Source organism: Modestobacter excelsi (assembly GCF_005930495.1).
GTDB lineage: Bacteria > Actinomycetota > Actinomycetes > Mycobacteriales > Geodermatophilaceae > Modestobacter > Modestobacter excelsi.
Genome location: NZ_SJEX01000006.1, coordinates 1 through 56,432, shown reverse-complemented (window position 1 = coordinate 56,432; position 56,432 = coordinate 1). Strand labels below are relative to the sequence as shown.

54 protein-coding genes and 1 pseudogene are annotated in these 56,432 nt (G+C 73.9%); 36 read left to right on the top strand and 19 right to left on the bottom strand.

All coding sequences use genetic code 11. From position 1 onward, the window contains the following. Positions 1 to 32 precede the first annotated feature (32 nt). The 4 genes from FHL80_RS03865 (at position 33) to dop (ending at position 5,489) form a co-directional block, all read left to right on the top strand. Positions 33 to 950, top strand: a complete 918-nt coding sequence (locus FHL80_RS03865; RefSeq protein WP_216870395.1) for a tRNA (adenine-N1)-methyltransferase — start codon at positions 33 to 35, stop codon at positions 948 to 950. 140 nt (positions 951 to 1,090) lie between these two features. Continuing rightward, entirely contained in the window at positions 1,091 to 2,869 is a 1,779-nt protein-coding gene (arc, locus tag FHL80_RS03860) for a proteasome ATPase (protein WP_138732128.1), read from the top strand. A gap of 73 nt (positions 2,870 to 2,942) precedes the next feature. Beyond that, on the top strand, positions 2,943 to 3,902 hold the full coding sequence (locus tag FHL80_RS03855; RefSeq protein ID WP_138732127.1) for an NAD(P)-dependent alcohol dehydrogenase: 960 nt from the start codon (positions 2,943 to 2,945) through the stop codon (positions 3,900 to 3,902). Between the two features lie 81 nt (positions 3,903 to 3,983). After that, complete coding sequence (dop, locus tag FHL80_RS03850; RefSeq protein ID WP_138732126.1) at positions 3,984 to 5,489, top strand: depupylase/deamidase Dop; 1,506 nt, start codon at positions 3,984 to 3,986, stop codon at positions 5,487 to 5,489. Between the two features lie 72 nt (positions 5,490 to 5,561). Here the strand turns inward: dop and FHL80_RS27005 are convergent. Further along, a pseudogene (locus FHL80_RS27005) lies at positions 5,562 to 5,993 on the bottom strand (2'-5' RNA ligase family protein); the annotation flags it as partial. A gap of 160 nt (positions 5,994 to 6,153) precedes the next feature. Between FHL80_RS27005 and FHL80_RS03840 the strand changes: the two are divergent. From FHL80_RS03840 to FHL80_RS03810, 6 genes are all read left to right on the top strand, one after another. Further along, positions 6,154 to 6,363 carry a ubiquitin-like protein Pup gene (locus FHL80_RS03840; protein ID WP_138732125.1) on the top strand — a complete coding sequence of 70 codons (210 nt, stop codon included), beginning with the start codon at positions 6,154 to 6,156 and terminating at the stop codon, positions 6,361 to 6,363. Positions 6,364 to 6,384: 21 nt separating this feature from the next. Then, a complete protein-coding gene (locus FHL80_RS26890) occupies positions 6,385 to 7,080 on the top strand; it encodes an endonuclease domain-containing protein (RefSeq protein WP_138732124.1) in 696 nt (231 codons plus the stop codon). Between the two features lie 236 nt (positions 7,081 to 7,316). Continuing rightward, positions 7,317 to 8,159: a proteasome subunit beta gene (gene prcB / locus FHL80_RS03825; RefSeq protein WP_216870394.1), complete on the top strand. Its 843-nt coding sequence runs from the start codon at positions 7,317 to 7,319 to the stop codon at positions 8,157 to 8,159. Between the two features lie 3 nt (positions 8,160 to 8,162). After that, entirely contained in the window at positions 8,163 to 9,074 is a 912-nt protein-coding gene (gene prcA, locus FHL80_RS03820) for a proteasome subunit alpha (protein ID WP_138732123.1), read from the top strand. Positions 9,075 to 9,133: 59 nt separating this feature from the next. After that, a complete protein-coding gene (pafA, locus tag FHL80_RS03815) occupies positions 9,134 to 10,492 on the top strand; it encodes a Pup--protein ligase (protein WP_026845482.1) in 1,359 nt (452 codons plus the stop codon). 21 nt (positions 10,493 to 10,513) lie between these two features. Further along, the gene (locus FHL80_RS03810; protein ID WP_138732122.1) at positions 10,514 to 10,714 is read left to right on the top strand and encodes a hypothetical protein; all 201 of its coding nucleotides are present in this window, start codon (positions 10,514 to 10,516) and stop codon (positions 10,712 to 10,714) included. Positions 10,715 to 11,984: 1,270 nt separating this feature from the next. On the opposite strand, the gene FHL80_RS03805 is transcribed toward FHL80_RS03810, so the two are convergent. Continuing rightward, on the bottom strand, positions 11,985 to 13,103 hold the full coding sequence (locus FHL80_RS03805) for a DUF3866 family protein (protein ID WP_138732121.1): 1,119 nt from the start codon (positions 13,101 to 13,103) through the stop codon (positions 11,985 to 11,987). 72 nt (positions 13,104 to 13,175) lie between these two features. Between FHL80_RS03805 and FHL80_RS03800 the strand changes: the two genes are divergently transcribed. The 8 genes from FHL80_RS03800 (at position 13,176) to FHL80_RS03765 (ending at position 21,341) form a co-directional block, all read left to right on the top strand. Next, on the top strand, positions 13,176 to 14,183 hold the full coding sequence (locus FHL80_RS03800) for a helix-turn-helix transcriptional regulator (protein ID WP_138732120.1): 1,008 nt from the start codon (positions 13,176 to 13,178) through the stop codon (positions 14,181 to 14,183). Further along, a complete protein-coding gene (locus tag FHL80_RS03795; RefSeq protein WP_216870393.1) occupies positions 14,180 to 15,145 on the top strand; it encodes a helix-turn-helix transcriptional regulator in 966 nt (321 codons plus the stop codon). Before FHL80_RS03800 ends, FHL80_RS03795 begins: the two co-directional genes overlap by 4 nt. Positions 15,146 to 15,200: 55 nt before the next feature. After that, a complete protein-coding gene (locus FHL80_RS03790; RefSeq protein ID WP_138732119.1) occupies positions 15,201 to 15,398 on the top strand; it encodes a hypothetical protein in 198 nt (65 codons plus the stop codon). Between the two features lie 96 nt (positions 15,399 to 15,494). Continuing rightward, entirely contained in the window at positions 15,495 to 15,830 is a 336-nt protein-coding gene (gene tatA, locus FHL80_RS03785) for a Sec-independent protein translocase subunit TatA (RefSeq protein WP_138732118.1), read from the top strand. Positions 15,831 to 15,858: 28 nt separating this feature from the next. Next, complete coding sequence (gene tatC, locus FHL80_RS03780; protein WP_246078448.1) at positions 15,859 to 16,776, top strand: twin-arginine translocase subunit TatC; 918 nt, start codon at positions 15,859 to 15,861, stop codon at positions 16,774 to 16,776. 10 nt (positions 16,777 to 16,786) lie between these two features. After that, positions 16,787 to 17,686 (top strand): diacylglycerol kinase family protein, encoded by a 900-nt coding sequence (locus FHL80_RS03775; RefSeq protein WP_138732117.1) that lies wholly within the window; start codon positions 16,787 to 16,789, stop codon positions 17,684 to 17,686. A 72-nt stretch (positions 17,687 to 17,758) separates the two neighbouring features. Further along, positions 17,759 to 20,611 carry a DEAD/DEAH box helicase gene (locus FHL80_RS03770; RefSeq protein ID WP_138732116.1) on the top strand — a complete coding sequence of 951 codons (2,853 nt, stop codon included), beginning with the start codon at positions 17,759 to 17,761 and terminating at the stop codon, positions 20,609 to 20,611. A 100-nt stretch (positions 20,612 to 20,711) separates the two neighbouring features. Further along, positions 20,712 to 21,341, top strand: a complete 630-nt coding sequence (locus FHL80_RS03765; RefSeq protein ID WP_138732115.1) for a DUF4333 domain-containing protein — start codon at positions 20,712 to 20,714, stop codon at positions 21,339 to 21,341. Positions 21,342 to 21,347: 6 nt separating this feature from the next. Here the strand turns inward: FHL80_RS03765 and FHL80_RS03760 are convergent, their stop codons facing one another. After that, positions 21,348 to 22,256, bottom strand: a complete 909-nt coding sequence (locus FHL80_RS03760) for a 5'-3' exonuclease (RefSeq protein ID WP_138732181.1) — start codon at positions 22,254 to 22,256, stop codon at positions 21,348 to 21,350. Between the two features lie 74 nt (positions 22,257 to 22,330). On the opposite strand from FHL80_RS03760, the gene FHL80_RS03755 reads away from it, so the two are divergent. The 3 genes from FHL80_RS03755 to FHL80_RS03745 are packed head-to-tail and all read left to right on the top strand — an operon-like array spanning position 22,331 to position 25,643. Then, on the top strand, positions 22,331 to 23,476 hold the full coding sequence (locus tag FHL80_RS03755) for a M24 family metallopeptidase (RefSeq protein ID WP_246078443.1): 1,146 nt from the start codon (positions 22,331 to 22,333) through the stop codon (positions 23,474 to 23,476). After that, on the top strand, positions 23,451 to 23,942 hold the full coding sequence (locus tag FHL80_RS03750; protein ID WP_216870392.1) for an Lrp/AsnC family transcriptional regulator: 492 nt from the start codon (positions 23,451 to 23,453) through the stop codon (positions 23,940 to 23,942). Before FHL80_RS03755 ends, FHL80_RS03750 begins: the two co-directional genes overlap by 26 nt. A 51-nt stretch (positions 23,943 to 23,993) precedes the next feature. Continuing rightward, the gene (locus FHL80_RS03745; protein ID WP_138732114.1) at positions 23,994 to 25,643 is read left to right on the top strand and encodes an Rv2578c family radical SAM protein; all 1,650 of its coding nucleotides are present in this window, start codon (positions 23,994 to 23,996) and stop codon (positions 25,641 to 25,643) included. Positions 25,644 to 25,652: 9 nt separating this feature from the next. Here FHL80_RS03745 and FHL80_RS03740 read toward each other — a convergent pair whose 3' ends face one another. Both FHL80_RS03740 and FHL80_RS03735 read right to left on the bottom strand, forming a co-directional pair. After that, entirely contained in the window at positions 25,653 to 26,501 is an 849-nt protein-coding gene (locus tag FHL80_RS03740) for a hypothetical protein (RefSeq protein WP_138732113.1), read from the bottom strand. A 180-nt stretch (positions 26,502 to 26,681) separates the two neighbouring features. Then, positions 26,682 to 27,431 carry an N-acyl homoserine lactonase family protein gene (locus tag FHL80_RS03735; protein WP_246078447.1) on the bottom strand — a complete coding sequence of 250 codons (750 nt, stop codon included), beginning with the start codon at positions 27,429 to 27,431 and terminating at the stop codon, positions 26,682 to 26,684. A gap of 113 nt (positions 27,432 to 27,544) precedes the next feature. Here FHL80_RS03735 and FHL80_RS03730 point away from each other — a divergent pair, with 113 nt between their 5' ends. Further along, the gene (locus FHL80_RS03730) at positions 27,545 to 28,312 is read left to right on the top strand and encodes an HpcH/HpaI aldolase family protein (RefSeq protein WP_342777312.1); all 768 of its coding nucleotides are present in this window, start codon (positions 27,545 to 27,547) and stop codon (positions 28,310 to 28,312) included. A gap of 65 nt (positions 28,313 to 28,377) precedes the next feature. Next, positions 28,378 to 29,241: a lysophospholipid acyltransferase family protein gene (locus tag FHL80_RS03725; protein ID WP_138732110.1), complete on the top strand. Its 864-nt coding sequence runs from the start codon at positions 28,378 to 28,380 to the stop codon at positions 29,239 to 29,241. On the opposite strand, the gene FHL80_RS03720 is transcribed toward FHL80_RS03725, so the two are convergent. From FHL80_RS03720 to FHL80_RS03710, 3 genes are all read right to left on the bottom strand, one after another. Continuing rightward, a complete protein-coding gene (locus tag FHL80_RS03720) occupies positions 29,213 to 30,673 on the bottom strand; it encodes a lipase maturation factor family protein (RefSeq protein WP_138732109.1) in 1,461 nt (486 codons plus the stop codon). The genes FHL80_RS03725 and FHL80_RS03720 overlap by 29 nt on opposite strands. 18 nt (positions 30,674 to 30,691) lie before the next feature. Then, positions 30,692 to 31,204, bottom strand: a complete 513-nt coding sequence (locus FHL80_RS03715; protein WP_138732108.1) for a GNAT family N-acetyltransferase — start codon at positions 31,202 to 31,204, stop codon at positions 30,692 to 30,694. A gap of 144 nt (positions 31,205 to 31,348) precedes the next feature. Continuing rightward, positions 31,349 to 32,713, bottom strand: coding sequence for a KamA family radical SAM protein (locus FHL80_RS03710; RefSeq protein ID WP_138732107.1), 1,365 nt, complete (start codon positions 32,711 to 32,713; stop codon positions 31,349 to 31,351). A 116-nt stretch (positions 32,714 to 32,829) separates the two neighbouring features. Between FHL80_RS03710 and kdd the strand changes: the two genes are divergently transcribed. The 8 genes from kdd to FHL80_RS03670 all read left to right on the top strand — a co-directional run bounded on the left by kdd (position 32,830) and on the right by FHL80_RS03670 (position 41,703). Continuing rightward, positions 32,830 to 33,861: an L-erythro-3,5-diaminohexanoate dehydrogenase gene (kdd, locus tag FHL80_RS03705; protein ID WP_216870391.1), complete on the top strand. Its 1,032-nt coding sequence runs from the start codon at positions 32,830 to 32,832 to the stop codon at positions 33,859 to 33,861. Continuing rightward, entirely contained in the window at positions 33,858 to 35,375 is a 1,518-nt protein-coding gene (locus tag FHL80_RS03700; protein WP_138732106.1) for an amidohydrolase, read from the top strand. The genes kdd and FHL80_RS03700 overlap by 4 nt, the downstream gene beginning before the upstream one ends. Before the next feature lie 70 nt (positions 35,376 to 35,445). Next, positions 35,446 to 37,011, top strand: a complete 1,566-nt coding sequence (kamD, locus tag FHL80_RS03695) for a lysine 5,6-aminomutase subunit alpha (RefSeq protein ID WP_138732105.1) — start codon at positions 35,446 to 35,448, stop codon at positions 37,009 to 37,011. Beyond that, on the top strand, positions 36,998 to 37,750 hold the full coding sequence (gene kamE, locus FHL80_RS03690) for a lysine 5,6-aminomutase subunit beta (RefSeq protein WP_246078442.1): 753 nt from the start codon (positions 36,998 to 37,000) through the stop codon (positions 37,748 to 37,750). Before kamD ends, kamE begins: the two co-directional genes overlap by 14 nt. After that, the gene (gene kal, locus FHL80_RS03685; RefSeq protein ID WP_138732104.1) at positions 37,747 to 38,142 is read left to right on the top strand and encodes a 3-aminobutyryl-CoA ammonia lyase; all 396 of its coding nucleotides are present in this window, start codon (positions 37,747 to 37,749) and stop codon (positions 38,140 to 38,142) included. Before kamE ends, kal begins: the two co-directional genes overlap by 4 nt. A 560-nt stretch (positions 38,143 to 38,702) precedes the next feature. Then, positions 38,703 to 40,328 (top strand): apolipoprotein N-acyltransferase, encoded by a 1,626-nt coding sequence (gene lnt, locus FHL80_RS03680; RefSeq protein ID WP_138732103.1) that lies wholly within the window; start codon positions 38,703 to 38,705, stop codon positions 40,326 to 40,328. Beyond that, complete coding sequence (locus FHL80_RS03675; RefSeq protein WP_138732102.1) at positions 40,325 to 41,128, top strand: polyprenol monophosphomannose synthase; 804 nt, start codon at positions 40,325 to 40,327, stop codon at positions 41,126 to 41,128. Before lnt ends, FHL80_RS03675 begins: the two co-directional genes overlap by 4 nt. 38 nt (positions 41,129 to 41,166) lie before the next feature. Continuing rightward, positions 41,167 to 41,703 carry an FxsA family protein gene (locus tag FHL80_RS03670; RefSeq protein ID WP_138732101.1) on the top strand — a complete coding sequence of 179 codons (537 nt, stop codon included), beginning with the start codon at positions 41,167 to 41,169 and terminating at the stop codon, positions 41,701 to 41,703. 78 nt (positions 41,704 to 41,781) lie between these two features. Here the strand turns inward: FHL80_RS03670 and FHL80_RS03665 are convergent, their stop codons facing one another. The 4 genes from FHL80_RS03665 to FHL80_RS03650 all read right to left on the bottom strand — a co-directional run bounded on the left by FHL80_RS03665 (position 41,782) and on the right by FHL80_RS03650 (position 45,291). After that, a complete protein-coding gene (locus tag FHL80_RS03665) occupies positions 41,782 to 42,126 on the bottom strand; it encodes an RNA polymerase-binding protein RbpA (RefSeq protein ID WP_026845509.1) in 345 nt (114 codons plus the stop codon). 184 nt (positions 42,127 to 42,310) lie between these two features. Then, the gene (locus tag FHL80_RS03660; protein WP_138732100.1) at positions 42,311 to 43,057 is read right to left on the bottom strand and encodes a thymidine kinase; all 747 of its coding nucleotides are present in this window, start codon (positions 43,055 to 43,057) and stop codon (positions 42,311 to 42,313) included. Further along, positions 43,054 to 44,424 (bottom strand): MFS transporter, encoded by a 1,371-nt coding sequence (locus FHL80_RS03655; RefSeq protein WP_138732099.1) that lies wholly within the window; start codon positions 44,422 to 44,424, stop codon positions 43,054 to 43,056. Before FHL80_RS03655 ends, FHL80_RS03660 begins: the two co-directional genes overlap by 4 nt. A gap of 90 nt (positions 44,425 to 44,514) precedes the next feature. Next, on the bottom strand, positions 44,515 to 45,291 hold the full coding sequence (locus tag FHL80_RS03650) for a glycerophosphodiester phosphodiesterase family protein (RefSeq protein ID WP_138732098.1): 777 nt from the start codon (positions 45,289 to 45,291) through the stop codon (positions 44,515 to 44,517). Between the two features lie 105 nt (positions 45,292 to 45,396). Here FHL80_RS03650 and FHL80_RS03645 point away from each other — a divergent pair, with 105 nt between their 5' ends. Further along, positions 45,397 to 45,807, top strand: coding sequence for a hypothetical protein (locus FHL80_RS03645; RefSeq protein ID WP_246078441.1), 411 nt, complete (start codon positions 45,397 to 45,399; stop codon positions 45,805 to 45,807). Positions 45,808 to 45,881: 74 nt separating this feature from the next. Here the strand turns inward: FHL80_RS03645 and FHL80_RS03640 are convergent, their stop codons facing one another. The 3 genes from FHL80_RS03640 to FHL80_RS25200 form a co-directional block, all read right to left on the bottom strand. After that, a complete protein-coding gene (locus tag FHL80_RS03640; RefSeq protein WP_138732097.1) occupies positions 45,882 to 46,130 on the bottom strand; it encodes a hypothetical protein in 249 nt (82 codons plus the stop codon). A 449-nt stretch (positions 46,131 to 46,579) separates the two neighbouring features. Then, entirely contained in the window at positions 46,580 to 47,134 is a 555-nt protein-coding gene (locus FHL80_RS03635; protein WP_138732096.1) for an isochorismatase family protein, read from the bottom strand. After that, positions 47,131 to 47,430, bottom strand: a complete 300-nt coding sequence (locus tag FHL80_RS25200; RefSeq protein ID WP_216870390.1) for a VOC family protein — start codon at positions 47,428 to 47,430, stop codon at positions 47,131 to 47,133. Before FHL80_RS25200 ends, FHL80_RS03635 begins: the two co-directional genes overlap by 4 nt. A gap of 141 nt (positions 47,431 to 47,571) precedes the next feature. On the opposite strand from FHL80_RS25200, the gene FHL80_RS03625 reads away from it, so the two are divergent. Continuing rightward, positions 47,572 to 47,910, top strand: coding sequence for a VOC family protein (locus FHL80_RS03625; RefSeq protein WP_138732095.1), 339 nt, complete (start codon positions 47,572 to 47,574; stop codon positions 47,908 to 47,910). 41 nt (positions 47,911 to 47,951) lie between these two features. Here the strand turns inward: FHL80_RS03625 and FHL80_RS03620 are convergent, their stop codons facing one another. Together FHL80_RS03620 and FHL80_RS03615 are read right to left on the bottom strand one after the other, a co-directional pair. After that, positions 47,952 to 48,746, bottom strand: coding sequence for an ABC transporter permease (locus FHL80_RS03620; protein WP_138732094.1), 795 nt, complete (start codon positions 48,744 to 48,746; stop codon positions 47,952 to 47,954). After that, positions 48,743 to 49,651 (bottom strand): ABC transporter ATP-binding protein, encoded by a 909-nt coding sequence (locus FHL80_RS03615; RefSeq protein WP_138732093.1) that lies wholly within the window; start codon positions 49,649 to 49,651, stop codon positions 48,743 to 48,745. The genes FHL80_RS03620 and FHL80_RS03615 overlap by 4 nt, the downstream gene beginning before the upstream one ends. Before the next feature lie 160 nt (positions 49,652 to 49,811). Here FHL80_RS03615 and FHL80_RS03610 point away from each other — a divergent pair, with 160 nt between their 5' ends. From FHL80_RS03610 to FHL80_RS03600, 3 genes are all read left to right on the top strand, one after another. Further along, a complete protein-coding gene (locus FHL80_RS03610; RefSeq protein ID WP_138732092.1) occupies positions 49,812 to 51,119 on the top strand; it encodes a sensor histidine kinase in 1,308 nt (435 codons plus the stop codon). Next, positions 51,116 to 51,787, top strand: a complete 672-nt coding sequence (locus FHL80_RS03605; protein ID WP_138732091.1) for a response regulator — start codon at positions 51,116 to 51,118, stop codon at positions 51,785 to 51,787. Before FHL80_RS03610 ends, FHL80_RS03605 begins: the two co-directional genes overlap by 4 nt. A 219-nt stretch (positions 51,788 to 52,006) precedes the next feature. Beyond that, positions 52,007 to 52,708, top strand: coding sequence for a M50 family metallopeptidase (locus tag FHL80_RS03600; RefSeq protein WP_138732090.1), 702 nt, complete (start codon positions 52,007 to 52,009; stop codon positions 52,706 to 52,708). A gap of 36 nt (positions 52,709 to 52,744) precedes the next feature. Here FHL80_RS03600 and FHL80_RS03595 read toward each other — a convergent pair whose 3' ends face one another. Together FHL80_RS03595 and FHL80_RS03590 are read right to left on the bottom strand one after the other, a co-directional pair. Next, positions 52,745 to 55,117: a glycoside hydrolase family 65 protein gene (locus tag FHL80_RS03595; RefSeq protein WP_138732089.1), complete on the bottom strand. Its 2,373-nt coding sequence runs from the start codon at positions 55,115 to 55,117 to the stop codon at positions 52,745 to 52,747. Further along, the gene (locus tag FHL80_RS03590) at positions 55,114 to 55,833 is read right to left on the bottom strand and encodes an HAD family hydrolase (RefSeq protein ID WP_138732088.1); all 720 of its coding nucleotides are present in this window, start codon (positions 55,831 to 55,833) and stop codon (positions 55,114 to 55,116) included. Before FHL80_RS03590 ends, FHL80_RS03595 begins: the two co-directional genes overlap by 4 nt. Positions 55,834 to 56,432 lie beyond the last annotated feature (599 nt).

Sequence of the window (56,432 nt, the reverse complement as noted above, 5' to 3'; positions counted from 1 at the left end):
CGGCGGATCCGCCGTCCGTACCCTCGTCCCACGTGGACGTGCAGCAGCAGCAACCGGCCGACGAGATCCCGACCCCGGACGAGGTGGTCGCCGGGGACCCGGCGACCACCGAGGCGCCGGAGCCGGTCGAGGGGGCCTTCCGGGCCGGCGACCGGGTGCAGCTGACCGACCCCAAGGGCCGGCACCACACGGTCGTGCTGACCCCGGGCAAGGAGTTCCACACCCACCGCGGCGCGATCAGCCACGACGCGCTGATCGGTGCGCCCGAGGGGTCCGTCGTCCACTCGACCGCGAACACCGGGTACCTGGCGCTGCGCCCGCTGCTGGCCGACTTCGTGCTCTCCATGCCCCGCGGGGCACAGGTCATCTACCCCAAGGACGCCGCGCAGATCGTCGGCTTCGGCGACATCGGCCCCGGCATGCGGGTGCTGGAGGCCGGTGCCGGGTCCGGTGCCCTCAGCTGCTCGCTGCTGCGCGCGGTGGGGGAGCGGGGCACGCTGACCAGCTACGAGCGGCGGGAGGACTTCGCCGACGTCGCGCGGGGCAACGTCGGCGCCTTCTTCGGCGAGGTGCCGGCCAACTGGTCGCTGCGGCTGGGCGACCTCGACCAGCACCCGGCCGCCGAGGTGGTCGACCGGGTCGTGCTGGACATGCTCGAGCCCTGGGCGGTGCTGCCCACCGTGGCCGCCGCACTGCGGCCCGGCGGTGTCCTGGTCGGGTACGTGGCGACGACGACGCAGCTGTCGACCTACGTGGAGGCGCTGCGGGCGCAGGGCGTGTGGACCGAGCCGCACGCCTGGGAGACGCTGCTGCGGCCCTGGCACGCCGAGGGTCTCGCCGTCCGGCCCGAGCACCGGATGGTCGCCCACACCGCCTTCCTCGTCACCGCCCGCCGGCTGGCCGAGGGGGCCGTCGCGCCGATCCGGCAGCGCCGCAAGAAGCTGGTCTGAGCGGCCCGTTGTTTGCCGCCGGGTGACGGGGGGATGACGTCGGGGACCATCGGACGCGGGCGTTGCGCGGGGTGCGGCGTCGTCGGTGCTCGCGTGTATAGATTGGCTCCCTGGCCCCCGATGGTGTGCGGAGGTGCGCGATGACCGTGGGTCCCGACGAGTTCCGAGCGCGACGTGAGCGTGACGTCGCCTCGCTGGTCAGCCAGATCTCCTACCTCGAGGAGGAGATCGGGCTGCTGCGACGCAAGGTGTCCGACAGCCCGCGCCAGGTGCGCGCGCTGGAGGAGCGGCTCGCCGAGGCGGAGGGCCGAGCGGCCTTCCTGTCCGAGCGCAACGACAAGCTGGCCGGCACGTTGCGCGAGGCGCGCGAGCAGCTGGTCACGCTCAAGGAGGAGGTGGAGCGGCTCGGCCAGCCGCCGTCCGGCTACGGCATCTACCTGGAGCGGTTCGAGGACGGCACCGTGGACGTGTTCACCGGCGGCCGCAAGCTGCGGGTGTCGGTGTCCCCGACGGTCGAGGTGGAGGAGCTCCTGCACGGCCAGGAGGTCATGCTCAACGAGGCGATGAACGTCGTGGCCGCGCGGGGCTTCGAGCGGGCCGGCGACGTGGTCATGCTCAAGGAGCTGCTCGAGCCGTTGCCCGGCATCCCGCGCCGCGCGCTGGTCATCGGGCACACCGACGAGGAGCGGGTGGTCTACCTCGCCGACTCCCTGGAGGGCCAGCCGCTGCGCAGCGGTGACTCGCTGCTGCTGGAGTCCCGGTCGGGCTACGTGTACGAGCGGATCCCCAAGAGCGAGGTCGAGGAGCTCATCCTCGAGGAGGTCCCCGACATCGACTACTCCGACATCGGTGGCCTGTCCCGGCAGATCGAGCAGATCCGCGACGCGGTGGAGCTGCCGTTCCTGCACGCCGACCTGTTCCACGAGTACGAGCTGCGGCCGCCGAAGGGCATCCTGCTCTACGGGCCGCCCGGGTGCGGCAAGACGCTGATCGCCAAGGCCGTGGCCAACTCGCTGGCCAAGAAGGTCGCCGAGATGAACGGCGACGACGACCGGAGCCAGGGGAAGTCCTTTTTCCTCAACATCAAGGGCCCGGAGCTGCTCAACAAGTACGTCGGCGAGACCGAGCGGCACATCCGCCTGGTCTTCCAGCGGGCCCGGGAGAAGGCCAGCGAGGGCACGCCGGTCATCGTGTTCTTCGACGAGATGGACTCCATCTTCCGGACCCGTGGGTCCGGGGTGTCCTCCGACGTGGAGAGCACGATCGTCCCGCAGCTGCTCAGCGAGATCGACGGCGTCGAGGGGCTGGAGAACGTCATCGTCATCGGCGCCTCCAACCGCGAGGACATGATCGACCCGGCGATCCTGCGGCCCGGCCGGCTCGACGTGAAGATCAAGATCGAGCGGCCCGACGCCGAGGCCGCCCGGGACATCTTCAGCAAGTACCTGACGACGACGCTGCCGATCCACACCGACGACCTGGCCGAGCACGGCGGCAGCCGCGAGGCGACCATCGCCGGGATGATCCAGAGCACCGTCGAGCGGATGTACACCGAGACGGAGGAGAACCGCTTCCTGGAGGTCACCTACGCCAACGGTGACAAGGAGGTCCTGTACTTCAAGGACTTCAACTCCGGCGCGATGCTGCAGAACATCGTCGACCGGGCCAAGAAGATGGCGATCAAGGACCGGCTGGAGACCGGCGTCGGGGGCCTGCGGGTCGGGCACCTGATGGCGGCGTGCGTGGACGAGTTCAAGGAGAACGAGGACCTGCCCAACACGACCAACCCCGACGACTGGGCGCGGATCTCGGGCAAGAAGGGCGAGCGAATCGTGTACATCCGCACGCTCATCAGCGGCAAGGGCCCGGAGAGCGGCCGGGCCATCGACACCGCGACCAACACCGGCCAGTACCTGTAACGACCGGCACGGCCCCGGACGGCCCGGCTTCCCGAGGGGGAGCCGGGCCGTCGTCGTCCGAAGGGAGCGACCGGTGAGGGCCATCGTGCGCACGAGCTACGGCTCGGCCGACGTCCTGGAGGTGGCCGAGGTCGAGCGGCCGACGATCCGCGCGGACGAGGTGCTGGTACGGGTGTGCGCGGCCGGCCTCGACCGCGGCGTCTGGCACCTGATGACCGGGACGCCGTACCTGCTGCGCCTGGGCACGGGACTGCGGGCTCCGCGGCACCCGGTCCTCGGCATGGACCTCGCCGGGGTCGTCGAGACGGTCGGTGACCGGGTGACCGAGGTGCGGACGGGCGATGAGGTGTTCGGCAGCTGCAGCGGCGCGTTCGCCGAGTACGCAGCGGTCCGTGCGGACCGCTGCGCTCCGAAGCCGGCGGGCCTGGGGTTCGAGCAGGCGGCGGCGCTGCCGACGTCGGCGACCACGGCCCTGCAGGCACTCCGCGGCCAGGGTCGCATCCAGCCGGGTCAGCGGGTGCTCGTGATCGGCGCCGGCGGCGGGGTCGGCACGTACGCCGTCCAGCTGGCAAAGGTCCACGACGCGCAGGTCACCGGGGTCTGCAGCACGGCAAAGGTGCAGCTGGTCCGCTCGCTCGGCGCGGACGAGGTCATCGACTACACCCAGCAGGAGCTGACCGGTCGCTACGACCTCGTGCTGGACATCGCCGGCAACCGCACGCTGCGCCGGCTCCGGCGGCTGCTCACGCCGCGGGGGACGCTGGTCATCGTCGGCGGTGAGGGCGGCGGCCGGTGGACGGGTGGGCTGGGTCGCCAGTTCCGGGCGGTCCTCTGGTCGGTCGTCCTCCGGCAGCGGATGAAGTTCTTCATGACGATCTCGCGACGGGCGGACCTGCTGACCCTCCGGGAGCTCGTCGAGGACGGTCGGGTGACGCCGGCGCTCGACCGGACCGCTGCGCTGAGCGAGGTGCCCCAGGCGATGCGCGACCTGGAACGGGGGCGGGTCCGCGGCAAGGTCGCCGTCTCGCTGTAGGACCGGGCCGTCCGCGGCCCGGAGGCACAGCCGGACGGCGGTGCGGATCTCGGCCTCCGGCCGTCCGCCTAACCTGAGGCCATGAGCGTGCGACGGGTGATGGGCACCGAACTCGAGTACGGGATCTCCGTGCCGGGGCAGCCGGGTGCGAACCCGACGACGCTGTCGAGCCAGGTGGTGAACGCCTGGGCCGTGGCCGAGGCGCCGACGCCCCGGCGACCGCGGTGGGACTTCGAGGAGGAGTCGCCGCTGCGGGACGCCCGGGGGTTCGACCTGTCGCCGGCCAGCGCACTGGACCACAACGACCTCGACGACGACGCCGGGATGGCCAACGTCATCCTGACCAACGGTGCGCGGCTCTACGTCGACCACGCGCACCCGGAGTACTCGACGCCGGAGGTCACCAACCCGCGCGACGTGGTCGTCTGGGACAAGGCGGGGGAGAAGATCATGGCCGAGGCGGCCCGCCGCGCGGCCCGGGTCCCCGGCACCCAGCCCATCCAGCTGTACAAGAACAACACCGACGGCAAGGGCGCCTCCTACGGCTCGCACGAGAACTACCTGATGGACCGCCGGACGCCGTTCATCGACATCATCCGCGGCCTGATCCCGTTCTTCGTGACCCGCCAGGTGTTCGCCGGCGCCGGCCGGGTGGGCATCGGCACCGAGGGACGCACCCAGGGGTTCCAGCTCTCCCAGCGGGCGGACTTCTTCGAGGTCGAGGTGGGGCTCGAGACGACGCTCAAGCGGCCCATCATCAACACCCGGGACGAGCCGCACGCCGACGCCGACAAGTACCGCCGGCTGCACGTGATCATCGGGGACGCCAACCTCGCCGAGCTGTCCACCTACCTCAAGGTCGGGACGGCCTCGCTGGTCCTGGCGATGATCGAGGCCCGGGCGCTGACCCAGGACCTCACGATCGAGGAGCCGGTCGACGCGCTGCAGGCGATCAGCCACGACCCCTCGCTGACCCATCGGGTGCGGCTCCGCGACGGCCGGCGGCTGACCGCCATCGAGGTGCAGCAGGAGTACCTGGCGATGGCCCGGCAGTTCGTGGCGGACACCGGCGAGGACGACGAGCAGACCACCGACGTGCTCCGCCGCTGGGCGGAGGTGCTCGAGGACCTCGCCGTCGACCCGATGCGGCTGGCCGACCGGCTGGACTGGCCAGCCAAGCTGCGGCTGCTCGAGGGCTACCGGCAGCGTGACGGGCTGCAGTGGGGGGACGCCCGGCTGAAGCTGGTCGACCTTCAGTACTCCGACGTCCGGCCGGACAAGGGCCTCTACCACCGGCTGGTCGCCCGCGGGTCGATGCAGCGGCTGCTCACCGACGAGGAGGTCACCCGGGCGATGACCCACCCGCCGGTCGACACCCGGGCCTTCTTCCGCGGCGAGTGCCTGCGGCGCTACCCGGCCCAGGTCGCGGCGGCGTCCTGGGACTCGGTCGTCTTCGACGTCGGCCGGGAGAACCTGGTGCGCATCCCGACCATGGAACCGCTGCGCGGGACCCGCGAGCACGTCGGGGCGCTGTTCGACGCCACGTCGTCGGCGGCGGAGCTCGTGGACACGATCACCGGCGGCTGAGCCGCGCTCGAGGGGGAACGACGCCCGGACCGCCCAGCGGTCGTCCGGGGTGCCCCCCGCGAGCAGGACGACCTCGGTCGCGCGGCCGCGGACCGGCAGCCCGGTCCGCACCTCGCGTTCCGCCGCTTCCAGCAGTGGCCGCGGACGCCGGTGGCCGACCGTCAGGTGCGGGACGACGTCGGGGAAGCGCCCCTCGGACGGCGGGTTCTCCGGGAGCGCGGCGGACAGCCGGCCGGTGAGCTCGCGGAACGGCTCGGGGTCCTCGGGGGCGAGCCACAGGACGTCGTCGCCGAACCAGGCGGTGCGCCGGAACTCGTGGTCGAAGGCAGGCACCCCGGCGACGGCTGCCCGGACCCCTTCGAGGGTCGCCGCGTCCAGGGCGGTCGGCGGGAGGAACGGGAAGAGCACGGTCGCGTGCGCCGGTGCTCCCCGTGCGGCGTTCTCGTCCAGCAGCTGCCGGTGTCGGCCGACGACCGGCTCCGCCGCGGGGGCGAGGACGACCAGCCCGGAGAGCGCGGGGTCCTCGGGCGCCGGGTGAGGCTGGGCGCTAGAGCCGGCCCGCTCGACCGCTCTCCCCGTCCGCGGCGCGACGACGGCGAACTGTCACACCACGCGGGTAGCTTCAAGTCCAGTACCGACCCAGCACCGAGCTCAGGAGGACGAGATGGCCACCAGGGACACCGGCGGGCAGCAGCGGGCCACGCGGTCGCGCGAGGACACCGAGGAGGTCGAGGCGTCGGTCGACACCGACGTCTCCCAGCGCACCAAGGAGGTCACCGAGGACGTCGATTCCCTCCTCGACGAGATCGACGGGGTGCTCGAGGAGAATGCGGAGGAGTTCGTCCGTGCTTACGTACAAAAAGGGGGCCAGTGAGTAACTTCGCGCAAAATCGACATGGACACGAAGTTCTGTCGCGATTGTCGGAGTCATCGGCCGGTTTCTGAGTTCTCTAAAAATGCTCGGTCTCGCGATGGCCTCGCGTTCTATTGTCGTGAGCACCTAGCGGAGCGGGCGCTGAGGAGTCGTGAGGCAAGGCGCACCTCACCGCGCGTCCAACGGGCCGTCCCCGAGGACATCGTCGTGCCAGAAGGGCACAAGTGGTGTCCTGACTGTGGTCGGGTGCTACCGCTCACGGACTTCGTGCGAACTGTCCGCACGTCAAGCGGCTACCACGCCTACTGCAAGCCGTGCCACAACCAACGGTCACGCGCATCGCGAGAAAAAGTCGGCGGCTCCCGCACATATCACTTGAGCCGGCGGTATGGCATCACCGCCGACGAGGCCGAGCTGATGCTGAACGACCAAGGCGGTCTGTGTGCCATCTGCCGGGAAGCGCCGGCGGAGCAGGTCGACCATGATCACGACACGAATGCGGTCAGAGCGCTGCTCTGTTTCAACTGCAACGGCGGTCTCGGGCAGTTCCGGGACGACCCGGCTGTCCTGCGCGCGGCGGCGGACTACGTCGAGCACCACCGGGAGCATCCACGCGACCCCGCCGGTCAGACGCTGACGGGGTCGCCGAGGGCGAGAGCCTGCAGTCCCGGGATGGCGCGCTGGCGGGCGATGCAGCAACGGGGGCTGACGCCCTGACCCCAGGCCAGCACGATGGGTTGGGCAAGGGACGTCCATGCCGGGCGACGCGCGCGGCGGCGCCCCGCCGGTAGGGTCGCAACGACGTCCGCCGGTGACCCCGCGGACGGGTCCGAGCAGTCGAGGCCGCGCACTCCCGGCGGCGAGAGAGGTGGATACGTGAGCGAGCTCGCGAGCTCACCTAGGTATGCGGCAGCCGCGCTCACGCTGGTGCCGAGCGCCGGCGAGGCGGCTGCGTGAGCGACACGTCAGCTGCCCGGAGCGGGTTCACGCCCGCCTATCTGGACCGGGTGGGCTCTTCGTTCACCGACTTCCTGGGCACTGCCGCCCCCGACCTGCTGCCCGGCCGGCGCACGTTGCCGGCGGTGTCGGTGGCCGAGCTCGCCCCGCACGCCACCACGATCGTCTCGGTCACCTTCGACGGCGGCGTGCTCATGGGTGGCGACCGGCGGGCGACCATGGGCAACCTCATCTCCAGCCGGGACATCGAGAAGGTCTACGCGGCGGACTCCTGGTCGGTCATCGGCATCGCCGGTGCCGCGGGCATCGCGATCGAGATGGTCCGGCTCTACCAGGTCGAACTCGAGCACTACGAGAAGATCGAGGGGATGACGATGTCCCTCGACGGCAAGGCCAACCGCCTCGCCGGCATGATCCGCGGCAACCTCGGCGCGGCGATGCAGGGCCTGGCCGTCGTCCCGCTGTTCGCCGGGTACGACCTCGACGCCGCCGAGGGCGCGAGCCCCGGCCGGATCTTCAGCTACGACGTCACCGGCGGGAACTACGAGGAGCGCGGCTACGCCTCGGTCGGCTCCGGTTCACTGTTCGCCAAGAACTCGCTGAAGAAGACGTGGCGCTCCGGCCTGTCCGCCGACGCCGCCACCCGCGCGCTCGTCGAGGCCCTCTACGACGCCGCCGACGACGACTCCGCCACCGGCGGTCCCGACCCCGTCCGGCGGCTCTACCCGATCGTGTACCGGGTCGACGCCGAGGGCGCGGTCCGGCTGACCGACGACGAGGTCGCCGCGGTCGCCGAGGCGATCGTCGCCGACCGGGCCGCCGCCGAGCGGGAGGGCTGAGCCATGACCATGCCGTACTACGCCTCGCCCGAGCAGCTCATGCGGGACCGCTCGGAGTACGCCCGCAAGGGCATCTCCCGCGGCCGCAGCGTCGCCGTCCTCACCTACGCCGACGGAGTGCTGTTCATCGCGGAGAACCCCAGCTCCACGCTGCACAAGGTGAGCGAGCTCTACGACCGGATCGGCTTCGCTGCGGTCGGCCGCTACTCGGAGTTCGAGGGCCTGCGGGTCGCCGGCATCCGGCTGGCAGACGTCCGCGGGTACTCCTACAACCGCCGTGACGTCACCGGCCGGGTCATCGCCAACGCCTACGCGCAGACCCTCGGTGAGGTCTTCACCCAGCAGATGAAGCCCTTCGAGGTGGAGCTCTGCGTCGCCGAGGTGGGCGACACCCCCGAGTCCGACCAGCTCTACCGGCTGACCTTCGACGGGTCGATCGTCGACGAGCCGGACTTCGTCGTCATGGGTGGACAGGCCGACGCGGTCACCGCGAACCTGCGGCAACACTTCACCCACGGCCTCGGCCTGGCCGAGGCGCTGCGGGTGGGCGTGCAGGCGCTGTCCGCGGTCAGCTCGGCGACCGCGGCCAACGGCGGAGGGCGCGCGCAGCTCCCCGCCGAGCAGCTCGAGGTCGCCGTCCTGGACCGGCGCCGGCCGAAGCGGGCCTTCCGCCGGGTCGTCGGCGCCGCGCTCGCCGCCCTGCTCGCCGACCAGCCGGCCCCTGACGAGGCGCCACCGGCCGAGGCGGCAGCCGGCCACGCGCCCAGCGCCCCGGCGCCGGGCACCCCGCCGGGGCTGGGTGACCCGGCGGCGATCGACACCGCCGGCGGCACCGAGCAGGCGTCCGCCCAGCCGGGCACTCAGGACGGCGTCGGCGGCGGTACCGACGGCGACAGCACGACCGGCGACCAGTGAGCGGCGCGGCGCGCTCGGGACACGAGCCGAGCGCGCCGCGGACGCCTAGGCTGAGCGAGGTGGAACGACGGATCTTCGGCATCGAGACCGAGTACGGCGTCACCTGCACCTTCAAGGGTCAGCGACGCCTCTCACCTGACGAGGTGGCGCGCTACCTCTTCCGCCGCGTCGTCTCCTGGGGACGCAGCTCCAACGTGTTCCTGCGGAACGGCTCCCGGCTGTACCTCGACGTGGGCAGCCACCCCGAGTACGCCACCGCCGAGTGCGATGACGTCACCGAGCTCGTCGTCCACGACAAGGCGGGGGAGCGGATCCTCGAGGGCCTGATGATCGACGCCGAGCAGCGCCTGAACGAGGAGGGCGTCACCGGCGACATCTACCTGTTCAAGAACAACACCGACTCGGCCGGCAACAGCTACGGCTGCCACGAGAACTACCTGGTCGGCCGGCACGGCGAGTTCAGCCGGCTCGCCGACGTGCTGATCCCGTTCCTGGTCAGCCGGCAGATGGTCGTCGGTGCAGGCAAGGTGCTGCAGACCCCCCGCGGCGCCGTCTACTGCGTCAGCCAGCGCGCCGAGCACATCTGGGAGGGCGTCTCCAGCGCCACCACCCGCTCCCGGCCGATCATCAACACCCGCGACGAGCCGCACGCCGACGCCGAGCGCTACCGGCGGCTGCACGTCATCGTCGGCGACTCCAACATGAGCGAGACGACGACGCTGCTCAAGGTCACCATCACCGACCTGGTGCTGCGGATGATCGAGCAGGGCATCGTGCTGCGGGACATGACGCTGGAGAACCCGATCCGGGCGATCCGCGAGATCAGCCACGACATGACCGGGCGGCGCAAGGTGCGGCTGGCCAACGGCCGGGAGATGTCCGCGCTGGAGATCCAGCAGGAGTACCACGACCGGGCCGCCGAGTTCGTCGAGCGCGAGGGCTACGGGCCGGTCCACCGGCAGATGCTCGAGCTGTGGGGCCGTACCCTCAAGGCCATCGACGGCGGCGACCTGAGCCTGATCGACCGGGAGATCGACTGGGCGATCAAGTACCAGCTCATCGAGCGGTACCGGGGCAAGCGGGACCTCCCGCTGTCCAGCCCGCGGGTGGCCCAGATGGACCTCGCCTACCACGACATCCGCCGCGGTCGGGGTCTCTACTACCTGCTGGAGAACGCCGGCCAGGTCGACCGGGTGACGCACGACCCGGCGATCTTCGAGGCCAAGAACGTGCCGCCGCAGACGACCCGGGCCAAGCTGCGCGGTGAGTTCATCCGGCGGGCGCAGGAGAAGCGCCGCGACTTCACCGTCGACTGGGTGCACCTCAAGCTCAACGACCAGGCCCAGCGGACCGTGCTCTGCAAGGACCCGTTCAAGGCCGTCGACGAGCGGGTGGAAAAGCTCATCGCGTCGATGTAGGTCACCGGGCACACTGCGCCGGTGACCGATCGCGTCGCCGACCTGCTGTCCGGGCCGCGCGGTCGGCGGCTCTGCGCCGAGCTGCTCGGGCGGCCCGACGGCGAGGTCGGGCCGCCGTGGCACGGGCACAGGTCCGTGCCTGCCCGGTTCGAGGCGATGGGTGACGTCCGGGCCGCGCTGACGGTCACCTACCTGGCTGCGGTCATCGACGAGCGCTGCTGACCGCGCTGCTCGCCTCCGTGGACGCCACCCGCTACTGGCAGGGCCCGGACGAGGTGGACCTCGTCCTCGCGGCAGCGGCCGGCGGCGCATGGTGGTCCACGCCCGTTCTGTCCCGGGTGCCGGTCACCAGCCGGGCCCACCGTGGCTCCGTCGCCGACCGTCCGGCGCCGGTCGCCCTGCTGCTGGTCGAGGACGAGATGGGGTGGCCGACCGCTCGGAGCTGGCCGGGTGGAGGTCCGCCACTCCACCCGGGTGCACGAGGTCACCCGGCCCGGAGCGTGGGTCGCCCTGGTTGAGCGGTTCCCGTTGGAGGTCAGCGCCACCCGGAGGGGCGTCTGGTGGGAGGTTCCCGGCCGGGACGAGGGCTGGGTGATCCCCGGCTCGTCCGCCGTCGCTGAGGCGTTCGACGCCGTGCACCTCACGGTCACCTGTCCACCGCTGGCCGGGCGTTGCCGGTCGAGATCGATGGTCGGCCGGCGCGCACGCTGCTCGGCGGCGGGGGCCCGGACGCGACCTGGTGGCTGACCGACGTCCTGCCTCCGCTCGGGCAGGCCGTGCCGCAGATATGACCGTTATCCCCAACTGTCGGGTCACACGCGAGGCAACGCGGAAGACCAGCACCGAAGCGGGGACTCCCGCTCCCGTTCAGCATCTCCGCCCAGGCCGGAAGGGATGGCACAGCACCCGGACGCCACGGAGGATTTGGTCACGGCCGCATGCGGAGTGGGCGGCCGGACCGAGGGTCGGCGCAGATGGTCGAGGCGAGCACTGACCGACCGGGCCTGGAGTGGTCGCACCGGTGATCGGCGCGGACGGCGGCGTGCCGACCAGGTGCAGGACAGGCGAGCGCCCTGGGGCACATCGATGGCTGAGGTCGGTGATGAACCGGTGCCCTAGCGGCAGGCGGGGAGTCGTCTGCCTCGCGGTACCGGCGCCACAGCCGGCGGGCATGGAGGTGTATCACCTACGACCGTTATCCCCAACTACTCTTTCGTTCCACCACGAACGCTGGACAGCGCCGGCGACGCCGACCACTGCGTCGCCGATGTCGTCATCAGATGGCCCCGATCGGTCCATTCACCACCAACAACCGTTATCGCCAACAACTGCGACGTCCTGGTCGAAAAGGAAGACCAGCAACGACGACGACAGTGACCCGGCGGCCGGCGACCGGGCATCGCCCCTCGGCCCGGTCGCCGGCGGGCGCCGGCCCGGGCCAGGGGATCCGGGACGTGAGCTCCGGTGGGCGCCGGAGCAGGGGAGTGGCCGGTCAGGCCGACAGCGGGCCGAAGAGCGTCAGCTGGGCGGCGTACCGGCCCGCTGCGGCCGCGGCCAGGAAGTAGGCGCGGTCCTCCTCGAGCCCGCGGCCCATCGTGGACAGCGGGACGCCGACGTCCCGCAGCGCCGCCTCCAGCCCGTCGCTGTCGACCCACTCGATCGGGTTGCGCTGCGGCTGGCCCGCCAGGTCCTCCTCGACCTGGCTGCCCAGCTCCGAGCCCAGCCCGCGGGGGGCCACCAGGTACACCCCGCCCAGCGCGACCCGGCCGAACGCGGTCAGCGAGTGGTGGGAGACCCCGCGGTGCCGGGGCCGCGGGTCGGCCTCGGAGATCCGCAGCGCCCCCACCGTCTGCCCACCCAGCACGTGCACCGCGTTGCACACCTCGCCGGCGGCCACCCCGGAGAACCCCCACGGCGTCCCGGTGCCCAGGTTGCCCGGGCCCTGGGTGACGATCGTGACGTCGGCGTGCAGCACGTGCCGGGCTGCTAGCAGCCCGGTGTGCACGGTGACCGCCTCCAGGTCCCCGCCGAACGCCTGGCCGACGGTCACCACCCCGGCCAGCGAGTCGGCCAGCGCGTCCAGCGTGCGGGAGAACGCCGCCGGCAGCGCCCCGCCGTCGGTCATCACGTAGGCCACCCGCAGCGCCGGGTCGGTGGCCTGCACCCCGGCGAGGACTGCGGGCAGCGCCGAGTGCAGGTCCGCCACGACGACCGGCATGCCGCCCAGGTCCTCGGCCTCGGCGATCAGCCGGTGGTGCTCGGTGTCCTGCTCGTCGACGCCCTGCACGGTCACCTGCAGCGGCGTGTACCGGCCCTTGACCAGGTGTCCCGGGCCGGTCGGGTCCGCCGGCAGCCGGTCGGGGACGGCGACCACCAGCGCGTACCCGCCGGTGCCCAGCCGCTGCGCCCACGCGGTGGTGTTGAGCAGCACGTCGTCCCCGACCCGGGGCGTCCCGACCAGGGAGGGGTGGGCCAGTGCCCGCAGCGTCCCGTCGCCGTCCACCTCGACGGTCATCTCCTGAGCGTCCCGCCAGGACCGGCCGAGCTCGGTGACCCGGCCGCGGCGCCAGCGGATCCGGCTGCCGGGCACGGCGGAGGCGTCGCTGGTCACCGGGGCAGGGTAGTCAGCCGGGAGGCCGATCGCCGGGAGAGACCGGCAGTGGCGGGGCACTAGCCTGTGCACGTGGCAGCCAAGCGGGCAGAACGACTGGTCAACCTGGTCATCGCCCTGCTCGGCACCCGGCAGTACGTGTCGGCGGCCAGGATCCGCGACACGGTCCCCGGTTACGAGCCCGACGACGGCACCGATCGGGCCGACGAGGCGTTCAAGCGGATGTTCGAGCGGGACAAGGCCGAGCTCCGCGAGATCGGCGTCCCGCTGGAGACCGGCCGCACCAGCGTCTTCGACACCGAGGACGGCTACCGGATCGCCCGCGCCGACTACGAGCTGCCCGAGATCACCCTCACCGGCGAGGAGGCCGCGGCGGTCGGCCTGGCGCTGCGGCTGTGGCAGTCCGCGCAGCTCGCCGGCGCGGCGCAGAGCGCGCTGGTCAAGCTGCGGGCCGCCGGCATCGAGGTCGACCAGACCCGCGGCATCCAGATCCAGCCACGCCTGGACGCCGGCGAGCCCGCCTTCGAGCCCTGCTACGCCGCGGCCCGCGATCGCCGCGAGCTGGCCTTCGACTACCGCCGCCCGGACGCCGAGAAGGCCAGCCGGCGCCGCGTCCAGCCCTGGGGCGTGGTCGCCTGGCACGGCCGCTGGTACCTGGTCGGGCACGACCTCGACCGGCAGGCACCGCGGGTGTTCCGGCTGTCCCGGGTCACCGGGACGCCGCGCCCCAGCGGGCCCGAGGGCGCCTTCCAACCCCCGGCCGACCTGGACCTGGCCGCGGTGGTGGCCCGGCAGGAGGCCCGGGAGGAGCACCTGGTGGTCGTGCGGGCCCGCCCCGGCACCGCCATCGGCCTGCGCCGGCACGCCGAGCCGCTCGGCCCCGCCGACGACGGCGACGACCGGCTGCAGGTGCGCACCACCACGCCGTGGGCGCTGGCCGACGAGCTGGCCTCCTACGGCCCCGACGTGCTCGTCGAGGCGCCGCAGCGGATGCGCCAGGCCGTCGTCGACCGGCTGACCCGGCTCGCCGCGATGGAGGAGCGCGCGCCGGGCGAGCGGGGAAGAGGAGACCTCGCGTGACGAGCCCGAGCACCGCGGAGCGGATGACCCGGCTGCTGGCCCTGGTGCCCTACCTGCAGGCCCGCCCGGACGGCGTCCGGCTGGCCGACGCGGCCGCCGACTTCGGTGTCCCCGAGGCCCAGCTGCGCCGCGACCTGGACCTGCTGTGGGTGTGCGGGCTGCCCGGGCACGGCCCCGGCGACCTCATCGACCTCGCCTTCGAGGGCGACCGGGTCCGGGTCACCTTCACCGCCGGCATGGTCCGGCCGCTGAAGCTGTCCACCGACGAGGCGGTGGCGCTCATCGTCGCCCTGCGCACCCTGCTGGAGCTGCCCGGACTGGCCGAGGGGGAGGCGGTCAGCCGTGCCCTGGCCAAGGTGTCGGCCGCGGCCGGGCACCCCGCCGAGGTCGCCGCACCGGTGGTGGTCAGCGTCGACGCCCGCGAGCAGTCGCTGTCCGTCGTCCGCGACGGCCTGGAGCGCAAGCGTGCCCTGCACCTGCACTACTACGTGCCCAGTCGGGACGAGCGCACCGAGCGCACCGTCGACCCGATGCGGCTGCTGCTCGTCGACGGGCACTGGTACCTGGAGGCGTGGTGCCGCAACGTCGAGGGCACCCGGCTGTTCCGGCTGGACCGGATCGACGACGTCACCGTGCTCGACGAGCCGGCCGCCCCGCCCCCCGAGGCCCGCGAGCGCGACCTGGACGGCGGGCTCTACCAGCCGCCCGCGGAGGCCCCCCTGGTGCGGCTGCGGCTGGCCCGCACCGCCCGCTGGGTCGCCGACTACTACCCGGTGGAGGAGCAGGCCGAGGTCGGCGACCCGGCCGGTGGCCTGGCTGTCGGGGTGCGCACGTCGGACCTGGCCTGGGCCCGCCGGCTGGTCGCCTCCCTCGGCGGCGCGGCGACGGTGGACGAGCCCGCCGAGCTCGCCGCCCAGGTGGCGGGTGAGGCCCGGGCCGCGCTGGCCCGCTACGCGGACTGACGGTCATCGGGTACGGCGGGGCGACCCCGTACCCGCGGCGGCTAGGGTCCTGGCTGTGCTGCTGATCGTGTGGATCGTCGTCGCCGTGCTGGCGCTGGGCGTGCTCAGCGCCCTCGCCTACAGCCTGCTGGGGGCGGCCGGCCGGCTCGGCCGTGAGCTGCACGGCCTCGAGGCGGACGTGCAACCCCTCCTCGTCGAGGCCCAGGCGGCCGCCGCGAGGGCGGCCGCCCAGCGCACGGCGTCCACCGACTGAACGCGCAGCTCCCGGGCGTCCACCGCCCGCACACGGCCCGATCGCAGCACCGCTCCGGCGTAGAGTCGGCGGCACCCCCACGTCTCGGAGGACCCCATGAACCTCGGCCCCGCGGAGATCGGCCTGATCATCCTGGCCATCCTGCTGCTGTTCGGCTACAAGAAGCTGCCGGACGCCTCGCGGTCGCTCGGTCGGTCGCTGCGGATCTTCAAGGGCGAGATGAAGGGCATGAAGGACGACGACGTCCGCGCCAAGGACGAGGCGCGCACCACGCCGGTCACCGGCACGGTCGTCACCCCGAGCCCGACCGCCGCCCCGACCGCGGTGGACTACGAGGCCGAGGCCCGCGCCATGGAGGCCCGGGCCGCCGAGGCCCGGGCACGTGCCGAGCAGGCCCGCGCGTCGTCGGCCGTGACCGACACCTCGCACTGACCCGTCCGCCGAGCTCCCGCCCGTGACCATGGCAGCGCGTCCGCGGGACCGCCGGCCGCGGCGGCCCGAGCGGGACGCCGCGGCGACGATGACGCTCGTCGGTCACCTCCGCGAGCTGCGAAACCGGGTGGGCATCGCGCTGCTGTTCGTGCTCGTCGGCACCGCGGTCGCCTTCTGGTGGTACGAGCACGGCCTGGGTGACTTCATCCGGGCGCCGTACTGCAACCTGCCCGACGACCTGCGCTACAACGAGGCCGACGGCAGCTGCGGCCTGCTGGTGACCAACGTCTTCGGCGGGGCGCTGATCCGGTTGAAGATCTCCTTCATCGCCGGCATCGTGCTGTCCGCGCCGTGCTGGCTCTACCAGATCTGGGCGTTCATCACCCCGGGGCTCAAGCGCAACGAGAAGCGCTACGGCGTCTCCTTCGTCGCCGTCTCCACGGTGCTGTTCGCCCTCGGCGCCGCCTTGGCCTACATCTCCCTGTCGGCGGGTCTGCGGCTGCTGCTCGGCCTGGCCGGCGACGGCGTGGTGGTCGCGCTGACCGCCGAGGACTACATCGGTTTCGTCATCTCGCTGCTGCTGGCCTTCGGGGTCAGCTTCGAGCTGCCGCTGATCGCCGTGGTGCTGAACCTGGTGGGGGTGCTCAGCCACGCGGTGCTGTCCAAGGCCCGGCGCTGGATCTACTTCCTCACCATCGTCTTCGCCGCGTTCATCACCCCCACGCAGGACCCCTTCACCATGCTGCTGATGGCCGGGCCGATGTGCGTGCTGTTCGAGCTCGCCATCCAGGTGGCCCGGGTCGTGGACAAGCGGCGGGCCAAGCGGGAGGCGGCGCTGGGGCTGCAGGGCCTGGACGACGACGAGGCCTCACCGCTGGACGCCGCCCCCAGCCCGCTGGACACCCGGCCGAGCGCGCTGGACGAGCCGGCCCGCACCCAGCGCTGAGCCGAGCCGCGTGCCGCAGCCGGAGGTGGCCGTCCTGGTCAACGCCCGGGCCGGCCGGGGCCGCGGCGCCCGCGCCACCGCCTCCGTCGTCGCGGCGCTCACCGCCGCCGGGGTGCGCCCCCGGCTGCTGACGACCGCCGACCGGGACGACGCGGAACGGCGGACCGCCGCTGCCGTGGCCGACGGCGTCGCCGCGGTGGCCGCCCTCGGTGGGGACGGCGCCGCGCACGCCGCGCTGCAGGCGGTCGCGGGCACCGGGACGCCGCTGGGCCTGCTCCCGGCCGGCACCGGCAACGACCTGGCGCTGGCCCTCGGGGTGCCGGCCGACCCGGCGGCGGCGGCCCGGGCGCTGGCCGAGGACCTGCACGCCGGCGTGGTCCGGCGGGTCGACGCCGCGCGCACCGGCGACCGCTGGTGGGCCACCGTGCTGTGCTGCGGCTTCGACTCCGCCGTCACCGACCGGGCGAACCGGCTGCGCTGGCCACGCGGCCCGCGCCGCTACGACGTGGCCATCCTCGCCGAGCTGGCGCGGCTCCGTCCCCGGGAGGTGGCGCTCACCGTCGACGGGGTGGGGAGCCGGCGGGAGGTGACGCTGGTCGCCGTCGGCAACACCGCCTGGTACGGCGGTGGGCTGAAGATCGCCCCAGGAGCCGACCCGGCCGACGGCCTGCTGGAGGTGGTCGTCGTCGGCCCGGTCGGCCGGCGGGAGCTGGTGCGCACCCGGCCGCGGCTGGCCGCCGGCACCCACGTCGACCACCCCGCGGTGACGGTGCTGCGCGGCCGGGAGGTCGCCCTGCACGGTGCCGGGCTGACCACCTACGCCGACGGCGAGCCGGTGTCCGCGCTGCCCGCGGTGTCGGTCTGCGTGCCCGGGGCCCTGACCGTGGTCGGGACCGGCCGCCGGTGCTGAAGGACCCCCCTCCCCTCACCGCTCGCACGCTCGGGGCGGGCCCCTGACGGGGGCCGGGCATACGGTGGGGGCATGTCCAGCCCGGCTGAGCGGTACGCGGCTGCCCGTCGGCGCACCGCACACCCCACCCTGTCGGACTTCACCGCCGAGCTCGGGTTCTCCCTCGACCCGTTCCAGGTCGAGGCGTGCGAGGCCCTGGAGCAGGGGTCCGGGGTGCTGGTCTGCGCCCCGACCGGCGCGGGCAAGACCGTGGTCGGTGAGTTCGCGGTGCACAAGGCCCTGCAGGAGGGGCGCAAGGCGTTCTACACGACGCCGATCAAGGCGCTGTCCAACCAGAAGTACAGCGACCTCTGCGATCGCTACGGCGCCGCCAAGGTCGGCCTGCTCACCGGCGACAACGCGATCAACGGGAACGCCCCGGTGGTGGTGATGACCACCGAGGTGCTGCGCAACATGCTCTACGCCGACGCCCCGGCGCTGACCGACCTCGGCTACGTCGTCATGGACGAGGTGCACTACCTGGCCGACCGGTTCCGCGGCGCGGTGTGGGAGGAGGTGATCATCCACCTCCCGCAGCACGTCCGGCTGGTGTCGCTGTCGGCCACGGTGAGCAACGCCGAGGAGTTCGCCGACTGGCTGGTCACCGTCCGCGGCGACACGAAGGTCGTGGTCAGCGAGGTCCGGCCCATCCCGCTGTGGCAGCACATGCTGGTGGGGGGCAGGGTGTTCGACCTGTTCGCGCTGCGGCCCGCGGCGCACGCGGGGGAGTGGGACCCGACCCCGCGCGGGCTGTCCACCCGCGAGCGGGGGCGGGCGGTGGTCGACCCCGAGCTCGTCCGCTACGTGCACGAGCAGGAGCGGCGGTACGACTCCTGGCACGGCGGCGGTGGCGCGGGGATCCGCGGGGGCGGCAACCGGCCCCGGTACCGGCCGCCGTCCCGGCCCGAGGTCATCGAGCGGCTGGACCGGGCCGGGTTGCTGCCGGCGATCACCTTCGTGTTCAGCCGCAACGGCTGCGACACCGCCGTGCACCAGTGCCTGGCGTCGGGGCTGCGGCTCACCGACGAGGTCGAGCGGTCGGCGATCGCCGAGGTGATCGACCGGCGCACCGGGTCGCTGCCGGAGGAGGACCTGCACGTCCTGGGCTTCTGGGAGTGGCGTGAGGGCCTGCTGGCCGGGTTCGCCGCGCACCACGCCGGTCTCGTCCCGGCTTTCAAGGAGACCGTCGAGGAGTGCTTCGTCCGCGGCCTGGTCAAGGCGGTGTTCGCCACCGAGACCCTGGCGCTGGGCATCAACATGCCCGCCCGCACCGTCGTCCTCGAGCGGCTGGTCAAGTGGAACGGTGAGGCGCACGCCGACGTGACGCCGGGGGAGTACACGCAGCTCACCGGGCGGGCCGGGCGCCGCGGCATCGACATCGAGGGGCACGCGGTCGTCGTCTGGGGGCCCGGGGTCGACCCGGCCGTCGTCGCCGGGCTCGCCAGCACCCGGACCTACCCGCTGCGGTCGTCGTTCCGGCCGAGCTACAACATGGCGGTCAACCTGGTCGGCGCGTTCGGCCGGGACCGCGCACGGGAGCTGCTGGCCTCCTCCTTCGCGCAGTTCCAGGCCGACCGGTCGATCGTCGGGCTGGCCCGGTCCGCGGCCCGGCACGAGGAGGACGCCGCCCGGCTGGCGAAGGAGATGAACGACGGGCTGAGCGCCGTGGTCCTCGACGTCGCCGGCTACGCCCGGCTGCGGATGGAGATCTCCGAGCGGGAGAAGGAGCTGTCCCGGGACTCCCAGGCCCGGCGCCGGGCGGACGCCGCGGAGTCGCTGGCCGCGCTGCGGGCCGGGGACGTCATCCGGGTGCCCAGCGGCCGGCGGCAGGGGCTGGCCGTCGTCCTGGACCCGGGGGTCACCGAGATCGCCGAGCCCCGGCCGCTGGTGCTCACCGAGGACAAGTGGGCGGGCCGGCTCGCCTCGGTGGACTTCCCCTCGCCGGTGACCGCGCTGGCGCGGGTGCGGGTGCCGAAGAACTTCAACCACCGCAGCCCGCACGCCCGGCGCGACCTCGCCGCCACGCTGCGCACCGCCCGGGTGGAGAACGATCTCGGCGCGCGGCGCAGCAAGGGCCGCTCGGCCGCCGCCGACGACCCGGTGCTCGCCGACCTCCGGCACGCGCTGCGCGGCCACCCGGTGCACGCGCTGCCCGACCGGGAGGAGCGGGTGCGCGCGGCCGACCGGTGGTTGCGCGAGGTGCGCGACGCCGAACGGCTGCAACGGCAGATGGCCGACCGCACCGGGTCGCTGACCCGCCAGTTCGACCGCACCTGCGACGTCCTGCAGGAGCTGGGCTACCTGGTGCCGGCCGCGGTGCTGCCCGTCGAGGTCCCCGAGGACGGTGTGCCACCGGAGCAGTCGCCGGTGGTCACCGACGCCGGTCGCCGGCTGAGCCGGATCTGGTCGGAGACCGACCTGCTCACCGCCGAGTGCGTCCGCGCCGGGGTCTTCCGCGGGCTCAACGCCGCCGAGCTGGCCGGCTGCGTCTCCGCGCTGGTGTTCGAGGCCCGCCGGGAGGGACCGGGGACGCCGTCCGTGCCGGCCGGCAAGGTCGCCGGTGCACTCGCCGAGATGCGCCGGGTGCAGCTGCGGCTGGCCGACGTCGAGCGGGAGCACGAGGTGCCGGTGACCCGGGAGCTGGACCTGGGCTTCGTCTGGGCGGCCTACCGGTGGGCCGACGGTCAGACCCTGGACCGGGTGCTGGCCGGGGCGGAGCAGGCCGGCACCGAGCTGTCCGGTGGTGACTTCGTGCGGTGGGCGCGGCAGCTGATCGACCTGCTCGACCAGCTGGCCAAGGTCGCCGACGAGCCGTTGGCCGGGACCGCCCGCGCGGCGGTGGGCCGGGTGCGCCGCGGCGTGGTGGCGGTGGCGGTCAGCGGCTGACCGCCGGCCTCCCGGTCATGGCGCCCCGGACGCCACGGGGCCATGGGACACAATCGCCGCACCCGTGCCCGGGAACCGGGCACCGCACCGAGGAGCGACGATGAGCCAGCCGCCGCAGGGCGAGGACCCACAGCAGGACGGCGGGGCGCAGCCCGGCTGGGGGCCGCCGTCCGGGCAGCACGGCGGCGGGTACGGCCAGCAGGGCGGCTACGGCGGCCAGTACGGGCAGCCGGGTCAGCCCGGGCAGGGCGGCGGCTGGGGGCCACCGAGCCAGTACGGCGCCCCCGGCCCGTACGGCGGCCCCACCGGCCAGCCCTACGGGCCGCCGGCGCAGTACGGGCAGCCCGGCCAGTACGGCGGACCGCCCGGCTGGGGGCAGCCGTCCGGCCAGTACGGCGGCTGGGAGCAGCCGCCGCCACCGGCCCGCCGCACCCGGCGCTTCGGGCTGCTCTTCGGGCTGCTGGTCCTCGCCCTGCTCATCGGCCTGGCGTTCACCCTGCCGGCGCGGCTGGGCGGCACCCGGCTGGACCCCGACGCGGTGGCCCGGGACGTCGCCGCGCAGTACCAGGAGCGCGAGGGCGTGGCCCTGGACCTGTCCTGCGACCAGACGATGACCGTCGCGGACGGCCGGACCTACGAGTGCGACGGGACGACCGCCGACGGCGACCCGGTCACCATCACCCTCACCCTGTCCGGCACCGACGGGGACTACACCTGGTCCGACGGCTGACCCCGGTCAGCGGCCGGGCCAGCCCAGCGCCGAGCCCAGCCGGCGCACCGAGGACTCCAGCCCGTGCGCCTCGGCCAGCGCGTCCAGCGCATCCGGGTCGGCGGGGCGGCGGGGCAGGGCGCCGTCCACCGGCGGCAGGTCGATGGTGGTGACCACGGCGACGACCTCCGGGGCGGCGTCCAGGTAGGCGTCCGCCGCGTGAAGCTTCCTCAGCAGCGCCGCGGTCAGCGGCGGCCTCGGGACGACGGTGCGCGCGACCGCATCCCGGATGCCGGCCAGCGAGCCGAACTCGTTGATCAGCGTGGCCGCGGTCTTCTCCCCGACGCCGGCCACCCCGGGCAGCCCGTCGCTGGGGTCACCGCGCAGCACCGCGAAGTCGGCGTAGGCGCGGCCGGGGATGCCGTACTTGGCCGCCACCGCGGCCTCGTCGACGAACTCCAGGTCGTTGATGCCGCGGTTGGTGTAGAGCACCCGGACGCCACGGTCGTCGTCGACCAGCTGGAACAGGTCCCGGTCCCCGGTGACGACGTCGACCGGCCCGCGGGCCCGGGTGGCCAGCGTGCCGATCACGTCGTCGGCCTCGTACCCCGGCGCCCCGACCCGGGTCAGGCCGGCGGCGGCGAGCACCTCGACCAGCACCGGCACCTGCGGGCCCAGCTCGTCGGGGACCTCCTCGCCGCCGGCCTCCGCGACCCGGTGCGCCTTGTAGCTGGGCAGCGCGGCCACCCGGAAGGCCGGCCGCCAGTCGTCGTCCCAGCAGGCGACGAGCCGGTCGGGGGAGTGGGCGACGACCAGCCGCGCGGTCATGTCCAGGAAGCCGCGGACGGCGTTGATCGGCCGGCCGTCGGGGCTGGTGACGCTGGTGGGCACCCCGAAGAAGGCGCGGAAGTACAGGCTCGCGGCGTCCAGCAGCATGGTCGTCACGGCCAGACCGTAACGGGCCGGCATCGACCGGCGGTGGCCTCCGCGCCGCTGGATAGTCTGCGCAGGTGGCAGCCGCATCCCCTCCCTCCCCGCTGGTGTCCGTCGACCGGGTGTACGCCGCACGTGCGGTGGCCGACGAGCTCGGCGTCGACGTCCTCGTGGTCACCCCCGGGTCGGACCTGCGCTGGCTCTGCGGGTACGCCGCGCACGCGATGGAGCGGCTGACTGCGCTGGCCGTCCCGCGCCGCGGTGAGCCGCTGCTCGTGGTGCCCCGTCTGGAGGCGCCGATGGTCGAGGCGTCCCCCGCCGGGGCGCTCGGTCTGGAGCTGCTCGCCTGGGACGAGACCGACGACCCGTTCGCGCTGCTGGCCTCGGCGCTGCGGGCCCGGCTGGGCAGTGCGCCCACCCGGGTGGCGGTCGGCAACCGCAGCTGGGCCGAGCACGCGCTGGGCATCCAGCGGGCGCTGCCGGGCTCGGTGCTGGAGCTTGCCGCGCCGGTGGTCGACCGGCTGCGGATGGTGAAGACACCGAACGAGGTCGAGGAGCTCGCCCGCGCCGCCGCGGCGATCGACCGGGTGCACGCCCGGATGGCGGAGTGGCTGCGGGTCGGGCGCACCGAGGCCGAGGTCGGGGCCGACATCGCGGCGGCCATCCTCGCCGAGGGGCACGTGGCGGTGGACTTCACCATCGTGGGCTCGGGCCCGAACGGGGCCAGCCCGCACCACGAGCTCTCCGACCGCGTGGTCCGGGCCGGGGACATGGTGGTCGTCGACATCGGCGGGGAGACCGCCACCGGCTACCGGTCGGACTGCACCCGCACCTACCTGGTCGGCGGGGTGGCCGCCCGCGGCCTGCTCGAGTGGTACGGGGTGCTCCAGCGGGCGCAGGCCGCGGCCACGGCCGCGGTGCGGCCCGGGGTCACCTGCGCGCAGGTCGACGCCGCGGCCCGCGAGGTGATCACCGACGCCGGGTGGGGCGGGCAGTTCATCCACCGGACCGGGCACGGCATCGGCCTGGACACCCACGAGGCGCCCTACGTGGTGGCGGGCAACGACCTGCCGCTCGAGCCGGGGATGGCCTTCTCGGTCGAACCGGGCATCTACCTGGCGGGCCGCTACGGCGCCCGCATCGAGGACATCGTGGTCTGCACCGACGACGGTGTCCGGTCACTGAACAGGGGCAGCCGTGAGCTCGTCGAACTCCCCGGCTGACCCGTCCGGCGCCGGGGCGCCCGCACCGGCCCCGGACGTCGACCGCGCCCTGCTGAGCGCGCTGGCCCGGGACGGGCGGGCCAGCTTCACCGACCTGGCCGAGCGGGTGGGGCTGTCGGTCTCCGCGGTGCACCAGCGGGTGCGCCGGCTGGAGCAGCGCGGCCTGATCACCGGGTACGCCGCGCAGCTGGACGCCAAGGGCCTGGGGCTGCCGCTGACCGCCTTCGTGTCGATCACCCCGATCGACGTCGCCCAGCCCGACGACGCACCGGCCCGGCTGGCGCACCTGCCGGCGATCGAGGCGTGCCACTCGGTCGCCGGCGCGGAGAGCTACATCCTCAAGGTGCGGGTGGCCTCACCGGACGCGCTCGAGGTCCTGCTGCACGAGATCCGGGTCGCCGCCAACGTCACCACCCGGACGACGGTCGTGCTGTCCACCTTCTACGAGGACCGCCCACCGGTCTGAGCCGTGCCGGTGCGGCTGGACACCGGCTCGAACATGTGTTCGGATCGGGCCATGCGATGGGACGCGCAACGGCTCGACCTCGCCGAGCCCGAGACGCTGCCCGGCCTGCCCACCGTCCGGGGGCTGCTGCGCAGCGTCGAGGTGCCGGAGTTCCCCGGCCTGACGTTCCACGAGGTGCGGGCCAAGAGCGCGCTCAACGCGGTGCCCAAGGGCTCGGCCATGCCGTTCGGTCACACCATCAACACCTTCCGGGGCTGCTCCCATGCGTGCGTGTACTGCGTGAGCGGCGACACCGCGGTGCTGCTGGCCGACGGGAGGCAGCGGGCGATCGCCGACCTCCGGGTGGGCGACCGGATCGTCGGCACCGAGCAGCGGGGGAGCTACCGCCACTACGTCGGGACCGAGGTGCTCGCGCACTGGTCGACGGTCAAGCCGGCGCACCGCGTCCGGTTGGCCGACGGGACGACGATCGTGGCCAGCGGCGACCACCGCTTCCTGACCGGACGCGGTTGGAAGCACGTCACCGGGATCCGGGAGGGGCGTCCGTACCTGAGCGTGGGTGACGAACTCGCGGGTTCCGGTGCGTCGCTCACTGACACCTCAGGAGGCTCGCGGGGAGGGGACGCGCGAGAGCGCGGACCCGTCGCCGTCCTCGAACGGCGTCCCGTGCCCGTGGGAGCGCTCGTTCGTGGCGGACCGGAGCTCTCCGTCACGGCCGTCGACGACCTCGCCGCCGAGATGCCGATGTTCGACATCACCACGGGCACCGGCGACTTCATCGCCAACGGGGTGGTGAGCCACAACTGCTTCGCCCGGGGCACGCACGAGTGGCTGGAGCTGGACAGCGGGCAGGACTTCGACCAGCAGATCGTCGTCAAGACCAACGTGGTCGAGGTGCTGCGCCGGGAGCTGGCCCGGCCGAGCTGGAACCGCGAGCACGTCGCCCTCGGCACGAACACCGACCCCTACCAGCGGGCCGAGGGCCGGTACCGGTTGATGCCCGGCGTCATCGACGCGCTGGCCCGGTCCGGCACGCCGTTCTCCGTCCTCTCCAAGGGCACGCTGGCCCGCCGGGACCTGCCGCTGCTGGCCGCCGCGTCCCGCGACGTGCCGATCGGCATGGGCGTCTCGATGGCCATCTGGGACGACGACCTGCACGCCGCCCTGGAGCCGGGCGCGCCCACCCCGCGGGCCCGGCTGGACCTGGTCCGGGCGATCACCGACGCCGGGCTGCCGTGCGGGGTGTTCCTCGCCCCGGTCCTGCCGGGCCTGACCGACGGCCGGCAGCACCTGGCGGCCGCGATCGGGGCCATCGCCGAGGCGGGCGCGACCGGGGTCACGGTGCTCCCGCTGCACCTGCGGCCCGGTGCCCGGGAGTGGTTCACCAGCTGGCTGGCCCGCGAGCACCCCGGCCTGGTCGGCCGGTACAGGCAGCTCTACGGCCGCGGCGCCTACGTCCCCGCCGAGTACCGCAGCTGGCTGGCCGGCCGGGTGGCACCGCTGCTCGCCGCGCACGGGCTCGACCGGCACAGCGGCGGCACCACCCGGGGGCTGAGCGGCCCCACCGGTGCCCCGGCCGGCTCGGACACCGGGCTGCCCGGCGACGAGACCGCGGGCTTCCCGGTGGGCAGCCTCCCGGTGCGGCTGACCGACCCGGTCGCGCCGGCGCCGGAGCAGGCGGAACAGCTCTCCCTGTGCTGACCGGCGCGGTCAGCCCCCCGCCAACCGGGCGGCCCGGCTGACGCTGCGCTTGGCGCGCACCGCACCGCGGGGTGCCACCGGCGACGTCCCGGCGGCCAGCGCCAGCCGCCGGTAGGAGTCGTAGGAGAGGGTGAGGTAGACTGCAGCCAGGGCCTCGACCTCCTCCCGCCGGCCGGGCGGGGCCGTGACCTGCATCGCGGTGGCGGTCCGGACGGCGTGCTTGGCGAAGGTGACCTGCAGCGCCTGGGTGGACAGCTGCCCGCCCACGCGCGAGTTGACCCCCGGGCCGCGGCGCAACGCCGGCAGCACCCACGGGCTGGCCGCCAGGCTCGGGAACCGGTTCCGCACTGCCTCCCAGGCGTGCCAGGCGGTGAGGGCACCGGGCACCGACCACTCGCCGTCCTCCGTGGAGATCAGCAACCGCCGGGACGTGGCGTGCACCTGGTCGCGGCGGAGGTTGCGGAACTGCCCGACGGTCCCCGGCCAGCCCAGGGCGAGGGAGCACCAGGCCACCGTGCGCAGGTGCTCGGGGGCGTCGCTGCGGATCCGGGTGAGCTCCCGTAGGTCGAGGGTCAGCGGGTCCGGCTCCGGGGTCCGGGGCTGGGCGAGCTCGATCCCGCCGTAGCGCGCCACCTTGGTGTACAGGGCGACGGTGGCCGGCTTCCAGTCCCGCGCGGCGGCCACGGGGTCGAGCCCGGTGTCGGCCAGGGCATCGGGGCCGAGGTCCTGCTCCAGGGCGGCCTCGACCAGCCGGCGCCACTGCGCCTCGTACCGCCGGGGTGGCGTGATGCGTGCCCAGGCACGAGCCGCAGGAGGAGTCGGCATGTCCGGCAGCGCACGCTGCCACCCACTCGTCATGCGGCCATCATACAGCCGTTATCCCCAACAATCGAGAAAAATCCACGGTGGAGACGAACGTAGGAAACCGAAGCGCCCTCCGGGCGCAGGAGCAGCGACGCAGGGACCTCTCTCTCCACATCGGCAGTCGAGCGCTCGACCGTGACCGCCGCCGACCCACCTCGACGGAGGGACGGGACCTCAGCGGTACACGTGCGGGAAGCGCAGGTACTCGGCGACCTGCGCGGGCTCGTGACCGAGCAGGAGGACGGCCTGCCGGTCCGCGGCCAGTCGGCGGAGCATGTGCGCCGACACCCGCGCGGCCGCCGGGTCCATGTGCCCGTCCCAGTTGTCCAGCTTGTAGCTGGCGGCGAGGTGCACCGCGTCGCCGGACAGGATCACCGTCCCGGTCTCGGGCAGGGTGAGCACCACCGACTGGTGGCCCGGCACGTGCCCGGGAGTGGGCAGCACCTCCACGCCGGGCAGCACCTCCACCTGGCCGTCCACCAGCTCGTAGTGCAGCTCGGGCAGGTTCCAGTACTGGTTGGGGAACGACGGGTGCCCGTCGGCGAACTCGTACTGCTCGCGCTGCACGACGATCGTGGCGTCGGGGAAGAGGGAGTTGTTCCCGGCGTGGTCGAAGTGCAGGTGCGTGTTGATCACGACGTCGACGTCGGCGGGCGTGAGACCGGCCTCGGCGAGCCGGCTGACGAGGTCGTCGGCGGGCTCCATGGCCGGCGTGATGATCTCCGCGGCCGGTGACCCGCCGAAGGTGAGGTCCGGGTTGCCGATGTGGTCCCGGCTCATGCCCGTGTCGACCAGCACCCGCCGGCCGTCGTCGAGGGTCACCAGGTAGCCGGAGACCGGCACCGGGGTCATCGCCGCGTCCTCGTGCCCCGGGGTCAGCACGGCGCCGGCGCAGACGCAGTCGCCCAGCGGGAGGATGGTCATCTCCACGTGGCCCCTCCTCTCGTGGGTCGCCGTCCGGTCGGGTCTGGGAGACCGTAGGTCCTCCACGACGCGCCCGTCCGGTCGCGTCGGGACGACGTGCGCCGGAGGTCCCCATCGACGCCATCCAGGGCCTGCGCGCCCACCTGCGCGGCACCCGTCCCAGCCTCGGCGGCTGGGCGAACCTCCGGGAGCCGCGGACCGCCCACGCGATGGCGGCCGCGGGGCTGGACTGGGTCGGCATCGACCAGCAGCACGGGTGGAACGCCGGGCACGACTGCACCGACCTGGTCGCCGCCGTGCGCGCGGGCGGTGCCCACGCCCTGGTCCGGGTCGCCTGGAACCGGCCGGAGGAGATCGGCCGGGTGCTCGACGCCGGCGCCGAGGGGGTGGTCGTCCCCATGGTCGAGTCGGCGGAGGAGGCCCGGGCCGCGGTCGCCGCGGTGCGCTACGCCCCGGAGGGGCGCCGCAGCTGGGCGGCGGCCCGCACCCCGTACACGTCGGCGCCTCCGGACCCCTCCGCCGCCAACGCCTCGACCGCGTGCCTGGTGATGGTCGAGTCGCCCGCGGCGGTGGACCTGGTCGCGGAGATCGCCGCCGTGGCGGGCGTCGACGGTGTCTTCCTCGGTCCCTTCGACCTGTCCCTCGCCCTGGGCGTGCCGCTCCCGGAGCTCCTGGCCGACCGGAGCGACGGCTCCGCACTCCGCCGCGTCGTCGCGGCGTGCGCCGAGAACGGCATCGCGGCCGCCGCCTACGGCGGCACCCCCGCCCGTGCCCAGCTGCTCCGCGAGCACGGGTTCACGGTGCTGGCCGTCGGCGCCGACGACGCGCTGTTCGCCGACGCCAGCGCCGCACTGGTCGCGCAGGCCCGCGCGATGGGCTGACCCCGGCGGACAGGACCTGGGAGCACCGGGACGCCGCCCGCAGCAGGGTTGGTTAGGGTCCCGGCATGTACACCGCACGCTGGGGCGACGTCGCCCGCCGGGACCTGTTCGGGCCGCACCCTGACCCGCGCGACCGGCCGTACCACGGTGTCATCCGGCTGGCGCTGATCATCTTCCGGCTGTTCCGCTTCCGGTTCGACGTGCGCGGCCAGACGCACGTGCCGGCCTCGGGCGGGGCGATCATCTGCAGCAACCACGTCAGCTTCCTCGACTTCACCTTCCTCGGGCTGGCGGCGCTGCCGCAGCACCGGATGGTGCGGTTCATGGCCAAGGCCTCCGTGTTCTCCAACCGGTTCTCCGGGCCGTTCATGCGGGCCATGCACCACATCCCGGTCGACCGCGCGGCCGGCGCTGCCGCCTTCGACTCCGCGGTGCGCGCGCTCAAGGACGGTCAGGTCGTCGGCGTCTTCCCCGAGGCGACGATCAGCACCTCGTTCACCGTCAAGGACCTCAAGGCCGGGGCGGCCCGGATGGCCGTCCAGGCCGGCGTGCCGATCCTCCCGGCCGCGGTGTGGGGCGGGCACCGGATCGCCACCAAGGCCCATGACGTCGTGCTGCGCCGCGACGTCGCGGTGACCGTGCTCATCGGTGAGCCGATCGTCCCCGAACCGGGGGAGAAGGCGCAGGCCCTGCTGCGTCGCACCCGGGTGGCGATGGAGGCCTTGCTGGACGAGGCCCAGCGCACCTATCCCGACCAGCCGGCCGGGGACGACGACCGCTGGTGGCTGCCGGCGCACCTGGGCGGCACCGCGCCGACCCCGGAGGAGGCCTCCGCGAGGGACAACGCCTACGCCGCCGGCCACAAGATGACCAGCACCCGCACACCGCCGCTGGTGCAGGTCAGGAAGCTCCTCGCCCGCCGCCGCTGAGACCGGCCGGCCCCGCCGCGGTCCGCGGACCCACGAGCTGCCGCTCGTACGTGCGGTGCCACCAGGCGCCGGTGGCCCGGCGCTCGGCCCGGGTGGTGAACCGGTACCGGTAGAGCAGCACCCGGACGGCGGCCGGGCGGTCGGACCCGAACGGCGCCGACCGCAGCAGCCGCAGCGTGGCCCGGTCGGCGTCCAGCAGCCGGTCCAGGAACGTCGTCAGCCACGACCGGCCGTAGGCCGGGGACAGCGCGACGAACCACATCAGCCAGTCCAGCCGCAGGTGGTAGGGCGCCCACTGCGGGGGACGGCGGCGGACGTCGCCGGGCTTGCCGCGGAACTCGTACTCGCGCCAGACCGTGTCCGGGCCGGGGTGCGGGTCGTCGGTGGCCTCCACCACCAGCTCACGCCGCACCCGGGTCACCGAGCCGAAGGCGCCGTAGCTGTTGACCAGCCGCAGCGGGTCGAAGCTGGTGTTCATCCGCTGGTCGGGGGACAGCAGGTTGCGCACCGGCCCGACGCTCAGCACCGCCACCACCACGGCCAGGACGATGACGGTGCCGGTGAACCAGGTGGGGGAGGACAGCTCGTCCGGCCGGTCGACGGGCAGGACGGCGGCCAGCCAGCGCCCGTCGAGCACCGACAGGCCCAGGACCAGGGTCAGCGCGTTGAGCCAGGCGAAGTTGCCGCTGATCAGCAGGTAGCCCTGGGTGACCACCATGACGGCCGCGGCTCCCCCGGCGACCGGCTGCGGGAGCAGCAGCCCGAAGACGACGACCAGCTGGGTGGCGTGGTTGGCCAGTGTCTCGACCTTGTGCAGCCGCGGGCTGAGCCGGTGGAACCACCAGCTCAGCGGGTTGGGCATCGGCTGGGTCTCGTGGTGGTACGCCAGGCAGGTCAGGTCCCGCCAGCACCGGTCGCCCCGCATCTTGATCAACCCGGCGCCGAACTCCAGCCGGAACAGCAGCCAGCGCAGCGCCCACATGCCCAGCGTCGGCGGGGCGACGTGCGCCGGGCCGAGGAAGACGGTGAGGAACCCGGCCTCCAGCAGCAGGGTCTCCCAGCCGAAGCCGTACCAGATCTGCCCGACGTTGACCATCGACAGGTAGAGGCTCCACAGCACCAGCCAGAGGAGGATCCACCCGACCACCGGCAGCCGGTCGGCCAGGCCGGCCAGCGCGGTCGCGGACAGCACGATCCCGACCCAGCAGCAGCCGGCGAAGAACCGGTCCGACCAGTGCAGGTGGAAGAGGCTCGGCGCCCTCCGCCACGGCACGCGCTCGAGGAAGCGCGGGACCGGGGTGAGCCCGTGCGTGCCGATCAGGGCCCGGCCCTGACGCAACGCGGCGACGAAGGCGATGAGGTAGACCAGGGCGATGCCGCGGGTGAACAGCCAGCGGCCGAGCCAGGCGCCCGGGTCGGCGAACCAGTCCACGCGGCTGCCCTCCCGTGCTCAGTCGTCGGGGGCGTCGAGCCGGAACGCCTCCAGCTCGCGGCCGTACCAGCGGCTCGTGCGGCCCAACGGGCGCATGCCGAGCCTGCGGCAGACCGCCAGGGAGGGCTCGTTGCCGGGGCGGACGACGGCGTAGACCTCCAGCAGCCCGTCGTCGAAGGCCCGGTCGACCACGGCGCCGGCCGCCTCGGTGGCGTAGCCGCGACCCCAGCTGTCCGGGTGCAGGTGCCAGCCGACCTCGACCTCACCGACACCGTCCGGCAGCGGCTTGAGCAGCACGGTGCCGGCCGGCGCGCCGCCGTCCAGCAGGTCGATCGCCCAGCAGCCGTGGACGGCGTTGAGCTCGTGCACCAGCCGCCAGCGCTCGACCAGCTCCACCGGGGGCACCGTCGGCGGACCGCCCAGCCAGCGGGTCACCTCGTCGCGGCTGTAGATGTCGGCCAGCCGGGCGAGGTCGGCGTCCTCCGCCGTCCACGCCCGCAACCGCAGCCGGCCGGTGCAGAGCAGTTCCACCCCGGGGGACCTACCGCCGTCCCGAGCCCCGGAAACCCTGGCCGGGTTTGGATCAGGTGACCTGATCAAGGGGCGTCCTCCCGCACCAGCGTTGGTGCGGGAGGACGGCCTGTGATCAGGTCACCTGATCACTGCCCCCGGCCGTCAGCCCACCGGCTCGAGCACCGGCGTCCGCTGGGCGGCCCACCACGCCCGGCCCTCGGCGGGCAGCGTGTGGATCGGGTCGTAGTAGGCGTAGCGGCGGTCCAGCGCGGCCTCGTCGGTGCGCTCGATGCCGGTGCGGTAGTTCTTCGTCCAGTAGCTGATGCCGCGCTCGCGGTCGTACTCGGCGACCTGGTGCACCCAGCGCTTGCCGACGTAGGGCACGTCGCAGACGATCCGCGGCGTGGCGAAACCGGGCAGGTAGCCCATGATGTCGTGCTGCAGGGTCTGCGCGGTGGCCAGCGGGACCCGCCAGTGCTCGGCGCTGGGGATCATGTCGCACATGTAGAAGTAGTAGGGCGTGATCGAGGCGCCGTCCAGGAGCGCGAAGCACAGGTCCAGCAGCTGACCGGCGGTGGCGTTGACCCCCTCGAGCAGCACCCCCTGGTTGCGCACGTCGCGCACCCCGGCGGCCAGCAGCCCGCGGGTCGCCTCGGCCACCAGCGGCGTCACCGACTGCGCGGTGTTGACGTGGGTGTGCACGGCGAGGGAGACGCCGCGGGCCCGGGCGGTGGCCGCCAGCCGGCCCATCCCCTCGACCACCTCGGGCTGCAGCCAGTGCTGCGGCAGCCCCATCAGCGCCTTGGTCGCCAGCCGGATGTCGCGTACCGACTCGATCTCCAGCAGCCCGGCGACGAACGCCTCCAGGCTCCGGAACGGCAGGTTGGCGACGTCGCCGCCGGAGACGACGACGTCCCGGACGCCGGGGGTGGCGCGCAGGTAGGCCAGCATCGCCCCCTGCCGGTCCACCGGCTTGAGGTCGAACCTCAGCTTCGGGACGGCGGGGGTCGAGTTGCCCACCAGGTCCATCCGGGTGCAGTGACCGCAGTACTGCGGGCAGGTCGACAGCAGCTCGGCGAGCACCTTGGTCGGGTAGCGGTGGGTCAGCCCCTCGACCGCCCACATCTCGTGCTCGTGCAGCGAGTCCCGGGCGGCGTAGGGGTGGCTGCCGGCCGCGCCGGGCAGCCGGTCGGAGGCCACCGGGAGCATGTACCGGCGCACCGGGTCGGCCAGCATCGCCGCGGTCGTCGGCACCGCTGCCGGCACCATGGTGTTGAGCATCTGCGGGGGCAGCAGCAGCGACATGGTCGCCCGCCCGGCCTGGTCGGCCTCGACGTCGGCGTAGAAGGACTCGTCGAGCAGGTCGCCGTACACCCCGCGGAGCTGCCGCACGTTCTTCACGCAGTGCGACCGCTGCCACTGGGCGCTGCGCCAGTCCTCCTCGGTCACCGCGGCGAAGCCGGGCAGCCGACGCCAGTCGGGCTCGACGAGCTCGCGCGCGGTGTACTCGTAGGGCTGCTCCAGCACGAGGGTCCTCCCAGACGTCGGTGACTCGGCGACTGTACGGGAGGATCTCACGCACAGGGCTCGATTGACGATAGGTTCTCCGGTGTAGTGCCGGGATCGACGGAAGGAGAGCGTTCGTGCTCACTGCGCTGCAGCGCAGCCTCGGGGTGCACCGGGTGCTCGAGCCGATCGGCGTGCTGCCCCAGGCGGCCACCCGGCTCGACCCGGACCCGCAGCTGGCCCCGGACGAGGTGCGGATCGCCGTCCGCCGGCTCAACCTGGACGCCGCCTCCTACCGGCAGCTGTCGGAGGAGCACGCCGGGGACGGCGAGGCGGTGCGGGCAGCGGTGCTCGGCATCGTGGAGACCCGCGGCAAGATGCACAACCCGGTCACCGGGTCCGGCGGCATGCTGATCGGCGTCGTCGACGAGGTCGGCCCGGACTCCCCGCTGGGGCTCCAGCCCGGCCAGCGGGTGGCCAGCCTCGTATCGCTGACGCTGACACCGCTGCGGATCACCGACGGGCTCGCCGGCTGGGACGGCCGCAGCGAGCAGGTGCCGGCCACCGGTACCGCCGTGCTGTTCGCCCGGTCGATCGCCGCGGTGCTCCCCGACGACCTCCCCGAGGAGGTCGCGCTGGCGGTGCTGGACGTGTGCGGCGCCCCGGCGGCCACCGAGCGCGTGGTCCACCGTGCGGGGCACCGGCCCTCGGTCGCCGTCCTGGGTGCCGCCGGCAAGTCCGGTTGCCTGAGCCTCGCCGCCGCCCGCGACGCCCGCGCCGGCCGGCTGACCGGGGTGGTCCGCGACCGCCGGGAGGCCGACGCGCTGCGCTCGGCCGGGCTGGCCGACATCGTCGTGGTCGCCGACGCCACCGACCCGCTGGCGGTGGCCGAGGCGATCGGGGAGCCGGTCGACGTCACGGTGGTCTGCGTCGACGTGCCGGGCGCGGAGCACGGGGCGGTCCTGGCGACGGCCGACGGCGGCACCGTGGTCTTCTTCTCCATGGCCACGTCGTTCTCGGCGGCGGCCCTCGGTGCGGAGGGGATGGCGGCGGACGTGACGATGCTGGTGGGCAACGGCTACACGCCGGGGCACGCGGCCCTGGCGATGGACCTGTACCGGCGCTCGCCGGGCGTGAGGTCCCTGATCGACCCCCGGGTGCGCGCGTGACCTCCCTGCTGGTCCGGGACGTGACCGTGGGGGACCGGCCCGGGCAGGCGGTGCACGTCGTCGACGGGCGGATCGCCTGGCTCGGCGCGGCCGCCGACGCGCCGTCGGCCACGCGCACCGTGGACGGCGGGCATGCGCTGCTGACGCCGGCGTTCGTCGACGCCCACGTGCACGCCACCGCCACCGGGCTGTCGCTGACCGGGCTGGCCCTCCACGGCGCGGACAGCCTCCGCTCCGCCGTCGCCCGGGTCGCCGAGCACGCCACCGCCGCGCCGACCGGGACGGTGCTGGGCACCGGCTGGGACGAGACGGCCTGGCCCGAGCGCCGCGGGCTCACCCGGCACGACCTGGACACCGTGGTGGGGACGCGACCGGCCTACCTGGCCCGGGTCGACGTGCACTCCGCAACGGTCTCGACCGCCCTGCTGGACCGGGTCCCGGGCATCACCGAGCTGCCCGGCTACAGCCCCGACGGCCGGCTGCGGCTGGACGCCCACCACGCCGTCCGGCGGGCCGCCTACGGCTCGGTGCCGGCCGACCAGCGCCGGGCCGCGCAGCGCGCCACCCTGACCGCAGCGGCATCGCTGGGCATCGGCAGCGTGCACGAGATGGCCGGACCGGAGGTGTCCAGCGCCGAGGACCTCGCCGGGCTGCTCGAGCTGGCGGCCGAGGGCCCGGGGCCGCGGGTGGTCGGCTACTGGGGGGAGCTGTCCGAGCGCGGCGGGCTGGACGTCGTCCGCGAGCTGCGGCTGGCCGGCGCCGGTGGCGACCTGTTCTGCGACGGCGCCTTCGGCTCGCACACGGCCGCGCTGTCCACCCCCTACGCCGACCGCCCGGAGACCACCGGCAACCTGCGGTTCGACACCGCCGTGCTGGTCGAGCACCTGCGGGCCTGCACCCGGGCGCAGCTGCAGGCCGGGTTCCACGTCATCGGGGACGCCGCGGTCGACCAGGTGCTCGCCGCGGTCGGCGTGGTCGCCGAGGAGCTGGGCCGGGACGCCGTCCGGGCCTGCCGGCACCGGCTCGAGCACGTGGAGATGGTCAGCGACGAGGCGATCGACCGGCTGCGCCGCTGGGGGATGGTGGCCAGCGTCCAGCCGGCCTTCGACGCGGCCTGGGGCGGGGCGACCGGCATGTACGCCGAGCGGCTGGGTGTCGACAGGGCCGCCGGGTGCAACCCGCTGGCCGACCTCGTGGACGCCGGGGTCGCGGTGGCCCTGGGCAGCGACGCCCCGGTCACCCCGCTGGACCCGTGGGGCGGGGTGCACGCCGCCGTCGACCACACCACGCCGGGCTCGGGCATGCGCCCGTTCGACGCCTTCGACGCTGCCACCCACGGCGGGTGGGTCGCCGCCCGCGCCGAGCACCCGGACGGCCCGCTGTCGGTGGGCGCCCCGGCGGACCTCGCGCTGTGGGCGACCCCCGGCACGCTGTCCGCCGTCCTCGCCGGGCGGCTGCGCCCTCCCTGCCGGCAGCTGATCGTCGCCGGGAACCCGATCGGAGAGTTGACGTGACCCACCCTGACAGGGCTTCCGGTGCCGAGAGCCCGGTGCATGCGGTACCGAGCGCCCGGAGGACGACGCGGTGAGCGTGCTGGAGCTGGACGGTGAGCTGGTGCGCCGGGCGCGGGAGCTGGCTGCGCGGGCGGCGGCGCCGGTGGTCGACCTGGCCCGGACCCACACCACGGTCTCGGTGGAACGGGCGGTGCTGCGGCTGGCCGGGCTGACCGGCACCGACCCGGTGCTCGGGGACGGCGAGGTGCCCTGGGTGAACCGGGTCGTCGACGCCGTCCGGGAGCAGGTGGGGCTGGAGCACGGCGTGGCGCTGCCGGTCTGGCACGCCCTGCGGGACGGCGGGGACCTGCACGGCCTCGCCGAGCAGGTGGGCGCAGGCACCGCCCGGTTCAGCATCCCGGCCGACCCGGAGCCCGCCCGCATGGCCGCTCGTGCCGCCGTCGCCACCGGGATGGCCCGGATCGACGCCAACCGCGCCCGCCGGGACGAGCTGGTCGCGCTGCACGGGGACCCGCCCCGCCGTCCGTGGATCTACCTGATCGTGGCCACCGGCGACATCTACGAGGACATCCCGCAGGCCCAGGCCGCCGCCCGGGCCGGCGCCGACGTCATCGCCGTCATCCGGTCGACCGGTCAGTCGCTGCTGGACTACGTGCCCGAGGGTGCGACCCGCACCGGGTACGCCGGCACCTACGCCACCGGGGAGAACTTCCGGCTGATGCGGGCCGCGCTGGACGAGGTCAGCGCCGAGCTGGGCCGCTACGTCCGGCTCACCAACTACGCGTCCGGGCTGTGCATGCCGGAGATCGCCGTCCTGGCCGGGCTGGAGCGGCTGGACATGATGCTCAACGACGCGATGTACGGAATCCTCTTCCGCGACATCAACCCGCGGCGCACCTTCGTCGACCAACGGTTCAGCCGGATGGTGCACGCCCGTGCCGGGATCATCATCAACACCGGCGAGGACAACTACCTCACCACCGCCGACGCCGTCGACGAGGCGCACACCGTCACCGTCAGCCAGCTGCTCAACGAGACCCTCGCCCACGAGGCCGGCCTGGCGGACTGGCAGCTCGGCCTGGGCCACGCGTTCGAGATCAACCCCGCCGTGCCCGAGTCCTTCCGGCTGGAGCTCGCGCACGCGCTGCTGGCCCGCGGCCTGTTCCCCGACGCGCCGCTGAAGTGGATGCCGCCGACCAAGCACATGACCGGCGACGTCTTCGGCGGCTACCTGCTCGACGGGTTCTTCAACCTGGCCGGGGCGCTCACCGGGCAGGGCATCCTGCTGGTCGGGATGATGACCGAGGCCGTCGTCACCCCGTGGCTGTCCGACCGGGACCTGGCGCTGCGCAACGTCCGGTACGTGCTGGAGGCCGCCGGCAACCTGCATGAGGACTTCCGGCCGCAGCCCGGCGGGTTCATCGACCGCCGCGCGCACACCGTGCTGACCGAGGCCGTGCAGCTGCTGGAGCGGATCGCCGACCACTCGCAGGGGCTGATCCAGGCGATCGCCGACGGCACGTTCGGGATCACCAAACGGTCCCCGGACGGCGGCAAGGGCCTGGACGGCGTCGCCCGGCTCGCCGCGGACGCCTACAACCCGGCGCTGGAGCTGCTGGGGGGTGTCCGTGTCTGACGGGACGGTGATCCGGCCCTACGGGGACACCACCGGCGACGGGATGGTGCAGACGTCGTTCACCCTGCCCGTGCCGCCCGGCCCCAGGGCCGAGGGCGCCGCGCTGCAGCTGGCCAACAAGATGGGCATCGAGCCGGCGATGGTGGTGCACAGCCACGGCATCGGGGAGCAGTTCACCTTCTTCGTCGTCTACGGCAGCGTGCGGCACCTGGTGGACCTGGACGCCGTGCACGTGGAGGAGCGCGCCTACCCGCTGCTCTCACCCGGGGAGGTCAACGCCGCGATCAAGACCCGGCTGCGGCGGAGCCTGGTCGTCCTGGGGGCGTGCATCGGCACCGACGCGCACACCGTCGGCATCGACGCGATCCTCAACCTCAAGGGGTTCGCGGGGGAGAAGGGCCTGGAGTACTACCGGGAGATGCAGGTGGCCAACCTCGGCGCCCAGGTGAGCGTGCCGGAGCTGGTGCACGCCGCCCGGGCGCGGCGGGCCGACGCCGTGCTGGTCTCGCAGGTGGTCACCCAGAAGGACGCCCACCTGCGCAACACCCGCGAGCTGGCCGGTGCGTTCCGGGAGGCGATGGGAGAGGAGCGGCCGCTGCTGGTGGTCGGCGGCCCGCGCTTCGACCCGGCCATGGCCGCTGAGCTCGGCGTGGACAAGGTGTTCGGCCGGGGGACGACGCCCGGCGAGGTGGCCAGCTACCTGGTCGCCGCTCTCGTGCCCGCAGAGGAGCCTGCATGACCGACGACCCGAGGCTCGGCCTGACCGTCACCCACCGCCGGTACGTGCCCTACGCACACGCCCACTACGGCGGCGACCTGGTCGACGGGGCCTACACGCTGGGCCTGTTCGGTGACGTCGCCACCGAGCTGGCCATCCGGGCCGACGGCGACGAGGGGCTGCTCGCCGGCTACTCCTCGGTGTCCTTCCTCGCCCCCGTGCAGGCCGGCGACGTGCTGGAGGCCTCCTGCGAGGTGGTCCGCGTCGGCCGCCGCAGCCGGGAGCTGCGCTGCTGGGCCGAGGTCGTCGCCCGCGCCGACCCGGCGCGCGGCGCGTCGGCGGCCCGGGTGCTGGACCCGCCGCTGCGGGTGGTGGAGGCGACCGCGACCCTGGTCGTCCCCGCCGCCCGCTGAGGAGCCTCCGCCGCTCGCACGCTGGTGGGTCCCTGTACCGGGTCCACCGGTCGGTGCAGTCGCTGCATCTCGAACGGGTAACGGACCGCACCGCTGGTCACGACCGGCTCGGGGGTGCTCCCGCCTGCGGCCCGGGCTGCCGATGGTGATCTCGTTCCACACCCCGGGAGACCGGAGTGTGCTCCTCCTCGGCCCAGCCGCGCGCCGCCCCGGCGACGCCGGACGCCACGCCAGCCGGCGTCGTCCGCGCGTGCAGCCAGGTCGGGAGGAGCACCGGACCCGAGGGCGCACCTCCTGGCTCCCGTCGTCCGCCGTGTGCGGGGCCCCGCGTCACCAGACAACGGTGCAGTGGTCGCAGCCAGCGGCCGGTGCACCGGCCCGAAGGCGCGGGGTGCCCCGCACGGAGGCCGTCGGCCCACCCTGTGGAGTCGCGTCCACCCGCTCCACCGGGGGTGGGATGCTGGAGCCCGGTCGCGGCGGTGCGCCCCGGCCTCGGGTCCCGTGCTCGCGGGGCCCTCGACGTCCCCGGGCGCTGCTCCGGGTCAGGCGAGAGGTGGGGCGTGCCGACAGTGGTGGCGACCGGCACGGCGGACCCGGACACCGGCACGGTGCGGCCGGCCGGTGACGCCCCGGCCCGGCGCTGGCCGTGGCGCACGGCGCTCGCCGCGCTCGGCGGCCTGGCGCTCGTGCTGTCCTTCCCCGGCCACGACCTGACCGGCCTCGCGGTCCTGGGCCCGGCGGCGCTGGCGCTGGCCGTCCGCGGTCAGCGGGCCCGCAGCGGGCTGTGGCTGGGCCTGGTGCTCGGCCTGGTGTTCATGGTGCCGCTGCTGTCCTGGACCGGCATCTACGTGGGCCCGCTGCCCTGGCTGGCCCTGGCGGTGACCGAGGCGCTGTACGTCGCGCTGCTCGGCGCCGCCGCGGCGGTGACCTCGCGGCTGCCGGGCTGGCCGGTCTGGGCCGCCGCGCTGTGGGTCGCCGACGAGGCGCTGCGCGGGCGGTGGCCGCTGGGCGGGTTCCCCTGGGGCCGGCTCGGCTTCAGCCAGGTCGACGGGCCGTTCACCGGGCTCGCCGCCTACGGCGGGGTGCCGCTCGTGAGCTTCGCGGTGGCACTGACCGGCACGCTGCTGGCCGCCGCCGTCCTCGCCGTCCTCGCCGTGGCGCGGGGGCGCGGCCGGACGCGGCGCCGGGTCGCGGTGCTGGCGCTGGCCGGCGCCGTGGCCGTGCCCGTCGTCGGCGCCCTCGCCGGGCTGCCGCTGGCCGGGGCGTCGCTGACCGACGGCGGCCCGACCCGCACCGTGGCCGTCGTCCAGGGCAACGTGCCCCGCGCCGGGCTGGACTTCAACGCGCAGCGCCGCGCGGTGCTGGACAACCACGCGAGCGAGACCCGGCGACTCGCCGCGGCCGTCGCCCGCGGGGAGCAGCCCCAGCCGGACCTGGTCGTCTGGCCGGAGAACAGCTCCGACATCGACCCGTACCGCAACGCCGACGCCGCCGAGGCCATCACCCGCGCCGCCCGGGCGATCGGCGCACCGATCCTCGTCGGCGCGGTGGTCGAGGGCCCCGGCCGGTTCATCTCCAACACCGGCATCGTCTGGGACCCGGTGACCGGCCCGGGCGACACCTACGTCAAGCAGCACCCGGTGCCGCTGGCCGAGTACGTGCCGGCCCGGTCGTTCTTCCGCTTCTTCAGCTCCGACGTCGACCGGGTGCACGACTTCGCCCACGGCACCGAGATCGGCAACCTCGACGTCGGAGGAGCGGCGGTCGGCGACGTCATCTGCTTCGAGATCGCCTACGACGGGCTGGTGTCCGACGTGGTCGACGGCGGCGCCGGGATGATCGTCGTGCAGACCAACAACGCCACCTTCGGGTTCACCGACGAGAGCGCGCAGCAGCTGGCCATGAGCCGGCTGCGCGCGGTCGAGTTCGGCCGCACCGTGGTGGTCGCGGCGACCAGCGGGATCAGCGCGGTGGTCGCCCCGGACGGCTCGGTGGTGCGCCGCTCGCAGCTGTTCACGCCCGACACGTTCGTCGAGGAGATCGCCCAGCGGGACTCCCGCACCGTCGCCGAGCGGCTGGACGCCGGCCCCGAGTGGGCGCTCACCGCGCTGGGGGTGGGTGCCGTCCTCGCCGCCGTCGTCCCCGCGCTGGGCCGCCGGCGGGCGGCTCGCCGGACCGTCCGGTGACGGCGCCGACCGCGCTGGGCCCGGTCCTGGTGGTCGTCCCCACCTACGACGAGATCGGCAACCTGGGCGCCGTCCTGGACCGGCTGCACGCCGCCGTCCCCACCGCGCACGCCCTGGTGGTCGACGACGCCTCCCCGGACGGGACCGGGGAGCTGGCCGACGCCCGGGCGGCGGCCGACGAGCGGGTGCACGTGCTGCACCGCACTGCCAAGGCCGGCCTCGGCCCCGCCTACGTGGCCGGTTTCCGCTGGGCCGCCGAGCGCGGCTACGCCGTCGTCGTGGAGATGGACGCCGACGGCTCCCACCCGCCCGAGCGGCTGCCCGCCTTGCTCGCCGCCCTCGAGGACGCCGACCTGGTGCTCGGCTCGCGCTACGTGCCCGGCGGCTCGGTGGTCGACTGGCCGCCGCACCGGCTCGCGCTGTCCCGGGCGGGGAACCTCTACACCCGCTGGGCACTGCGGCTGCCGCTCGCCGACGCCACCGGCGGTTTCCGGGCCGCGCGGATGGAGCTGGTCTCCCGGTTGCCCTTCGACGACGTGGCCAGCCAGGGCTACTGCTTCCAGGTCGACTGGGCCTGGCGGGCGGTCCGGGCGGGGGCCCGGGTGGTCGAGGTGCCGATCGCCTTCAGCGAACGCACGGTGGGCCGGAGCAAGATGAGCGGCTCGATCGTTACAGAAGCACTGGCACGGGTGACCTGGTGGGGAGTCCTGGACCGGCTGGCCGATCGGCTGCCGGGCCGGGTGACCCGTCCCGTGCCGGGACGTGCCCGAGGTGGGCGGCGGACGCGGGTGCTCCGGTAGGGAGCACCTCCCGCCCTCCGGGCGGAGGAGGAGCGCACATGGCCACCGGCTACACGGCGCCGCGCACACCGGCAGGCAGGACGTCGTCGCGGCTGCGGACGGCGATCGGGCTGGGAGCACTGGCCGAGGTCGTCGTCTACGTGCTCGTCGCGTCCTGGATCGGCCTGGGCTGGACGATCCTGGCGACCCTGGCCACCAGCGCCCTGGGCTGGGCGCTGCTGGCCCGGCAGGGCACCAAGGCGCTGGGGGAGCTGCGCCAGCGCGCCCAGGAGCACCGCGCCCCGGGCCGGGCGCTCGGTGACGCCGGCCTGATCGCGCTGGGCGGGCTGCTGATGGTGCTGCCGGGGTTCATCGGCGACCTGCTCGGGTTGCTGTGCCTGCTCCCCGGCACCCGGGCGCTGCCGCGGATGCTCATCGCCCGCAGTGTGGCCAGTCGGCTCCCCGACGCGATGCGCGGGCCGGTGCGGGTCCGGTCGGTGCGCACCGAGCCGGTGACCGGTCCTGCGGAGCCCTACCGGGCCGGGCCGGCCACCCGGGTGATCGAGGGCGAGGTCGCCTCCGACGACCGCCGCTGACCCAGACGGACGAGAGCCCCGGTGGACGATGTCCACCGGGGCTCTCGTGCGTTCGTGCGTTCGTTCGTCGGCGCTGTGTCAGCTGGCCCGGGTCCGCCGGCCGCGGAGCACCTCGAGGCGCTCGGCCAGGACCTCCTCGAGGTCGTCCACCGACCGGCGCTCCAGGAGCATGTCCCAGTGCGTGCGCGGCGGCTTCACCTTCTTGGGAGCCGGCTCGGCGCCGCCGACGAGCTTGGCGGGGGAACCGTCGTACTTGCACTCCCACGTGTCGGGGAGTTCCGCGTCGTCGGCGAAGGGCACCGTGACGAGGTGGCCCTGCGGGCACCGGTACTCGGCGTACTGCCGCTCGATGGGCGCGGTGTTGCGCTCGGTCTCATAGCTCACGCTGCCCAGTCGGCTTCCGCGTAGCGAACGCTCGCCCATGGCACACCGTCCTCTCGTGCTGATGTGGTCTCTTCTGGTTTGCCCGGGCAGCCGCATGCATACGCATCCGGTGCGGGGTGTCGCAGAGCTCAACGACAGATGAAGGAAAAGGATTCCGTATCGCCAGCGGCCGATCATCCCATACGATGAGAGATCCGCGCCCGGCCACCCCCATGGGGTGAGCTCAGCGCAGGGCGAGCTGCCCAGGGCCGGTGGGCGTCGGCTCCAGCAGCCCGCGGACGTGGTGCCGGCGGCAGAGCACCTGGTAGCGGACGTCGTCCCCGTCGCCGCCGGCCCCGTCGCCGTCGTCCCCGTCGGCGGAGGGGACCGGTGCCGGGGCGGTGTCGGCGACCACCACCGTGGCGCCCTCCCGCACCATCACGCCATCCACCACCCGGGCGTTGAGCAGCCCGGGCAGGCCGCACCAGCACAGCACCTGGACCTGCACCCGCTGCACGTCGTCGGCCAGCTCGAACAGCCGCTGGGTGCCGGGGAACAACCGGGCCCGGAAGTCGGTGGTCAACCCGAACGCGTAGACGTCGACGTGCGACTCGTCGACGAGCTCGGCCAGCTGCTCGACCTGCTCCCCGGTGAGGAACTGCGCCTCGTCGACGATCAGGTAGTCCACCCGGTGACCGCCCGCCCAGCGGTCGCGGACCAGCAGCCGGACATCGGTGCCGGGGTCCACCTCCACGGCCTCGCGCCGCAGCCCCACCCGGGAGCTGATCTGCGGCGTGGCGGAGCGGTCGCCCTGGGTCAGCAGCAGCCCGTGCCGGCCCTGCCGGCTCTGGTTGTGGTCGACCTGCAGCGCCAGCGTCGACTTCCCGCAGTCCATCGGGCCGTGGAAGAAGACCAGGTGCGCCGGCGCCGGGTGCCGACGGCGGTCACCGGAGGCGGGGACGGCGTCGGGCAGCAGGGGGGTGGGGGTCACAGGCGCTCCGGAGGTGTGTTGCCCGCGGCCACGATCGCCCGGCGGAGGTCCAGCTTCGCCAGCAGGACGCCGCCGACGACGAAGAAGACGACCAGGCTGACGATCGCGTACCGGTAGGAGTCGGTGAGCTGGTAGGTGAGGGCGAACAGGAAGGTGCCCAGCCAGCTCGTCCCGCGGTCGGAGATCGTGTAGAAGCCGAAGTACTCCGCCTCCTTGCCCGGCGGGATGAGCTGGCTGAACAGCGAGCGGGACAGCGCCTGCGTCCCGCCGAGCACGAAGCCGATGACCACGGCCAGCAGGTAGAACTGCGTCGCCTCGCCGGCGGTCAGGAAGCAGGCGGCGACCAGGACGCCGACCCAGACCACCAGGGAGCCGAGCACGGTGCGCACCGCCCCGACCGACTCGGCGATCCGGCCCATCCCACGCGCACCGACGAAGGCGACCACCTGCACCAGCAGGATCGCCGACACCAGGGTGGTCTGGGCGAGGTCCAGCTCCTCGGAACCGAACTGCGCCGACACCGTGATGACCGTCTGCACGCCGTCGTTGAACAACAGGTAGGCGCCGAGGAACCACAGCGTCAGCGGGTACCGGCGCATGTCCCGCAAGGTGCTCCGCAGCTGCCCGACGCTGGCCCGCAGCGCCACCGCGGTGCTCGGCACCGCAGCGCCGTCGACCGGGCGCCGGTTCCGCAGCAGCGCGATGCTCACCACGGCGAACCCGGCCCACCACACGCCTGCCGAGGACAGGCAGATCCGCACCGCCTCGGACTGGGTCACCCCCAGCGCCTCGTACTGGGTGTACAGCGCCAGGTTGGCGGCCAGCAGCAGCGCGCCCCCCAGGTAGCCCAGCGCCCAGCCCCGGCTGGACACGGCGTCCCGCTCGTCGGGCCCGGCGAGGTCGGGCAGCCAGGAGTAGTAGACGACGGTCGCCGCGCCGAAGGCGATGTTGGCGACGATGAACAGCCCGGACCCCAGCAGGTAGCCGTCGCCGCCGACGAAGAACAGCGCCATGGTGCACAGCGCCCCGACCAGGGTGGCGGCGGCGAGCAGCTGCCGCTTGCGCCCGGAGCGGTCGGCGACGGCCCCGGTCAGCGGCAGGACGGCGACCTGCAGCACCACCGACAGCGAGACCACGTACCCGAACAGGCTGCCCGGCGGCATGCTGATGCCCAGCGGGTGGATCCGGCCGCCGGCGTCGGCGGCCGCCTCGGCGACCGAGGTCAGGTAGGGCGCCAGGAAGACGCTGATGACGGTCGTGTTGAACGCCGACATCGCCCAGTCGTAGGAGTACCAGCCGAACCGTTCGCGGCGCAGCGCCGGGTCGACGGGGACAGCGGGCCGTTCGGCCTTCGAGATGGCGCTCACCGGCGCAGGGTGCCAGCCGCCGGCGGACGGTGCCAGCATCCGGCGGTCACGGGTGTCGTCCGGGACCACGCCGCCCGTTCCGCGGCCGGCTCACACGCCGGTCCACTGGCCGCGGGCGACCAGCAGGTCGCGGAGCATCGCGGGACGGTCGGTCATCACCCCGTCGACGCCCAGGTCGAGCATCTCGGTGGCCTCCGGCTCGCTGTCCACGGTCCAGACGTGGACCTGCAGGCTGCGCGCGTGCGCCGCGGCGATGAAGCGTTCGTCGACCAACGGCCGGCCACCCAGCTGCAGGGGGACCTGCGCGCAGCCCGCCTGGATCCGCACCAGCCCGGCCGCCCGCGGCGAGTACGAGGACAGCCGCAGGGCGGCCACCCCGCGCGGACCCAGTGAGGTGCACACCTCGGGGCCGAACAACCGCCGTGCGGCAGCCACCCGGGCGTCGGAGAAGGAGGCCAGGCAGACCCGGTGCTCGGCCTTGAGCCGGCGGATCGTGCGGACCAGCGGCGCGAGCACCCCGGCGGCTTTGATGTCGAGGTTGAACCGGACGTCCGGCCAGGCGCCGAGCAGGTCCTCCAACCGCAGGATGGGCTCGCGCCCGCCGATGAGCGCGGTCTGCACGGTGGCCCAGGGGAGTGCGTCCACGCGCCCCGTGCGGTCGGTGATCCGGTCCAGCGTCGGGTCGTGGAAGACGACGAGCTCTCCGTCGGCGGTCACCCGGACGTCGGTCTCCAGGTAGCGGTACCCGAGGCTCACGCACTCCTGGAAGGCCGGCAGGGTGTTCTCCAGGTGCTCGATCGCCCCACCGCGGTGCGCCATCGCCACCGGGGTCGGCCCGTCGAGGAACGCATATCGCGAGCCGGCCACGCCCCCACGCTAGTGCGGAGGTCGGACGGCGTGTCGAGGGGTCATGAACGCCGGCACGGGCGTGTCCGACCGGACCTGTCAGAGGTGACGTCTACCGTCGCTGCCGTGGCAGTGGAGCAGAAGGCCGAGGTCGAGGGGCGCGTCCGGCCGACGCCTCGGACCCGGCGTGCGCAGGGCGAGGAGCGTCGGTGCGGCTGGTGCCGCAGCGTGCTCCCGACGCAGGAGTCGGTCGGGCGTCCGCGGTTGTACTGCGGGCAGGCGTGCCGGCAGCGGGCCTACGAACAGCGGTCGGCGACGGCGAAGGCCGGGTTGTCCGCCGACGTCGTGCTGGTCACCCGCGCGGAGCTCGACGGGCTGCAGGACCGGCTGTACCAGCTGCGGTGCGCCATCGAGGACGTGCAGACGCTGCTGACCGAGAAGCCGACCAAGGCAGAGCTGGAGCGTTCGCTCGCGGACCTGGTGCGCTCGACCGGCCGGCTGGACCGACTGTGGCTCAACGGCAAACAAGCCGGCTGACCCGATCGCCTACGTCACTGTTACGGAACTCACCGTGCGCGAAGGTCAGGCAGCTGCCCGGCCGGTCGTGCCACTCAGCCGCCGTTCTCCGGGTCGGCCCCCTCGTCGCGATCCGAGTTGCTGGTCGAGTCGACCTCGTTGCTGTCGTTCTTGGGCACGTTGCCCTGGGACACGCCACCCGGGTCGGAGCCCGAGGTGTTGCTGGCCGTGTCCTTGGGCGTTCCCGTGTTCGCCTCGGGTGCGGCCTGACACCCGGCCAGGGCCCCACCGGAGACGAGCGCAAGCGCCGTGAGCAACCCCGCCATGGAGCGTCGGATGTTCATGCCTCGACCCTAAGGACGGTTCGTCGCCGCCGCCCGTCGGAACGGCCGAATCGGACCCCATTCCGTCAGAGTGACGTATTGGGGTCGGTTCAGCGGCACCGGGGGATCAGGGGTTCGACGGCCCGAGTGGCGATGGGGGTGTCGAGCAGGTCGATGTGGGACCAGGGATCCCGGCGAACAAGATCGACATGTCGGGGGAGTTGTCCACCGACCTGGGGTGCCCGCTACAGGCGTGCTTCGGGATGAAGGGCCGGAGTCCGGTCCGGGCAGACTGGATGCGTGGGTGTTCACCACCGGACGGACGTCGGATCTGGCGCGGTGGGACAGCCGCTCGGACGGCCGGTCGGACCCTGCGGGACAACCCCTCTCGGGGCCATCCCGTCATCGCCGATAATCGACATTATGTCAAGTAGTACGGATCGTGGCCGCTCCGCCGGCTTGCTGGGACCTCACCCACCGAACACGATGTCCTTGGTCTCCACGACGGCCGCCGTGCGTCCGGGTGCCGTCTCGAACTGCCAGTAGAGGTTCGTGTGCGCGACCACCTGGTCGACCGGCGGAGCTCCCCAGGCGCTCTTGTCGCCGGCGGTGTGCGCATCGCTGACCAACGTCACGTCGTAGCCCCGGACGAAGGCGCCGTGGATCGTCGACCGGATGCAGGCATCGGACTCCGCACCGACGACCACCAGGTGACCGATCCCGGCCGCGGCCAGCACCTGCTCGAGGTCGGTGCCCGCGAACGAGTCGCCGTGGGTCTTGTGCACCAGCGGCTCGCCGTCCGAGCGGACCAGCTCGGGGACGTACCGCCAGGCGTCGCTCCCCTGCGCCAGCTCCTCACCCGAGTGCTGCACCCAGACGACCGGGTGCTCGTCGTCGCGGGCCTTGGCCACCAGGGTGCCGATGTTGCCCACCACCTCGTCGCGTCGGTACGCACCGTCGACGATGCCCTGCTGGACGTCGATCACCATCAGCGCGGTCGTGGGTCGATCGGTCAACGTGGTCATGACAATCTCCTCAGCTGGTCGGCCGGACGCCCCACGCTAGGACCGGGTACCGACAGTCCTGCGCCGGTCGGTGATCCGCCCGGCGCCCGGCGGTGCGGCCACACCGGAGGCCGGTAACCGGTCGCCTGCTGGAAAGTGACGTACATCGACCCCTCCGGCGCCGCGAGGATCGCCGTCCCCGGTTCCTCGTGGCCGATGGGCCACTCCAGCAGCGCCGCGTAGAAGCGGGCCAGTGCGCCCGGGTCCGGCGCCTCGATCGCCGTCCCCCACCACATGCCCGTCATCCGTGACCGCATGGCCGGCAGCCTCGTGCACCGCTCCGTTCGTGTCCACGTCACCCGGCGGTCGACCCGCAGCCGATGAGTACGTCGGCCACGCGTGGTCTGAGCTGTGACCTCGATGAAGCGGAGACCCTCGTGCCCAGCAGCGTGCAACCCATGATCGTCAGTCGCGACCTGCCCCGGCTGGCCGCCTTCTACCGAGACCTGTGCGGTGCCGTGGAGACCGAGCGCGTCCCGCCCGAGGGGCCGACCTTCTTCGTCAGCCTGCGGATCGGGGACTCCGACCTCGGCCTGGTCTCCGACGCCGACGCCCCCGACGGCGCGCAGCGGATGCTGCTGAGCATCGCCGTCCCCGACGTCGACGCCCTTCTCCCCCGGGTGTCCGAGCTCGGCGGGCACGTCGAGGGGCCGGCGAACGACATGCCGTGGGGCCAGCGGGTGGCGCACGTCCAGGACCCCGACGGCAACGCCGTCAACCTCACCCAGCAGATCTGACCCGCCACCCCCGGGGGTGGCGGGTCAGGTCCAGGGACCGGTCAGGCGATCTCGGCCCGCCGGATGCGCAGCCAGCCCAGCACCATGGGCAGCGCCAGCCACAGCGCGACCGATGTCGCCACCTGCAACCAGCCCTGCCCGTCCAGGTCGCCGTCGTACATCGGCATGGTCGTCGTCGACAGGTCCAGCCAGTCGCGCACCCAGTCCAGGGCCGACACCGTGTTGACCAGGATGGTGAAGGTCGTCGGCAGCACGAAGTACAGGACGATGGCCAGCGGGGAGCTGAGCAGCAGCATGCCGAAGGCCACCCCGGCCAGCACCGAGATCACCTGGGCCAGCAGCACCTGCCCGGCCTGGGCGGCGGACAGCCCCCAGTCCATGGCACTGTCGGTGAACACCGGGGTGAGCACGGTCGCCAGCGCCGAGGCGGCCGCCGCCGCGAGCACGCCGCCGACGGCGAGCAGCACCGCCGCCAGCACCTTGGCGGTCAGCACCCGAGCCCGGCGGGGCACCAGCGCGAAGGTGGTCATCGCCGTCCGCTGCGACCACTCGCTGGTCACCAGCAGGATCCCCAGGACCGGGAGCAGGATGCCGACCGGGAACTGGGTGAAGGCGAAGTAGTCCGCGAAGGTCTTGGGTGCGTCCTCGACGAACAGCTCGAGGGCGACGACGCCGAGCGCCGCCAGTCCGATGACGATGAGCAGCCACCGTCCGGCGCGGGTGTCGTAGGACTTGCGCAGCTCCACCCGGGTCAGCTGGAGCAGCGACGGCGCGCTGATCGCCGGCGTCCGGACGGCTGGGGCGGCGGGAGCAGCGGGAGCGGTCGTGGTGGTCATGCCGCCACCTCCAGCACCTGCTGCGAGCCGTTGGCGTGGGTCAGGGACCGGAAGAGCTCCTCGAGCCCCTCTCCCCCGGCCGGGCGCAGCTCGGTGAGCACCGCGCCGGCCGCCGCGACCGCCTGGCCCACCGCCAGCGGGTCGGCGTCGGCGACCAGTCCGTCCCCCTCCCCGGGGGTGACGGTGATCCCCGCCGTCCGCAACGCCCGTTCCAGCACCACCCGGTCCGGGCCGCGGACCACGGTCCCCCGGCCGCCCAGCAGCTCCTGCTTGCTGCCCTGCGCCACGATCCGGCCGGCGGCGATCACCACCAGCTGGTCGGCCACCGCCTCGACCTCCCGCAGCAGGTGCGAGGAGAGCAGCACCGTGCCCCCGCGGTCGGCGAACCCGCGCAGCAGCCCGCGCATCCAGTAGATGCCGTCGGGGTCCAGGCCGTTGGCCGGCTCGTCGAGCACGAGCACCTGCGGGTCGCCGAGCAGCGCCGCCGCGAGCCCCAGCCGCTGCTTCATGCCGAGGGAGTAGTTGCCCACCCGCTTGCCCGCGGGCTTGCCGGCCAGCCCGACCCGGCCGAGGACCTCGTCGACCCGTTCCTGGCCGACGCCGAGCACGAGCGCGGCGAGGGTGAGCACCTCCCGGCCGGTGCGCCCGGCGTGCTGGGCACCGGCGTCGAGCAGGACGCCGACCTGACGGCCCGCGTTGGGCAGGTCCTGGTAGGCCCGGCCACCGATCGTCGCGGTGCCGCTGGTCGGTGTGGCCAGCCCGACGAGGGCCCGCAGCGTCGTGGACTTGCCGGCGCCGTTGGGACCCAGGAAGCCGGTCACCGTGCCCGGCGTGCAGCTGAAGGAGACGTCGGAGACGGCGAGCTGCGCGCCGTACCGCTTGGTCAGGGAGTCGATCGTGATCATGGGATGACCGTGGCCCGGCCGGCCGGTCGCCCGCATCGGCCGGGAGTCGGCGCCTCGCCCGGAGCGGGCCGACTCCCGGCCGACCGAAGTCGGTACCCGGGCGGGGGGACGTAGACCTCGGTCGGTTCCGGTGGACCGCGCGCGTCCGTAGCCTCCGGGGATGACCCTGACCGGCGGAGCGCCGTCCGACGCCGACCGCCGCGTGGAGCATCCCTCGTTGGTCCCGGCCCAGCTGCTGGCCGACCCCGACGCCGCCCCCGAGCGCGGGCCGGACGGCGTCGGCAGCACCGGCGGGAGGCGGCGGGTGCGGCGCTCGGTCCGCGACTGGGTCGTGGACGTGAGCGGCTTCCTGCTCGCGCTGGCCGGCGGCGCGGTGTTCGTCGGCGCGGCGCTGTCGGAGTCCCCGCCGCCGTCGGACGCGCTGGTGCTCGCCGACGTGGTCGCCGGCAGCATCGCCTGCCTGCTGCTGTGGTGGCGGCGCCGCTGGCCGGTCCAGGTGGCCGTGCTGCTCGCGCTCGTCGGCTGCTTCTCCGACATGGCGAGCATCGCCGTGCTGATCGCGCTGTTCACCGTCGCCGTGCACCGGCGGCTGCCCACCGTGCTGGCGCTGTCCGCGCTGAACCTCGCCGCGTTCTTCGTCTACACCGTCGTCCGGCCGACGGACGACGTGCCCTACCCGATCGTCCTGGGCTTCGGCGTCCTGATGACCGCGGCGGTCGTCGCCTGGGGCATGTTCGTGCGCGCCCGCCGCCAGCTGGTGCTGTCGCTGCGGGAGCGGGCGACGCGTGCCGAGCGCGAGCAGCACCTCCGGGTGGAGCAGGCCCGCCACCTCGAGCGCACCCGGATCGCCCGGGAGATGCACGACGTGCTGGCGCACCGGCTGTCGCTGCTGAGCATGCACGCCGGTGCGCTGGAGTTCCGGCCCGACGCCCCGCCGGCGGAGATCGCCCAGGCCGCCGGCGTCGTCCGGGCCAGCGCGCGGCAGGCGCTGGAGGACCTGCGGGAGGTGATCGGGGTGCTGCGGGAGGCCAACGGCGACCCGGCGACCCGGCCGCAGCCGACCCTCGGGGACCTGCCCGCCCTGGTCGAGGAGTGCCGCCGGGCGGGTGTCCGGGTACGCGCGGACTACCGGGTGCCCGAGCTGGGGTCGGCTCCGCCGGCGACCGGCCGCAACGCCTACCGCGTCGTGCAGGAGGGGCTCACCAACGTCCGCAAGCACGCGCCGGGCACCGTCGCCGCCGTCCTGGTCGAGGGGGGCCCGGGCCGCGGGCTGGTCGTGGAGGTGCGCAACCCCCCGCCGGCCGGTGCCGAGCACACCGCGCCGCTGCCCAACGGGGGCACCGGCCTGATCGGTCTGCTGGAGCGGGTCAGCCTGGGCGGCGGCCACCTCGAGCACGGCTGGACGACGGACGGCGACTTCCGGTTGCGGGCGACGTTCCCCTGGCCCGCCGGCCCGGTCGTCCGATGAGGGAGCCCGTGCGGGTGCTGGTGGTCGACGACGACCCGCTGGTGCGCGCCGCCCTGGCGATGGTGCTGGGCGGGGCCGAGGACCTGGAGCTGGTCGGTCAGGCCACCGACGGCGACGAGGTGCCGGCCGCGGTCGAGCGCTGCTCCCCCGACGTCGTCCTGATGGACATCCGGATGCCGCGCACCGACGGGCTCACCGCCACCGAGCAGTTGCTGGCCGGGTCCGGTGCGCCGGAGGTGATCGTGCTGACCACCTTCGACGCCGACGAGCAGGTGCTGCGGGCGCTGCGCGCCGGGGCGAGCGGCTTCCTGGTCAAGGACACCCCGCCGGCCGCGATCGTGGAGGCGGTGCGCCGGGTGGCCGCCGGGGAGCCGATGCTCTCCCCCACCGTCACCCGCCAGCTGATCGCGCACGTCGCCGCCGTCGAACCGGCTCCCCCCGGTGACGCCCGCACCCGCGGCGCGCGCGCCCGGCTCGACCAGCTCAGCGAGCGCGAACGGGAGGTCGCCCTGGCCGTCGGCCGGGGGCTGTCCAACGCGCAGATCGGCGCGGAGCTCTACCTGAGCGTGGCGACGGTGAAGGCGCACGTGTCCCGGCTGCTGGTGAAACTGGACCTCGCCAACCGGGTGCAGATCGCGCTGCTGACCCACGACGCCGACCTGGTGTAGGTCCCTCCCCCACGGGCCATGTTGGCCGACATGGCTCCTGGGCTCAGCCGGCGCTGCCCTCCATGCCGGGGCGCCGCTCGTTGCGGGTCACCCCGGCCAGGCCCTGCGCGGAGCCCAGCCACCAGGCCGCCAGCATCGCCGTCGTGCGTGACGAACACGTGACGGGGTCCCCTGCGCGCCGCACCGGCCGCGCACAGGTCCGGTGGCGATGATCGTGGCGTGGAGGCCCTCGACCGGTTCTGGACCCGCGTCAGCGCCGCCTCTCCCCCACTGCCCGGCTGGCTGCTGGCCCTCAGCGCGGTGTTCGCCGCCGTGCTGGTGCTCTCCCCGGCGCTGTGGGGGCGCTCCCGGCACGCGGTGACCATCGCGCACGAGGGTGCGCACGGGCTGGCCGCGCTGGTCACCGGACGCCGGCTGTCCGGCATCCGGCTGCACTCGGACACCTCGGGGCTGACCGTCTCCGCCGGCCGGCCGACGGGACCCGGCATGGTGCTGACCGCGGCGGCGGGCTACACCGGCCCGGGGCTGTTCGGCCTCGGCGCGGCGGCCCTGCTGGCCGCCGGGTACGCGGTCGGGCTGCTGTGGGCGCTGCTGGCCCTGCTGGCGCTGCTGCTGGTGCAGATCCGCAACTGGTACGGCCTGTGGTCGGTGCTGGTCACCGGCGCCCTGGTGTTCGCCGCCACGTGGTGGCTGCCGGCCGACGGCCAGGCGGCGTTCGCGCACCTGGTGACCTGGTTCCTGCTGCTGGCCGCCCCCAAGACCGTGGTCGAGCTGCAGGCCAAGCGCCGGCGGGGCGCCGGGCGGGACTCCGACGCCGACCAGCTGGCCCGGCTCACCGGGCTCCCCGGCGTGCTCTGGGTCGGGTTCTTCCTGCTGGTCGACGTCGGCGCCCTCGCCCTGGGCACCCTCTGGTTGCTGTGAGCCCCCATCGCAGGGGCCCGTGCTGGGGGTCCTTCCTCAGTCGGAGGTGGGGCGGTTGCGGCGGCGGGGCGCCGCGTGCGGCGGCTGGTGCACCGGCGCGACGTCCGGCGCCGGGGGGATCTTCCGCTCCTGCGGGTCGGAGGTCACGGTGAAGGTCTCGCCGTGGTGGGCGATCTCCAGCGGCTCGTCGCCGTAGACCAGCCGGTAGGTGGCCTGCTCGGCGGTCACCGACACGGCCAGGCAGCGGCCCTGGAACACCACCCGGAACGCCAGCCGGGAGATCCGTGGGGGCAGCCGGGGCGCGAAGGTCAGCCGCCCGTCGTGGTCACGCATCCCGCCGAACCCCGCGACGGCGACCATCCAGCCGCCGGCCAGCGAGGCGATGTGCAGGCCGTGCCCGCTGTTGCCGTGCAGGTTCTGCAGGTCGGTCAGCGCCGCCTCGCCCCAGTAGTCGTGGGCCAGCTGCAGGTGCCCGGTCTCCGCGGCGATCACCGCCTGCTGCGCGGCCGACAGCGAGGAGTCCCGCACGGTGCGCGCCTCGTAGTAGGCGAAGTCGGCGATCTTCTCCTCGAGCGTGAAGGCGTCCCCGCGCAGGTGCAGCGCCATCACCAGGTCGGCCTGCTTGACCACCTGCTTGCGGTAGATGTCGAAGTAGGGGAAGTGCAGCAGCAGCGGGTACTGGTCCGGCGTCGTCCCCTCGAAGTCCCACTCCTCGTGGTGGGTGAACCCCTCCGACTGCTCGTGCACGCCCAGCGCCTCGTTGAACGGGATGCGCATCTCCTCGGCCGCGCGCGTCCAGAGGGCCACCTCGTCCGCGGACACCATCAGCCGGGCCGCGGTCTGCGGCTGCCGGGCGACGGCGGCCGCCGCCTCGCGCAGGTTCCGCTGCGCCATCAAGTTCGTGTAGACGTTGTTGTCGACGACCGCGGTGTACTCGTCCGGCCCGGTGACCCCGTCGATCCGGAACCCCCGGCCGTCGTCGAAGTGGCCCAGCGACGCCCACAGCCGGGCGGTCTCCACCAGCAGCTCGGTGCCGTGGTCGCGGTCGAACTCCTCGTCCAGGGTCGCCCACCAGTACCGGGCCACCGCATCGGCGATGTCGGCGTTGATGTGGAACGCCGCCGTCCCGGCCGGCCAGTACCCCGACGTCTCCTCACCGCGGATCGTCCGCCAGGGGAAGGCGGCGCCGTCCTGCCCGAGCTCCCGGGCCCGGTCACGGGCCAGCTCCAGCGTCGAGTGCCGCCACAGCAGCGCGTCCCGGGCGGCGCCGGGCACCGTGTAGGTGAGCACCGGCAGGACGTAGGTCTCGGTGTCCCAGAACGTGTGGCCGTCGTAGCCGTCACCGGTGAGCCCCTTGGCGGGGATCGGCTGGCGCTCGGCACGCAGACCCGCCTGCAGGACGTGGAACATGCCGACCCGCACCGCCTGCTGCAGCTCGGCGTCGCCCTCGATCTCGACGTCGGCCTCGTCCCAGTGCCGGTCCAGCAGCTCCCGCTGCTCGCGCACCAACCGGTCCCACCCGGCGAGCTTGGCGGTGGCCAGCGCCCCCTCGACCTGGTCCCGGACGGCGGCCGCGGACCGCCGGCTGGACCAGCCGTAGGCCAGGTACTTGACCAGCCGGAGCTTGGACCCGGCCGGCAGCCGGGCCGCGAGGGTGTACCGGGCCAGGTCCCCGGACACCTCGAGGTCCTCGGTGGCCTGGTCCGGGACGTCGACCTCGTGGTCCATCCCGGCGGCCATCCGCAGCCGGCTGCGCCGGGTCTGGTGCACCAGGACGGCGTGCCGGCCGCGGCCCTCGTGCAGCTCGGACTGCAGCGGCCGGTCCATCGCCGATCCGGCCCGCGGGTCGCCGGTCTGCGCGGTGTTGACGGTCTCGTTGGCCAGCAGGTCCGACTGGAGGGCGATGTAGAGGTCGCCTTCCATGTCGGTGCACTCCACCTGGTACTCGATCGCCGCGATGGAGCGCCGGGTCAGCGAGACCAGGCGGGTGCTGGTGACCCTGACCTGCCGGCCGCTGGGCGAGCGCCACTCGGTCGTCCGGCGGAGGACGCCGTCGCGCAGGTCCAGCGACCGGCGGTGCTTGACGATGCTGCCGTACTGCAGGTCCAGCGGGGTGTCGCCGACGAGCAGCCGGATCAGCTTGCCGTCGGTCACGTTGACCACCGTCTGGCCCTGCTCGGGGAAGCCGTAGCCCGCCTCCGCGTAGGGCAGCGGGCGCTCCTCGAAGAAGCCGTTCAGGTACGTCCCCGGGACGACGACCGGCTCGCCCTCGTCGAGCGTGCCGCGCATGCCGATGTGCCCGTTGGCCAGCGCGAAGACCGACTCGTGGGTGCCCAGGGACGCGAGGTCGACGCCGACCTCGGTGAGCGACCACGGCTTGACCAGGAAGTGCGCGCGTCCTTCCGTCACAGCAGCTCGTCCAGGTCCTGCACGACGACGTCCGCGCCGCGCTCGCGCAACCCGTCGGCCTGACCGACCCGGTCCACCCCGACGACGAAGCCGAAGTCCCCCGCCCGACCCGCGGCCACGCCCGACAGCGCGTCCTCGAACACCACCGCCTGCGCCGGCGGCACGCCCAGGGCGCGGGCGCCGGCCAGGAAGCTGTCCGGGGCCGGTTTGCCGCCCAGCCCGTCCCGCTTGGCGACCACCCCGTCCACCCGTGCGTCGATCAGGTCGGCGAACCCACCGGCGGCCACCACCTGCTCGCCGTTGGCCGAGGCGGTGACGACGGCGGTGGCCAGACCCGCCTCCTTCACCGCCCGCAGGTAGCGCATCGAGCCCTCGTAGACCTGCACGCCGTGCTCGTCGAGCTCGCGCAGCAGCAGCTCGTTCTTCCGCGTGGCCACCCCGCGGACCGTCGCCGCGTCGGCCGGGTCGCCGTCGGTGCCCTCGGGCAGCGTGATCCCGCGGCTGGCCAGGAAGTCGCGGACGCCGTCCTCCCGCGGCTTGCCGTCGACGTACTGGTTGTAGTCGGCCTGGCTGAACTCGACCGCCGCCGGGTCCCGGCTCCGCAGGAACTCGTCGAAGGTGCGCTTCCAGGCGGCCTGGTGCACCTTCGCCGTCTGGGTGAGGACGCCGTCGAGGTCGAAGAGGCACGCTCGGATGCCTTCGGGGAGTCCCAACACGCGCGACACGTTACGTCGATCTCCTGGGACAGTCCTGTCGAGACCTGCAGCGCACTCGTCGGTCGTGGGGTGGACGTCGTTGCTCCGCCCGAAGGGCGTCCGAGGTCTGCCGTCCGATTGTTCGTGGTCGTCGGGGACGGCGGGTGTTTGGGGCCGTTATATTGTTGGGGATAACGGTCGATGGCCGGTGCACTGTCCTGCTCCTCCATCGGCAGTGCCGTCATGTGGCGGTACGCCCGCGTCCCATGAGCACGCAGCGAGGCCCGTCGGGACTGCGGCTTCGGGCCGGCGCTCTGCCCGACCCAGGGCTGCCTCCCGTGCCTGCGACCTCGTCCGGGCCCTGGGCGCACCGGAGGACCAGCGCGCCGCTCTCCCCGGTGGTCGTCACTGCCCCGCCCGGAGGGCGTTCTCCGCCATCAGTGGGCCGGCCGGGTGGTCGGGGACGCTGCAGCAGTGAGCCAGCGTGTAGTTGGGGATAACGGTTGTACTCGAGGTCGAGGTGCACCCTGCCGCAGCTGGTCGTGGCGGGCGGGTCCAACGCGCCTGCGCCTGCGCCGGCGCCCTGCGCTCCCTCCCCGTCCGCCCCCCTCTACAGGGAG

Excerpts from the sequence above, each read along its gene's own strand:
- arc (WP_138732128.1), top strand. The coding sequence starts at position 1,091 with ATGACCGTGGGTCCCGACGAGTTCCGAGCGCGACGTGAGCGTGACGTC.
- dop (WP_138732126.1), top strand. The coding sequence starts at position 3,984 with ATGAGCGTGCGACGGGTGATGGGCACCGAACTCGAGTACGGGATCTCC.
- FHL80_RS03840 (WP_138732125.1), top strand. The coding sequence starts at position 6,154 with ATGGCCACCAGGGACACCGGCGGGCAGCAGCGGGCCACGCGGTCGCGC.
- FHL80_RS26890 (WP_138732124.1), top strand. The coding sequence starts at position 6,385 with ATGGACACGAAGTTCTGTCGCGATTGTCGGAGTCATCGGCCGGTTTCT.
- prcA (WP_138732123.1), top strand. The coding sequence starts at position 8,163 with ATGACCATGCCGTACTACGCCTCGCCCGAGCAGCTCATGCGGGACCGC.
- tatA (WP_138732118.1), top strand. The coding sequence starts at position 15,495 with ATGAACCTCGGCCCCGCGGAGATCGGCCTGATCATCCTGGCCATCCTG.
- tatC (WP_246078448.1), top strand. The coding sequence starts at position 15,859 with ATGGCAGCGCGTCCGCGGGACCGCCGGCCGCGGCGGCCCGAGCGGGAC.
- FHL80_RS03770 (WP_138732116.1), top strand. The coding sequence starts at position 17,759 with ATGTCCAGCCCGGCTGAGCGGTACGCGGCTGCCCGTCGGCGCACCGCA.
- FHL80_RS03765 (WP_138732115.1), top strand. The coding sequence starts at position 20,712 with ATGAGCCAGCCGCCGCAGGGCGAGGACCCACAGCAGGACGGCGGGGCG.
- FHL80_RS03760 (WP_138732181.1), bottom strand. The coding sequence starts at position 22,256 with ATGCTGCTGGACGCCGCGAGCCTGTACTTCCGCGCCTTCTTCGGGGTG.
- FHL80_RS03745 (WP_138732114.1), top strand. The coding sequence starts at position 23,994 with ATGCGATGGGACGCGCAACGGCTCGACCTCGCCGAGCCCGAGACGCTG.
- FHL80_RS03740 (WP_138732113.1), bottom strand. The coding sequence starts at position 26,501 with ATGACGAGTGGGTGGCAGCGTGCGCTGCCGGACATGCCGACTCCTCCT.
- FHL80_RS03735 (WP_246078447.1), bottom strand. The coding sequence starts at position 27,431 with ATGACCATCCTCCCGCTGGGCGACTGCGTCTGCGCCGGCGCCGTGCTG.
- FHL80_RS03725 (WP_138732110.1), top strand. The coding sequence starts at position 28,378 with ATGTACACCGCACGCTGGGGCGACGTCGCCCGCCGGGACCTGTTCGGG.
- kal (WP_138732104.1), top strand. The coding sequence starts at position 37,747 with ATGACCGACGACCCGAGGCTCGGCCTGACCGTCACCCACCGCCGGTAC.
- FHL80_RS03670 (WP_138732101.1), top strand. The coding sequence starts at position 41,167 with ATGGCCACCGGCTACACGGCGCCGCGCACACCGGCAGGCAGGACGTCG.
- FHL80_RS03665 (WP_026845509.1), bottom strand. The coding sequence starts at position 42,126 with ATGGGCGAGCGTTCGCTACGCGGAAGCCGACTGGGCAGCGTGAGCTAT.
- FHL80_RS03640 (WP_138732097.1), bottom strand. The coding sequence starts at position 46,130 with ATGAACATCCGACGCTCCATGGCGGGGTTGCTCACGGCGCTTGCGCTC.
- FHL80_RS03635 (WP_138732096.1), bottom strand. The coding sequence starts at position 47,134 with ATGACCACGTTGACCGATCGACCCACGACCGCGCTGATGGTGATCGAC.
- FHL80_RS25200 (WP_216870390.1), bottom strand. The coding sequence starts at position 47,430 with ATGCGGTCACGGATGACGGGCATGTGGTGGGGGACGGCGATCGAGGCG.
- FHL80_RS03625 (WP_138732095.1), top strand. The coding sequence starts at position 47,572 with ATGATCGTCAGTCGCGACCTGCCCCGGCTGGCCGCCTTCTACCGAGAC.
- FHL80_RS03620 (WP_138732094.1), bottom strand. The coding sequence starts at position 48,746 with ATGACCACCACGACCGCTCCCGCTGCTCCCGCCGCCCCAGCCGTCCGG.
- FHL80_RS03615 (WP_138732093.1), bottom strand. The coding sequence starts at position 49,651 with ATGATCACGATCGACTCCCTGACCAAGCGGTACGGCGCGCAGCTCGCC.
- FHL80_RS03610 (WP_138732092.1), top strand. The coding sequence starts at position 49,812 with ATGACCCTGACCGGCGGAGCGCCGTCCGACGCCGACCGCCGCGTGGAG.
- FHL80_RS03605 (WP_138732091.1), top strand. The coding sequence starts at position 51,116 with ATGAGGGAGCCCGTGCGGGTGCTGGTGGTCGACGACGACCCGCTGGTG.